The sequence below is a fragment of the Pseudarthrobacter sp. rb genome (genome assembly GCF_056389225.1).
In genome coordinates, this window is sequence record NZ_JBWJAR010000013.1 from 1 (window position 1) to 56,335 (window position 56,335).

General features: G+C 66.7%; 56 protein-coding genes (1 of these 56 cut by a window edge). 24 read left to right on the forward strand and 32 right to left on the reverse strand.

What is annotated here, in order from left to right; all coding sequences use genetic code 11:
• From ACWRN3_RS16135 to ACWRN3_RS16155, 5 genes are all read right to left on the reverse strand, one after another.
• A partial coding sequence (locus ACWRN3_RS16135; protein WP_476740339.1) for a hypothetical protein occupies positions 1–96 on the reverse strand: 96 nt, incomplete at its 3' end.
• Positions 97–148: 52 nt separating this feature from the next.
• Positions 149–988 (reverse strand): glycerophosphodiester phosphodiesterase family protein, encoded by an 840-nt coding sequence (locus ACWRN3_RS16140; protein WP_476741287.1) that lies wholly within the window; start codon positions 986–988, stop codon positions 149–151.
• A 39-nt stretch (positions 989–1,027) separates the two neighbouring features.
• A complete protein-coding gene (locus tag ACWRN3_RS16145) occupies positions 1,028–1,291 on the reverse strand; it encodes a hypothetical protein (RefSeq protein WP_159634626.1) in 264 nt (87 codons plus the stop codon).
• Between the two features lie 125 nt (positions 1,292–1,416).
• Positions 1,417–2,235, reverse strand: coding sequence for an HAD family hydrolase (locus ACWRN3_RS16150; protein WP_324643753.1), 819 nt, complete (start codon positions 2,233–2,235; stop codon positions 1,417–1,419).
• A gap of 104 nt (positions 2,236–2,339) precedes the next feature.
• Entirely contained in the window at positions 2,340–3,143 is an 804-nt protein-coding gene (locus ACWRN3_RS16155) for a hypothetical protein (protein ID WP_476741288.1), read from the reverse strand.
• Positions 3,144–3,283: 140 nt separating this feature from the next.
• On the opposite strand from ACWRN3_RS16155, the gene ACWRN3_RS16160 reads away from it, so the two are divergent.
• Together ACWRN3_RS16160 and ACWRN3_RS16165 are read left to right on the forward strand one after the other, a co-directional pair.
• Positions 3,284–3,715 (forward strand): LexA family protein, encoded by a 432-nt coding sequence (locus tag ACWRN3_RS16160; protein WP_255173984.1) that lies wholly within the window; start codon positions 3,284–3,286, stop codon positions 3,713–3,715.
• 23 nt (positions 3,716–3,738) lie between these two features.
• Positions 3,739–5,037 (forward strand): Y-family DNA polymerase, encoded by a 1,299-nt coding sequence (locus ACWRN3_RS16165; protein WP_255173983.1) that lies wholly within the window; start codon positions 3,739–3,741, stop codon positions 5,035–5,037.
• Positions 5,038–5,144: 107 nt separating this feature from the next.
• Here the strand turns inward: ACWRN3_RS16165 and ACWRN3_RS16170 are convergent, their stop codons facing one another.
• A complete protein-coding gene (locus ACWRN3_RS16170; protein WP_159634671.1) occupies positions 5,145–5,291 on the reverse strand; it encodes a lmo0937 family membrane protein in 147 nt (48 codons plus the stop codon).
• A gap of 299 nt (positions 5,292–5,590) precedes the next feature.
• On the opposite strand from ACWRN3_RS16170, the gene ACWRN3_RS16175 reads away from it, so the two are divergent.
• The 9 genes from ACWRN3_RS16175 to ACWRN3_RS16215 all read left to right on the forward strand — a co-directional run bounded on the left by ACWRN3_RS16175 (position 5,591) and on the right by ACWRN3_RS16215 (position 15,200).
• Positions 5,591–6,769 (forward strand): ABC transporter substrate-binding protein, encoded by a 1,179-nt coding sequence (locus tag ACWRN3_RS16175; protein ID WP_255173982.1) that lies wholly within the window; start codon positions 5,591–5,593, stop codon positions 6,767–6,769.
• A gap of 471 nt (positions 6,770–7,240) precedes the next feature.
• Positions 7,241–8,017: a matrixin family metalloprotease gene (locus tag ACWRN3_RS16180; RefSeq protein WP_476741289.1), complete on the forward strand. Its 777-nt coding sequence runs from the start codon at positions 7,241–7,243 to the stop codon at positions 8,015–8,017.
• A 133-nt stretch (positions 8,018–8,150) separates the two neighbouring features.
• Positions 8,151–9,170 carry a VOC family protein gene (locus tag ACWRN3_RS16185; RefSeq protein ID WP_255173980.1) on the forward strand — a complete coding sequence of 340 codons (1,020 nt, stop codon included), beginning with the start codon at positions 8,151–8,153 and terminating at the stop codon, positions 9,168–9,170.
• A gap of 6 nt (positions 9,171–9,176) precedes the next feature.
• The gene (locus tag ACWRN3_RS16190) at positions 9,177–10,139 is read left to right on the forward strand and encodes a fumarylacetoacetate hydrolase family protein (protein ID WP_476741290.1); all 963 of its coding nucleotides are present in this window, start codon (positions 9,177–9,179) and stop codon (positions 10,137–10,139) included.
• A complete protein-coding gene (locus tag ACWRN3_RS16195) occupies positions 10,136–11,167 on the forward strand; it encodes a cyclase family protein (RefSeq protein ID WP_255173979.1) in 1,032 nt (343 codons plus the stop codon). The genes ACWRN3_RS16190 and ACWRN3_RS16195 overlap by 4 nt, the downstream gene beginning before the upstream one ends.
• 51 nt (positions 11,168–11,218) lie before the next feature.
• The gene (locus tag ACWRN3_RS16200; protein WP_255173978.1) at positions 11,219–12,343 is read left to right on the forward strand and encodes an FAD-dependent monooxygenase; all 1,125 of its coding nucleotides are present in this window, start codon (positions 11,219–11,221) and stop codon (positions 12,341–12,343) included.
• Positions 12,340–13,413 carry an amidohydrolase family protein gene (locus ACWRN3_RS16205; RefSeq protein ID WP_255173977.1) on the forward strand — a complete coding sequence of 358 codons (1,074 nt, stop codon included), beginning with the start codon at positions 12,340–12,342 and terminating at the stop codon, positions 13,411–13,413. Before ACWRN3_RS16200 ends, ACWRN3_RS16205 begins: the two co-directional genes overlap by 4 nt.
• 11 nt (positions 13,414–13,424) lie before the next feature.
• Positions 13,425–14,423 (forward strand): fumarylacetoacetate hydrolase family protein, encoded by a 999-nt coding sequence (locus ACWRN3_RS16210; protein WP_324643744.1) that lies wholly within the window; start codon positions 13,425–13,427, stop codon positions 14,421–14,423.
• Positions 14,424–15,200, forward strand: coding sequence for an SDR family NAD(P)-dependent oxidoreductase (locus ACWRN3_RS16215; RefSeq protein WP_324643743.1), 777 nt, complete (start codon positions 14,424–14,426; stop codon positions 15,198–15,200).
• Between the two features lie 22 nt (positions 15,201–15,222).
• On the opposite strand, the gene ACWRN3_RS16220 is transcribed toward ACWRN3_RS16215, so the two are convergent.
• From ACWRN3_RS16220 to ACWRN3_RS16245, 6 genes are all read right to left on the reverse strand, one after another.
• Positions 15,223–16,005 carry an SDR family NAD(P)-dependent oxidoreductase gene (locus tag ACWRN3_RS16220; protein ID WP_476741291.1) on the reverse strand — a complete coding sequence of 261 codons (783 nt, stop codon included), beginning with the start codon at positions 16,003–16,005 and terminating at the stop codon, positions 15,223–15,225.
• Positions 16,006–16,079: 74 nt separating this feature from the next.
• Complete coding sequence (locus tag ACWRN3_RS16225) at positions 16,080–17,036, reverse strand: LysR family transcriptional regulator (protein WP_255173973.1); 957 nt, start codon at positions 17,034–17,036, stop codon at positions 16,080–16,082.
• A 74-nt stretch (positions 17,037–17,110) separates the two neighbouring features.
• Positions 17,111–18,676, reverse strand: a complete 1,566-nt coding sequence (locus tag ACWRN3_RS16230; protein WP_324643742.1) for a GMC oxidoreductase — start codon at positions 18,674–18,676, stop codon at positions 17,111–17,113.
• Positions 18,677–18,692: 16 nt separating this feature from the next.
• Complete coding sequence (locus tag ACWRN3_RS16235) at positions 18,693–20,189, reverse strand: MFS transporter (RefSeq protein WP_476741292.1); 1,497 nt, start codon at positions 20,187–20,189, stop codon at positions 18,693–18,695.
• Positions 20,190–20,337: 148 nt separating this feature from the next.
• On the reverse strand, positions 20,338–21,153 hold the full coding sequence (locus ACWRN3_RS16240) for a hypothetical protein (protein ID WP_476741293.1): 816 nt from the start codon (positions 21,151–21,153) through the stop codon (positions 20,338–20,340).
• The gene (locus ACWRN3_RS16245) at positions 21,150–22,190 is read right to left on the reverse strand and encodes a Gfo/Idh/MocA family protein (RefSeq protein ID WP_476741294.1); all 1,041 of its coding nucleotides are present in this window, start codon (positions 22,188–22,190) and stop codon (positions 21,150–21,152) included. The genes ACWRN3_RS16240 and ACWRN3_RS16245 overlap by 4 nt, the downstream gene beginning before the upstream one ends.
• A 104-nt stretch (positions 22,191–22,294) precedes the next feature.
• Here ACWRN3_RS16245 and ACWRN3_RS16250 point away from each other — a divergent pair, with 104 nt between their 5' ends.
• The gene (locus ACWRN3_RS16250) at positions 22,295–23,557 is read left to right on the forward strand and encodes an ROK family protein (protein WP_476741295.1); all 1,263 of its coding nucleotides are present in this window, start codon (positions 22,295–22,297) and stop codon (positions 23,555–23,557) included.
• Between the two features lie 31 nt (positions 23,558–23,588).
• On the opposite strand, the gene ACWRN3_RS16255 is transcribed toward ACWRN3_RS16250, so the two are convergent.
• Positions 23,589–24,005: a C-glycoside deglycosidase beta subunit domain-containing protein gene (locus ACWRN3_RS16255; RefSeq protein ID WP_476741296.1), complete on the reverse strand. Its 417-nt coding sequence runs from the start codon at positions 24,003–24,005 to the stop codon at positions 23,589–23,591.
• 53 nt (positions 24,006–24,058) lie between these two features.
• Here ACWRN3_RS16255 and ACWRN3_RS16260 point away from each other — a divergent pair, with 53 nt between their 5' ends.
• Positions 24,059–25,063: an apurinic/apyrimidinic endonuclease family protein gene (locus tag ACWRN3_RS16260; RefSeq protein ID WP_255173967.1), complete on the forward strand. Its 1,005-nt coding sequence runs from the start codon at positions 24,059–24,061 to the stop codon at positions 25,061–25,063.
• An 82-nt stretch (positions 25,064–25,145) separates the two neighbouring features.
• Here ACWRN3_RS16260 and ACWRN3_RS16265 read toward each other — a convergent pair whose 3' ends face one another.
• From ACWRN3_RS16265 to ACWRN3_RS16320, 12 genes are all read right to left on the reverse strand, one after another.
• Positions 25,146–26,150 carry a sugar phosphate isomerase/epimerase family protein gene (locus ACWRN3_RS16265; RefSeq protein ID WP_255173966.1) on the reverse strand — a complete coding sequence of 335 codons (1,005 nt, stop codon included), beginning with the start codon at positions 26,148–26,150 and terminating at the stop codon, positions 25,146–25,148.
• 12 nt (positions 26,151–26,162) lie between these two features.
• Positions 26,163–27,350 (reverse strand): Gfo/Idh/MocA family protein, encoded by a 1,188-nt coding sequence (locus tag ACWRN3_RS16270; RefSeq protein ID WP_324643735.1) that lies wholly within the window; start codon positions 27,348–27,350, stop codon positions 26,163–26,165.
• On the reverse strand, positions 27,347–27,745 hold the full coding sequence (locus tag ACWRN3_RS16275) for a C-glycoside deglycosidase beta subunit domain-containing protein (protein WP_255173964.1): 399 nt from the start codon (positions 27,743–27,745) through the stop codon (positions 27,347–27,349). The genes ACWRN3_RS16270 and ACWRN3_RS16275 overlap by 4 nt, the downstream gene beginning before the upstream one ends.
• Before the next feature lie 9 nt (positions 27,746–27,754).
• Positions 27,755–28,819 (reverse strand): sugar phosphate isomerase/epimerase family protein, encoded by a 1,065-nt coding sequence (locus ACWRN3_RS16280; RefSeq protein WP_255173963.1) that lies wholly within the window; start codon positions 28,817–28,819, stop codon positions 27,755–27,757.
• Between the two features lie 19 nt (positions 28,820–28,838).
• Positions 28,839–29,942: a sugar phosphate isomerase/epimerase family protein gene (locus ACWRN3_RS16285; protein WP_255173962.1), complete on the reverse strand. Its 1,104-nt coding sequence runs from the start codon at positions 29,940–29,942 to the stop codon at positions 28,839–28,841.
• Complete coding sequence (locus ACWRN3_RS16290; RefSeq protein WP_476741340.1) at positions 29,939–30,334, reverse strand: C-glycoside deglycosidase beta subunit domain-containing protein; 396 nt, start codon at positions 30,332–30,334, stop codon at positions 29,939–29,941. The genes ACWRN3_RS16285 and ACWRN3_RS16290 overlap by 4 nt, the downstream gene beginning before the upstream one ends.
• A gap of 61 nt (positions 30,335–30,395) precedes the next feature.
• Entirely contained in the window at positions 30,396–31,976 is a 1,581-nt protein-coding gene (locus tag ACWRN3_RS16295) for a GMC oxidoreductase (protein ID WP_255173961.1), read from the reverse strand.
• Positions 31,973–32,749: a TIM barrel protein gene (locus tag ACWRN3_RS16300; RefSeq protein WP_255173960.1), complete on the reverse strand. Its 777-nt coding sequence runs from the start codon at positions 32,747–32,749 to the stop codon at positions 31,973–31,975. The genes ACWRN3_RS16295 and ACWRN3_RS16300 overlap by 4 nt, the downstream gene beginning before the upstream one ends.
• A 67-nt stretch (positions 32,750–32,816) precedes the next feature.
• Positions 32,817–33,188 carry a nuclear transport factor 2 family protein gene (locus tag ACWRN3_RS16305; protein WP_324643734.1) on the reverse strand — a complete coding sequence of 124 codons (372 nt, stop codon included), beginning with the start codon at positions 33,186–33,188 and terminating at the stop codon, positions 32,817–32,819.
• A 6-nt stretch (positions 33,189–33,194) separates the two neighbouring features.
• Positions 33,195–34,031 carry a carbohydrate ABC transporter permease gene (locus ACWRN3_RS16310; protein ID WP_324643733.1) on the reverse strand — a complete coding sequence of 279 codons (837 nt, stop codon included), beginning with the start codon at positions 34,029–34,031 and terminating at the stop codon, positions 33,195–33,197.
• Positions 34,032–34,034: 3 nt separating this feature from the next.
• A complete protein-coding gene (locus tag ACWRN3_RS16315; protein WP_324643732.1) occupies positions 34,035–34,994 on the reverse strand; it encodes a carbohydrate ABC transporter permease in 960 nt (319 codons plus the stop codon).
• Between the two features lie 59 nt (positions 34,995–35,053).
• Complete coding sequence (locus ACWRN3_RS16320) at positions 35,054–36,337, reverse strand: ABC transporter substrate-binding protein (protein ID WP_324643731.1); 1,284 nt, start codon at positions 36,335–36,337, stop codon at positions 35,054–35,056.
• 236 nt (positions 36,338–36,573) lie between these two features.
• On the opposite strand from ACWRN3_RS16320, the gene ACWRN3_RS16325 reads away from it, so the two are divergent.
• Entirely contained in the window at positions 36,574–37,518 is a 945-nt protein-coding gene (locus tag ACWRN3_RS16325) for a LysR family transcriptional regulator (protein ID WP_255173955.1), read from the forward strand.
• Here ACWRN3_RS16325 and ACWRN3_RS16330 read toward each other — a convergent pair.
• On the reverse strand, positions 37,515–38,993 hold the full coding sequence (locus ACWRN3_RS16330) for a C-glycoside deglycosidase beta subunit domain-containing protein (RefSeq protein WP_476741297.1): 1,479 nt from the start codon (positions 38,991–38,993) through the stop codon (positions 37,515–37,517). The two genes, ACWRN3_RS16325 and ACWRN3_RS16330, sit on opposite strands and share 4 nt — an antisense overlap.
• A gap of 28 nt (positions 38,994–39,021) precedes the next feature.
• A complete protein-coding gene (locus tag ACWRN3_RS16335; RefSeq protein WP_255173953.1) occupies positions 39,022–40,314 on the reverse strand; it encodes a C-glycoside deglycosidase beta subunit domain-containing protein in 1,293 nt (430 codons plus the stop codon).
• 111 nt (positions 40,315–40,425) lie between these two features.
• Here ACWRN3_RS16335 and ACWRN3_RS16340 point away from each other — a divergent pair, with 111 nt between their 5' ends.
• Entirely contained in the window at positions 40,426–41,295 is an 870-nt protein-coding gene (locus tag ACWRN3_RS16340; RefSeq protein WP_324643729.1) for a ThuA domain-containing protein, read from the forward strand.
• Positions 41,296–41,333: 38 nt separating this feature from the next.
• Here the strand turns inward: ACWRN3_RS16340 and ACWRN3_RS16345 are convergent, their stop codons facing one another.
• On the reverse strand, positions 41,334–42,281 hold the full coding sequence (locus ACWRN3_RS16345) for a carbohydrate kinase family protein (RefSeq protein WP_476741298.1): 948 nt from the start codon (positions 42,279–42,281) through the stop codon (positions 41,334–41,336).
• Between the two features lie 36 nt (positions 42,282–42,317).
• A complete protein-coding gene (locus tag ACWRN3_RS16350; protein ID WP_476741299.1) occupies positions 42,318–43,112 on the reverse strand; it encodes an alpha/beta hydrolase in 795 nt (264 codons plus the stop codon).
• A gap of 174 nt (positions 43,113–43,286) precedes the next feature.
• Here ACWRN3_RS16350 and ACWRN3_RS16355 point away from each other — a divergent pair, with 174 nt between their 5' ends.
• The 4 genes from ACWRN3_RS16355 to ACWRN3_RS16370 all read left to right on the forward strand — a co-directional run bounded on the left by ACWRN3_RS16355 (position 43,287) and on the right by ACWRN3_RS16370 (position 46,268).
• Entirely contained in the window at positions 43,287–43,943 is a 657-nt protein-coding gene (locus ACWRN3_RS16355; protein ID WP_476741300.1) for a cyclodeaminase/cyclohydrolase family protein, read from the forward strand.
• 122 nt (positions 43,944–44,065) lie between these two features.
• On the forward strand, positions 44,066–45,040 hold the full coding sequence (locus tag ACWRN3_RS16360; protein ID WP_476741301.1) for a hypothetical protein: 975 nt from the start codon (positions 44,066–44,068) through the stop codon (positions 45,038–45,040).
• A gap of 84 nt (positions 45,041–45,124) precedes the next feature.
• Positions 45,125–45,484 carry a hypothetical protein gene (locus ACWRN3_RS16365; protein ID WP_476741302.1) on the forward strand — a complete coding sequence of 120 codons (360 nt, stop codon included), beginning with the start codon at positions 45,125–45,127 and terminating at the stop codon, positions 45,482–45,484.
• Between the two features lie 43 nt (positions 45,485–45,527).
• On the forward strand, positions 45,528–46,268 hold the full coding sequence (locus ACWRN3_RS16370; RefSeq protein WP_476741303.1) for an SDR family NAD(P)-dependent oxidoreductase: 741 nt from the start codon (positions 45,528–45,530) through the stop codon (positions 46,266–46,268).
• Between the two features lie 5 nt (positions 46,269–46,273).
• On the opposite strand, the gene ACWRN3_RS16375 is transcribed toward ACWRN3_RS16370, so the two are convergent.
• Positions 46,274–47,842: a glycoside hydrolase family 32 protein gene (locus ACWRN3_RS16375; RefSeq protein WP_476741341.1), complete on the reverse strand. Its 1,569-nt coding sequence runs from the start codon at positions 47,840–47,842 to the stop codon at positions 46,274–46,276.
• A 278-nt stretch (positions 47,843–48,120) separates the two neighbouring features.
• Here ACWRN3_RS16375 and ACWRN3_RS16380 point away from each other — a divergent pair, with 278 nt between their 5' ends.
• The 5 genes from ACWRN3_RS16380 to ACWRN3_RS16400 all read left to right on the forward strand — a co-directional run bounded on the left by ACWRN3_RS16380 (position 48,121) and on the right by ACWRN3_RS16400 (position 53,885).
• Positions 48,121–49,572: a family 43 glycosylhydrolase gene (locus tag ACWRN3_RS16380; RefSeq protein ID WP_476741304.1), complete on the forward strand. Its 1,452-nt coding sequence runs from the start codon at positions 48,121–48,123 to the stop codon at positions 49,570–49,572.
• Between the two features lie 64 nt (positions 49,573–49,636).
• Positions 49,637–50,971 (forward strand): ABC transporter substrate-binding protein, encoded by a 1,335-nt coding sequence (locus tag ACWRN3_RS16385; RefSeq protein ID WP_476741305.1) that lies wholly within the window; start codon positions 49,637–49,639, stop codon positions 50,969–50,971.
• 9 nt (positions 50,972–50,980) lie between these two features.
• A complete protein-coding gene (locus ACWRN3_RS16390; RefSeq protein WP_255173943.1) occupies positions 50,981–51,862 on the forward strand; it encodes a carbohydrate ABC transporter permease in 882 nt (293 codons plus the stop codon).
• A complete protein-coding gene (locus tag ACWRN3_RS16395; protein WP_255173942.1) occupies positions 51,859–52,764 on the forward strand; it encodes a carbohydrate ABC transporter permease in 906 nt (301 codons plus the stop codon). Before ACWRN3_RS16390 ends, ACWRN3_RS16395 begins: the two co-directional genes overlap by 4 nt.
• 38 nt (positions 52,765–52,802) lie before the next feature.
• Positions 52,803–53,885, forward strand: a complete 1,083-nt coding sequence (locus ACWRN3_RS16400; RefSeq protein WP_324643717.1) for a LacI family DNA-binding transcriptional regulator — start codon at positions 52,803–52,805, stop codon at positions 53,883–53,885.
• A gap of 136 nt (positions 53,886–54,021) precedes the next feature.
• Here the strand turns inward: ACWRN3_RS16400 and ACWRN3_RS16405 are convergent, their stop codons facing one another.
• On the reverse strand, positions 54,022–54,984 hold the full coding sequence (locus tag ACWRN3_RS16405) for a ribokinase (RefSeq protein WP_476741306.1): 963 nt from the start codon (positions 54,982–54,984) through the stop codon (positions 54,022–54,024).
• Positions 54,981–56,335 carry the 3' portion of a uridine transporter UriT gene (gene uriT, locus ACWRN3_RS16410; RefSeq protein WP_476741307.1) on the reverse strand. The gene runs 76 nt beyond the window's last position, so the window shows 1,355 of its 1,431 coding nt (coding positions 77–1,431); its start codon lies beyond the right edge, outside the window; its stop codon occupies positions 54,981–54,983. Before uriT ends, ACWRN3_RS16405 begins: the two co-directional genes overlap by 4 nt.

Here is a 56,335-nt window from a genome sequence, read left to right on the forward strand (position 1 = left end):
CGACCACTTCACCCGTCTGGACCCGATCAAAGCCAAAAACAACGCGATCAAAAAGCTCAACAACCTCGGCTTCAATGTCACCATCACCCCGGTCACCGCAGCCTGACGAACCCTACTTTCGTATTAGGCAGCCGGGAACAGACCGGGGCTAGCAGGCCGGGCCGGGCGTCCGGTTGGCTTGCCCGGGCCTCTCCGGCCACTGGCCGCGGACGCGCAGCACGTCGCGGAGCAGGTCCGCCCGGTCCGTGACGATGCCGTCCACCCCCAGCTGGAGGAGCCGGTGCATCTCGCCGGCATCGTTGATGGTCCACACATGTACCACCAGGTCCAGGTCATGTGCCCGCCGGATGAAGCCGGCGGTGACTACAGGCACCCGCCCATAGCGGACGGGCACTTGCAGCGCATGCACGTCCCGGAGCACCCGGCGCATGAGCCACCGGAACACCGGGCGTGGAAGCGCAGGCCCCAACAAGGTGAAGAGGGCGTTCGAAGCCACTCCGGCGGACGAAGCCACAGGCCGGCTGAGCAGTTTCAGCACCGCGCGCCGCCGGCGGTCCGAAAAGCTGGTCACCAGGACGCGGTGGTGCACCTGGTGCCGCTCGACCGCGGCAGCGGTGCTGCGGACCGAACCCCAGTCCTTTATGTCGAGATTCAGCCGCGCTTCGGGAAGCTGGGTGACCAGTTCGTCGAACGTGGGGATGGGCTCGCGGCCGTTGATCCGCGCCTTGGCCACGTCCGCGGCCGGAAGTTCCGCCACCCGGCCCCTGCCGTCGGTGACCCGGTCCAGCGTTTCGTCGTGGAAGAGCAGCAGCACGCCGTCCGCCGTGGTGTGCACATCCGTTTCGAGGTAGCGGAAGCCGAGGTCGACGCCGGCGCGGAACGCGGCCATGGAGTTTTCCAGGCCCTCAGCCGAGAATCCGCGGTGCGCCATGGCGATGGGAAGCTGCCGCCCGGCGTCGTCAGGGTGCTCAAAGAAAGGCAGGATCACACTGCGAGCCTACCGCCCCACCCGCGCCCGGAACCGCCGTCAGTCCAGGCAGGCGGTCTCTCCGCAGGGAAGGATGTCCACGCCGTCGCCGCAGTGCAGCAGGGTCCGCCCGCGGCCGGCGTCCAGGTGGACCCACACCGCGGTGTGGTCCGCCGTGACCGTGTCCACCACGCCGCCCGCCTCGAAACCGGGCGCGAACAGGACCCGGACCCGGTCACCCTGGCGCAGCTGCTTCCAGTGCGGAGCGGGCGTTGCTTTGCGCTGCGGCGCATCGGCCGCGTGCTGCCTGACGTTTCGTGCCATGGTTGCCCCCTTCGAGCCGGCGGGAGGGCGCCTGCCCTCCACGCTTCACGCTACGGAGGGAAGGTAAACGCCAGGTGAGCGCAAGCTGTGAAAATGGGGGTGCCGGGTCCGGGGTGGCCCGGGCGTCAGGAAAACTGGACGCCCAAGGCAGCGAGCCGGGCCTCCAAAACCTGGGCCACGCCGTCGTCGTCAAAATGCGGCGCTTGCTGCCCGGCCGCGCGGATGGCTTCCGGATGACCGCTGGCCATCGCGTACCCGTGACCGGCCCAGCGGAGCATCTCGATGTCGTTGGGCATGTCACCGAAGGCCACTACGTCTGCGGCGTCGATGCCCAGCGCGCCTGCGTATTCAGCAAGCGTGACGGCCTTGTTCACGCCGGGAAGCGACAGTTCCAGCATGGCAACGCCCGGAGAGGAGTGGGTGGTGGCGGCCAGGTGTTCGACGGCGGGCGCCACCTCGGCGAGGAAGTCGTCCGGGGTGCCGTCGCGGACAATGGCGAGGAACTTGACCACGGAGTCATCGTCCGTGAGTGTTTGCTTGAGCGGCGCCGGGGTGAATTCGGCGAGCAGTTCGCTGGACTCGTTTTCTATGAAGCCGGGTTCCAGGTGGAATCCGGTAAGCGTTTCCGCGGCGAACAGCGCAGCCGGGCGGAGAGTTTTGATGATGCGCCGGGCTTCCAGGACGGTCTCGATGGCCAGCGTGCGGGCGGAGACCAGGCGGTCCGCCTCGAGGTCCCAGACCACGGCACCATTGGAGCAGATCACGCGGCCGGTGTGGCCCAGCTGTTCCTCCAGCGGGTGCAGCCAGCGGGGCGGGCGGCCGGTCACAAACACCAGTTCGACGCCGGCATCCCGGCAGGCGTGGAAGGCACGGATGGTGCGGTCACTGATTTTTCCGTCGTGTCCGAGGATCGTTCCGTCAATATCGCTTGCTACCAACCGCATCCTGCAAGTCTACGTGGGCGGTTGGCTCCCGTGCGCCGATTCCACGGACAGGAGCCGTGCGTAAGCTCGGCGGCATCCCGTCCAGCTCCCTCGAGTTGGGCTATCTACGGTGCCGGGACGAGCCGGAAGGCATAGCGGCTCTTGACCCCGTTACTTGGGGCCATGGTGAAGTCTGCCCCCTTGGTCCGCAACTCCACCGGGGCCCTAAAGACGTCGCCGTTGCAAGGGACGCTCGCCGGAGCCAAAACTTCTGCCCCCGCCGGGCTGGACACTGAAAACTCAGCCTCAGGCGCTCCTTCACAGAGGAACCGCACTTCGTAGCTGCCCGGATCGGCCGATATTCCCTGGCCAATGGCGGAACTTGAGCCTGCGTATCCGCCCAACTCACCCGGCAGCCAGGGTTGCAGCTGTTGGGCTGCCCACTGCGACAAGTCCTCCAACTCCGAAGCGCGCGGATCAGTGTTCGGCTGGAGCAGCACACCGGCGGCGGCGGGCTTATCGACGGGCGCAACGGCGCTGACGGTGATCGGGCCGCCCGTGTGCCGGATGAACCGCTCCAGGACGGAGTCGCACGTGTAGGGAACTGTCAGCGGCGGTTTTTCGCCTTGAACAATGGACACCTTAACGCCATGAACGCCCGCACATGCGCCCTTGACCACGTAGTCACCGGGAGCGAGAACAATCGAAAGTTCCCCTGACGGTTCCTCGTCGGTCGGCAAGCCGGGTTCATCCGCAGACGCCTGGAGCAGGCGTGCCACCTGCCCGGCGTTTTCCTCGAAGGATGGCTTTTGCCCGCTGCCGGGCTGGGCATGGGATTTGGTTACGGTGTCCGCTGGACCGGCGTACTCACATCCGGCCAGCGGAACGGCCAGCACACCTGCAACGAACCAACATCTTGCTAAACGCATCCGCATCGCTTCCCCCAGAGCTCGCTTTGACCCGAGTCTAGTCCCCGGCCCTGCAACTTATCCGGCGTCAGAGAGTGCCCGTTGTCAGCCCTCGGGTCTACACTGAAACTATCGAACATATTTTCGAATAAAGGTGTGTTGTGGGCGTTATTGTCGGTCCCCGCGTGATAGACGCGGGCGCCTCGTTGTTCTCGGTGCTGATTTCGCCGGTGGCGGTGGCGGCGGGCTTTCCATCCCCGGCACAGGACTACTTCGACGGCCGGATCGACCTGAACGCGCACCTGATCAAGGACATCACCAGCACCTTCGTGGTCCGGGTGACGGGGGATTCCATGGAGGGTGCCGGCATCAGCGACGGGGACGAACTGATTGTCAACCGTGCCCTTGAGCCCAGGGACGGGTCCGTGGTGATCGCCGTCCTGGACGGCGAACTGACGGTCAAGCGCCTGCGCATCACCCGCACTGGCGTGGTGCTGCAGGCGGAGAACCGCAAATACCCGGACATCCACGTGCCGGCACTTTCCGAGCTGACCATCTGGGGCGTCGCTACCAGGTGCCTGCACCATGTCTGAGCTGCCCGTCCCTGGGGAACAGCATGGCTAAACCAGTCCACATGCGGCAGATGCCGCAGATCGCGCACGTGGACGTCAACTGCTTCTACGCCTCCGCCGAGCGCGCCTTCGACCCCTCCCTGGAAGGGCGCCCCCTGGTGGTGCTGTCCAACAATGACGGCTGCGCCGTGACCCGCTCCCCGGAGGCGAAGGCACTGGGCATCGCCACCGGCGAACCGTGGTTCAAACTCGCACCCCGGGCCAAGGAGTGGGGCCTGGTGGCAAAATCCAGCAACTATGAGCTGTACGGCGACATCAGTTCCCGCGTGATGGAACTGCTGGGCAGGTACTCCGCCTGGCTGGAGGTCTACAGCATCGACGAGGCCTTTCTGGGCGTCAAGGGCGCCCCGGATGAGCTGCTGGCCCTTGGCCGGAGGATGAAAGAGGCAGTCCGGCGGCATGTGGGGGTTCCCGTGTGCGTTGGCATCGCCCCCACCAAAACCCTGGCAAAACTCTGCAATAAATGGGCCAAGAACAATCCCGCCTTTGGCGGAGTCTGCCTGTGGGAGTCCGTTCCGGCTGACGTGCGGGAGGGTTTGATGGCCCGGCTGCCTGTCGATGAGATCTGGGGCATTGCCGGACGGCTGACAAAGCGGCTCAATGTGCTGGGAATCTTCACTGTCCAGGACCTTGTCAGGGCGGATCCGGTAATGATCAGGGATAAGTTCTCGGTGGTGCTGATGCGCACGGTCCTGGAACTGCGGGGCACCCCCTGCATTCCCATGGAAGAAGAGCGCATCGGCCGCGACCAGCTGATCTTTTCCCGCTCTTTCGCCACCCCTGTGACCACCGCCGCCGGACTTCGGGAGGTGCTCAGCATCTACGGGCAGCAGGCGAGCGCCAGGCTCTCAAATCACGGGCTGCAGGCAAAGGTCCTGACGGCGTTTGCTGCCACGTCCCCCTTCCGGGACCACGAACAGGCGTACCCATCGGTATGCGTCCCGCTGCCAATGCCTACGGCGGATCCGCTGCTGCTCACCAGGGCGGCGCACGCGCTGCTGCCCAGCATCCGGGACGGACTCAAATACGCCAAGGCGGGCCTGATGCTCACCGACCTGCGGCCCACGGGAAACCAGCCGCCCCTGGAGCCTTTCGAGAACCGGCATGAGGAACGCGGCATCGGGCCGCTGCTTGAGGATGTGAGCCGCCGCTTCGGGCGGGGCACCATCGGGCTGGGGCACGCGGGCATCAAGTCCGGGCTGGACTGGACCATGAAACGGGACATGCGCTCGCCCCGCTATACAACGCACTGGGACGAGCTTCCTTTGGTCAAGGCGGCGTGAGGGGTCTCGCCGCCCTGAGGGGTTCACGGCGGCGTGACGGTTCAAGGCGGCCTGGGCCGCCGGTTCCCGCCGCCGGACGCTGGGCCGGCGGCGGGGACGCGGGGTTGCTAGACGCGGGACCTGCCACGGACGAAGTGGAAGATCAGGACCACCACTGCGACAACCAACAGGATGTGGATCAGGCCGCCGCCAATGTTCGCGAGCAATCCGAGAAGCCAGAGAACGGCGATGATGATGGCAATCCAAAGCAACATGAGAGTCTCCTTGATTAGTTTTACAAAATCCCCATGCCGTGCACGTACCCACCAATGCAGCACGCGAATCACGGCCCGCACCTGCTGATGGGCATTCAAGGCCGCCGTTGCGTCCCGGGTGCGAACAGCCCCCTCCGCCGGACCTCCGAACAGAGTCCCCGCACGACGATTTTTGACGCCGCACTACGCCGCGTTGAGCGTTCGCGTCGCCGCGTGAACGCCCGCTACGGGATTGATTGTGGGGCCGCCGGGCGCTCCGTAATCTCGTCTCAGCATCCGCCCCAGCAAAGGATTTCCCCATGGCAAACCAGCAGGACAAGAGTCCGGAAGACCAGCACGGCTCCACCCGCATCGTCGCCGGGCAGCCAGCCAAGCCCACACGCCCGGTTGGCCTGAAGATCGGAATCGCCGCAGCCGTCCTGGCCCTCATCGGTGGGGGCGCCGCCGTCGCGTCCGCCGTGAACAGCGGGACACCGGCAGCCTCGCAGGAGGCTGCCCCGTCAGGCAACCCCGCGGCCGAACTGAAGCTCGGCTACTTTGGAAACGTCACGCATGCCCCGGCCCTCGTGGGCGTCAGCAAAGGCTTCATCCAGGACGAACTCGGCAGCACCAAGCTCAGCACCCAGGTGTTCAACGCCGGCCCCGCGGCAATCGAAGCCCTGAACGCAGGGGCCATCGACGCCACCTACATCGGGCCGAACCCGGCCATCAACTCCTTCGTGAAGAGCCAGGGCCAGTCAATCAACATCATCGCCGGCGCCGCAGCAGGCGGGGCGCAGCTGGTGGTCAAGCCGGAAATCACCTCCGCCGCCGACCTCAGGGGCAGGACGCTCGCCTCCCCGCAGCTGGGCGGCACCCAGGACGTGGCCTTGCGCGCCTGGCTCTCCGCCCACGGGTACAAGACCAGCGTGGACGGCAGTGGTGACGTGGCCATCAACCCCACGGAGAATGCCCAGACCCTCAAGCTGTTCCAGGACGGAAAGCTCGACGGCGCGTGGTTGCCTGAGCCGTGGGCGTCACGCCTGGTGCTGAATGCCGGCGCGAAGGTGCTGGTGGATGAAAAGGACCTTTGGGACGGTTCGCTGTCCGGCAAGCCGGGCGAGTTCCCCACCACCATCCTGATCGTGAACCAGAAGTTCGCGGCAGACCACCCGGACACCGTCAAGGCACTCCTGAAGGGCCACGCGAAGTCGGTCGAATGGCTAAACAGCGCTCCAGCCGGCGACAAGGCCACCGTCATCAATGCAGCCCTCAAGGAAGCAGCCGGCGCCGAACTGAAGGCGGATGTCATCGACCGCTCCCTGAAGAACATCGTCTTCACCGTCGACCCGCTGGCTGGAACCTACCAGAAGCTCCTCGCTGACGGCGTCACCGCGGGCACCACCAAGCAGGCCGACATCAACGGCATCTTCGACCTGCGCGCCCTCAACAGCGTCTCGAACGGAAAGACCTCCGCCGCAGGACTCGGCAAGGAGTAAAGCCTCATCGATTGCTCCGTAAATGCCCTTTTGACCTCTCATAACGGCATCTACGGAGCAATCGATGTGGCCGCCGGCCCTCTTCGGCCCCGGAGCGGCATGCATCCGGCGCGGCCGCCTTTCTTGCTTAAATCCTGCGCCTTTCCCGCGGCAAGGCCGGGCAGCACGCCCCTAGGCTGGGAGGGTTGACCGGCGGCGGGCGGCAGGAATCAGGGGGTGCCGGTGCACGGCTTCGGGAATGACGATAATTCTCATCGGGACATGCCTGGCGGGTTCGCCCCGCCAAACGTCCGGCGCTCCCCCAGTGGACGTATCCCGCAATGGGCCATCGATGAAGCGTACGGCAGGGCAGAGGCTCCTTCGCCCTGGCGCGGTGCTGAAGCCCCTCACCGGCGCCGGAAAAAGTTCCGGAGCAGGGCGGGAAGACAAGGGTCCCGGTCGAAGCGGACCACCCCGTCGCGGACAGTCCAGTTGCGGACCGTCCTTGGGATCGCCCTGGTGGTCTGCCTGTACTTCACGCCGACGCTCTTCGACCGTGTGGTTCTTCCCGCCGCAGCCCCCTACCTGCCCGGGGCGAAAATGCCGCCGCCCGGGTATGAGGCAGCCTCGGCACCCCTGGGCACACCACCCGCCAGCACGGGCTCCACCGCCTTTGTGCTGCAGGAGTCGCCGAAAGAGGGCCAGCGGCTGGTCGCGTACGATCCGTGCCGCCCGGTCCATTACGTTGTCCGGCCGGACAATGCGCTGCCGGGTGGCGATGTCCTGGTCCGGGAAGCAGTGGCAGCAGTCTCCCAGGCCTCCGGCCTGCAGTTTGTCTATGACGGACCCACCACGGAAGCGCCGTCGGATGACCGGTCTGCCTTCCAGCCGGACCGCTACGGAAAGCGGTGGGTACCGGTACTCATCGCCTGGTCAACGCCCGTGGAAACGCCGGGCCTTGCAGGGAATGTTGCCGGCCTTGGCGGGAGCGGTTATGTGGAGGCGGCCGGGCAGCCGCTGGTCCTCGAAGCCGGCCAGGTGCGCCTTGATGCCCCGGACCTTGCCGGCATCATCGCCGGCCGCCCGGACGGCGCGGCGGAGGTGCGCGCCATCATCATGCACGAACTCGGACACGTGCTGGGCCTGGACCACGTCAATGATCCGACGCAACTGATGTATGCGGAAAACATGGGCGTCAGGAACTTCGCTGCGGGTGACCTCGCCGGGCTGGCCATGCTGGGCAGCGGGCCCTGCGTCCCGCAACTCTAGGACCAGGCGGACATAAGCGCGGCGAATAGCTGATATCGAAAAGCTCGTCTTCCCCAAATATATGAAGTACTTCACAGTGGATACCAGGACCTGCACCGACCGACCCGCAGCCAGTAACCAGAAGGACTTCACCGTGGAAACTCCCCTCTCCCATCTTGCCCACCTCGAGATCACCAGCCCGGACGTCGAAGCCTCGGCCCGGTTCTACGAGGACAAGTTCGGCATGCGAATCATCGACCGCGCGGACGGCAACGTCTACCTCCGCTGCTGGGGCGACTACTACCGCTACAGCCTGGTCATCACCGAAGGCCCCGAAGCCTCCCTGGGCCGGATGGCGTGGCGCACCAACTCGCAGGAAGCTCTCGAAGCCGCGGCACAGCGCATCGAAGCGACCGGCGTGCAGGGCTCCTGGAGCGCCGGCGGCCACGGCTTTGGCAAGGCCTACGAGTTCATCGGCCCCTATGGCCACCACATGCGCCTCTTCTACGAGGTGGACAAGTTCGTGGCCGGGCCGGGCTTCGAGTCCACCTACCCGGACCGCCCGGAGCGCCGCAGCAGCCACGCCGCCGCACCCCGTTTCCTGGACCACGTCACTGTGGCCTGCTCCGACGTGCGCGGCTTCGCCAAGTGGTACAACGAGGCCCTCGGATTCCGCGTCATGGCCTTCGTGGACCTGGACGAAGCCCCCATCACGGTCTTCTCCGTCCTCACCACCAATGAAAAGTCCCACGACCTGGGCGTGGTGGCTGACACCTCCGGCCGCCCGGGCCGCGTCAACCACATCGCCTTCTGGGTGGACACCACCGAGGACCTGCTCCGCACCGCGGACGTCATGATGGAACACGGCACCCCGATGGAGTACGGCCCCTCCATCCACGGCGTGGGCGAGCAGAATTTCCTGTACTTCCGTGAGCCGTCAGGGCTGCGCGTCGAGCTGAACTCCGGCGGCTACCGCAACTATGTCCCGGACTGGGAGGCCAACACCTGGAAGCCGTCCGAAGGTTCGAACAACTTCTACAAGAACGGCGCCATGCCGCATTCCATGACCGAGTCCTTCCCGCCGGCCGAAGGCTTCACCGCCACCGAGGAAGGCGCCTCCCCCGAAATGAAGGAAGCCCTCCTGAACCCCTACGCCAAGCACGGCCGGGGCTAACGCGCCATGTCTGAAGCAACCTATTCGCTCATCCGGTTCCAGGAAGCCGGGGACAGCAAGGCCCGGGCAGGCCTGCTGGTCAATAACCGTGTCCTGCCGCTGGACGGGGAGATCAACTCCCTGATCGAGCATTGGGACGCCACCGAAAGCCAGCTGGACTCCCTGGCCGCCTCCGCGGGTGAGGACACCGGCCTGGCGCTGGCCGACGTCGAGGTCCTTGCCCCAGTGGAACCGGCCCAGATCCTGCAGACCGGCGCGAACTACCGCAAGCACGTCATCGACCTGGCCGTCGCGCACCGCGAACCTGGGGAGGACGCCGAGGAGGTGCGCGCCACGACGGCGGCCATGATGGATAGGCGCGCGGGCCAGGGCACGCCGTACTTCTTCATCGGACTTCCGACGGCGGTCGCGTCCGCTACCGATGACCTCACCCTCCCGTCCTACTCGAAGTCCCACGACTGGGAGCTGGAACTGGCGGCCGTGATCGGGAAGACGGCCTTCCGGGTCACCCCCGAAGAAGCGCTGGACCATGTCTTTGGCTACACCATGGTCAACGACATCACCACCCGCGAGTACGTCTTCCGCAAGGACATGCCGGCCATCGGCTCGGACTGGTACCGCGCCAAGAACGCTCCCGGGTTCCTGCCCACCGGCCCGCTGCTGGTGCCCGACAAGTTCTTCGGCGACCCCCAGGACGTCCAGGTGACGCTCAGGCTCAACGGGAAGGCCATGCAGGACGAATCCACGTCCGACATGATCTTCGGCGTGGCCAAGCTGGTCAGCGAAGCCTCCCAGATCATGCCGCTGCGCCCGGGGGACCTGGTCCTGACGGGCAGCCCGGCCGGCAACGGCCAGCACTGGGGCCGGCTCCTCCAGGACGGCGACGTCATGGAGGGCACCATCACCGGACTGGGCACCCAGCTCATCCACTGCAAAGACGAAACTCCCACCGAAAGCAGCAAGCCGTGACCACCCAGGACACAGCAACCGGCACCGGGGAATCAACCGATTCCCCGGTTGTCCGGCGTGAAGACCCGCTCGGCAGCATCCGCGCCATGGCAGTGGCCCACAACAACTGGGGCCGCTGGGGCCACGATGACGTCCTGGGCACCCTGAACTTCATCGACACCGGCAAGCGGATCGAAGCAGCGGCCCTGGTGAAGACCGGCGAGGCGTTCTCGCTGTCCCAGCCGTTCGACACCAACGGACCACAAAAAGGCTGGCGCCGCCGCACGAATCCCGTCCACACCATGACGGACACCGGAGTGGACGCCGAGCGCGGCAACCAGGGCTTCCCGCACGGCTTCGGCGGCGCGGACGACGTCATCGCCATGCCGCTGCAGTGCTCCACCCAGTGGGACGGCCTGGGCCACATCTTCGACCAGGGCAAGGCCTGGAACGGCCGCGCCGCGGGAGATGTGGTCACCTCGGAAGGCGACCTGGTGACCGGGATCGAGACTGCGGCAGCCAAGATCGCCACCCGGGGTGTGCTGCTCGACGTGGGCCGCGCGCTGGGTCCTGACCTGGGACGGGACGACGGCGAGCTGCCGGACGGTTTTGCTATCACCCCGGAACACCTCCAGCGGACCATCGGGCTCCAAGGCCCCAGTTCCGAAGTGCGCCGGGGCGACATCGTGGTGATCCGTACCGGGCAGTACTCCCGGGTACGCCGTGACGGCTGGGGCGACTACGCCGGCGGGTCCGCCCCCGGCCTGTCGTTCAGCACCGCGCCGTGGCTGCACAAGAGTGAGATCGCCGGAATCGCCACCGACACCTGGGGCTTCGAGGTCCGCCCAAATGAATTCGACGGCGCGTTCCAGCCGCTGCACCAGATCGCCATCCCCAACCTGGGCCTGTTCCTGGGCGAGATGTGGGACCCGGACGGGCTGGCGGAAGCGTGCGCGGCGGACGGCAGGTACGACTTCCTGCTCACCGCCGCGCCCCTGCCCATCACCGGGGCCGTCGGTTCGCCGGTCAACCCGATCGCACTCCGGTAACTTTTCCAAACAACCACCAGCAGTAACGCCGTCACACCAAAGGAGTCAGCGATGGCAGCAGTACAGAACGTCGGAATCGTCGGTGCGGGAGCCGCGGGGCTGGCAGCCGCCATCCTCCTGGCCGACGCCGGCATCCAGGTGGAAGTCCTGGAGAAGACGGACGCACCCCAGACCCTCGGCTCCGGGATCACCCTCCAGGGGAACGCCCTGCGGGTCCTCCGCCAACTCGGCGTCTGGGAGCAGGTCGAGGCGAAAGGCTACGGCTTCAGCACCCTGGGCCTGCGCGCCCCGGACCCGGCAGGCACCGTCATCGCGGTCCTTGAGGACATCCGCACCGGCGGCGACGACCTCCCGGCCACGATGGGCATGTACCGTCCGGACCTGACGGCCATCCTTCGGGAACGGGCTGAGCGGGCGGGCGCCCGGATCAGCTACGGGAAGACAGTCACGGGGATAGCGGACGACGGCGGGTCCGTCACCGTCAGCACCGCCGACGGCGGCACCGCGGCCTATGACCTCCTGGTTGGCGCCGACGGCCTGCACTCCGCGGTCCGCAAGGCCATCGGCATCGACGTCGAGCCCAAGTCCACCGGTATGGGCATCTGGCGTGCCTTTGTGCCGCGGCCGAAAGAGGTTGTCCGCACGGACCTGACCTACGGCGGCCCCTGCTTCATCGCCGGGTACTGCCCCACCGGCCCGGACACCATCTACGCCTACCTGGTGGAAAAGGCACAGGAACGCAAACACGGGGACGGCCCCCGCATCATGGCTGAACTCGCCGCAGCCTACGGCGGCCCCTGGAACGAAATCCGCGCGAACCTGGACCAGAGTGCCCGCATCAACTACACGTGGTTCACCACCCACCTCGTCGATGGTCCGTGGAACCGAGGCCGCACCGTCATCATTGGCGATGCCGCGCACAGCTGCCCGCCCACGGTGGCGCAGGGTGCGGCTATGGCGCTGGAGGACGCCGCCGTCCTGGCCGAACTGCTGATCAACGCCGACCACGTGACCGAAACCCTGTTCAAGGAGTTCACCGACCGCCGGCTGGAACGGGCCAAGGCAGTGGTCAACGCCTCCGTCCAGCTGGGCCAGTGGATGCTCGACGGCGTCCGTGACGCCGACGTGCCGGGCCTGATGCACGGCCTCTCCGTGATGCTGAAGGAGCCGGCATGAGCACCGGCTCCGGTGGGTCCCCCACGGTGGACGTCCACGCCCACATCCTGCTTCCGGCCCTCCAGCAACTGGTGGCAGAAGCCGACCCCGAGGGCTTCGGCGCGCAGCAGGCCCTGGAGGTGCGGCGCAACGGACCTGAGTCGATGGCGGCTTCGGGCAGGATGATCAAGGAACGCTGGCCGCAGCTGACGGACCTGGACCGCCGACTGGCCGATATGGACGCCCAGGGTGTGGACGTCCAGCTGGTCTCGCCGTCACCGTCGCACTTTTACTACTTCGCGGGGGAGGAACTGGCGCTGGAGCTGGCAAAGCAGGCCAACCAGGCAGTCCGTGACTTCGTGGACCGGGCCCCGGAGCGGCTCAACGGGCTGGGCCTGGTCCCGCTCCAGCACCCCGGCCTGATGGTCGAAGCCCTGGACCACGCCGTGCTGGAATGCGGCCTGCTGGGCGTCGAGATCGGCTCCTTCGCCGCCACCCCCGCGGACCCGGAGCGCAGCACGGTTGAGCTCTCGGACCCCCGGCTGGAGGCCTTCTGGTCACGGGCGGAGGAGCTGGGCGCGCTGGTGTTCCTGCACCCGTTCGGCTGCTCCCTCGATGAGCGGCTGGACCGGTTCTACCTGGCCAACACCGTCTCCCAGCCCGCCGAAAACGCCGTGGCCCTGTCCCACCTGGTCTTCAGCGGCGTCCTGGACCGCCACCCTGGCCTCAAGGTCCTGGCTGCGCACGGCGGCGGCTACCTTCCCACCACCCTGGGCCGGTCCGACCACGCCTGGCGCGTCCGGCCCGAGGCACATGGGTGCGCCGAGCCGCCGTCGTCCTACCTGAAGAGGCTCTACTTCGACTCGCTGGTGCACAGCGCGGCCGAGCTGCGGGCGCTTGTGGCCGCGGCCGGCCCCGAGCAGGTACTGCTCGGCTCGGACTACCCGTTCGACATGGGCTCGGACCAGCCCGTGGCGGAGGTCGTTGAGGCACAGCTCCCCGGGGACCACCGGGCCAGCGTGCTGGCCGGAAACGCCGCAACACTGGGCATAACGCCCGCTTCGGTCCGCACCGCCAGCCACCCAGCCTAAGGAACAGATTCATGGTCAAGATCGCCCGTTGGAACCACGACGGCGGGACGCAGTCCGGCTTTGTTGACGGCGGCACCTGCCACGCCCTCCCCCAGGGCCAGGACGTGCAGGCGCTGCTCGACGCCGGACTGGAAAGGGCGCTGGATATTGCCCGGCACACCATTGGATACGGTCCTGCCGTTCCTTTGGCGGACGTGCAGCTGATTGCCCCGCTGGCGCCTGCCACCATCCGCGACTTCGTGGCGTTTGAAGAGCACGTCGAGGGTGTGCGGAAGAGCATCGACGGCGTGGCCGGCGTGGCAGCGGAATGGTATGAGGCACCCACGTTCTACTTCACCAACCCGCACACGGTGACCGGGACCGGTGCGGTCATCGGAATTCCCGCCGGCTGCACGGACCTGGACTTCGAAACGGAAGTCGCCGCCGTCGTCGGCCATGTGCCGGGCAGTGACGGCAGCAACCTGTCCGCCGGGGAGGCCCACCGGCACATCTTCGGCTACACCATCCTCAACGACTGGTCCGCGAGGGACCTGCAGCGCCGGGAAATGAAGGTCAGCCTGGGCCCATGCAAGGGCAAGGATTTCGCCAACACCCTGGGGCCTTGGATTGTCACCGCCGATGAGTTCGAGGACCGGCACGATGCCGAGGGGTTCCTGCCCATCTCCATGTCCGTGCACGTCAATGGCGAACAGATTGGCCAGGACCTGCTCTCCAACATGGGATGGCCATTCGCCGAGCTCGTGGCCTACGCCTCCCAGGACTCCGTGGTGCGCCCTGGAGACGTGTTGGGCTCAGGCACCTGCGGGAGCGGCTGCCTGGCCGAACTGTGGGGGCGCAACGGCGCCCAGACCCCGCCGCCGCTGAAAACCGGAGATACCGTCCGGATGACCGTGGAGGGCATCGGCACCATCGAAAACACCGTCGGTGACCGGCGCGAGGCCTCGACCAGGGTTGCCTCCCGGACACGCCCGCGGAACCGGACGGTCCAGCCGGCTCCGTCCGCGATCTAAGTGGTTTCCCTTCAGCTCGACGGCCGCACCGTGGTGGTCACCGGCGCGGCCCAGGGGCAGGGCGCAGCAGAAGCACGCCTGTTGGCGGAGGCTGGAGCGCGGGTTATCGCCACGGACCTGGCGCCTGACACACCGGCCGGACTGGCTGTGGCTGCACCGTCTTCCCGAGGGGAGCTGCTCTACCGGCAGCTGGACGTCAGCGATGCTTCCGCGTGGGCCGGACTTGCCGAGTGGGTCAGGTCCCAGGGGTGGCAGGTGGACGGGCTGGTCAACAATGCCGGCATCACGCAGCGCAGCCGCCTGTTGGATGCCTCGGTTGCTGACCTGCAGAAGGTTTACGAGGTGAACGTGGCCGGCAGCATGCTGGGCATCCAGGCGTTGGCTCCCCTGATGGGCAGCGGGGCAGCGGTTGTTAACGTCGGTTCCGTGGCGGGTCTCACGGCGCATTACCCGGTGGCCTACACCGCCAGCAAATGGGCCCTCCGGGGGCTCTCGCAAGTGGCAGCCATGGAGCTGGGCCCCCGGGGCATCCGGGTGAACACCGTCCACCCGGGCTTCATCGAGACGCCCATGACGGCCGGCGCCAAGCCGGACTTCCGGCAGGCCAGCGTGGCCGAAACCCCGCTCGGCCGCACGGGATGCGTGGAGGAAGTGGCCGCCGTCGTGCTCTTCCTGCTCAGCCCGCTCTCCTCCTTTGTGACCGGCGCGGAGATCCCCGTGGACGGGGGCCAGTCAGCGCACGGCGGGGCCAAGTCCATCTCCGACGCGCTGCGCTGACTCCCCCTCCAGGCAGGGAAGGTCAGCCGGGCAGCACTGCCGACCACCCGCCGTCGACCATCAGGTTGGCCCCCGTGACGTAGGAGGCTTCATCGGAGGCCAGGAACAGCGCGCACCTGGCCACTTCCTCGGGTGCGCCGATCCGCCCCAGCGGGATGCTGCCGGCGATGGTCCGCCTGGGGTGGCCGGCAGCGAGGAGGTTGCCATCGGTGGCAGCGGTGCGGATCATTCCGGGGCTGACGGCGTTCACGCGCAGCCCGTGCCGCGCCCCTTCGGCAGCAAGCTGTTTGGTCATGGCCACCACTGCGCCCTTGGTGGCGGTGTGTGCCAGCCGGCCATTGGTCATGGACCCGGTGACGCCTGCGGTGGAGCCCACCAGGACGATGGCGCCGTTCCCCGCCTGGACCAGCTGCGGCCAGAAATACTTCACCGGCAGGAACACCACGTCCATTTCGTGCTCAACGTTCCACTTCCAGTCGGCATACGTGAGCTCCTCGACAGGGGCGAACCGGGTGACGGCGGCGTTGGCGTACAGGATGTGGACCTGGCCGTGCTGCGCGGCGACGCCTGAAGCCCATGCCGCCACCGCTGCCTCATCGGTCAGATCCACCCGTGCACTGCTCATCCGTCCCCCGGCCCCGGTGACCGTCCGGACCGTGGCCGCGGCGCCGTCGTCGTCCATGTCGCAGCCCACCACGTACGCTCCTGCCTCGGCGAAGGCCAGCGCGGCGGCCCTCCCCTGGCCGCTGGCCGTTCCGGTGATGACGGCGGTCTTGCCGGCCAGGCGCTGGGTGGAAACGGGCATGGGGGTTCCTTCCGGGAGGGTCTTTCCCTAAGACTTTTGCAGGGAAGGTCCGTGCCGGGAACGGCGTTCCGGGTCTAGGTGGTATCCGCCCCGCGGATAGTCAAGGGATGCGTGCTGGCCGGAAACAGCTCTTCCAGCCGGGAGCAGGACCGCTGAACCACCGAGCGCAGCCAGACGCTCGCGGGGTCCTCGGCCTGTGACGGGTGCCAGTACATGGCTTCCACCAGGGATGCCTCCGCGTCGTCGTCAAGCCGGAGGACGGCGATGTTGGCTCCCCGCTGGGCCCTGGCCGCCAGCATCCCGGGCACCAGGGCCACCAGGTCGGTCCCTTCCACCAGCAGCGGGAGGGACAGGAACCCTGCCACCACCGCGGCCACCCGGCGCTGGATGCCACGGGCCTCGAACAACCTGTCCGCCGGAGTGCTGATCCCCTCGCCAAAGTAGCCGACGGCGTGCGGCACCGTGGCGAGGTCGTCGAGAGTCAGTCTGGGCTGCTGCAGCAGCAGGTTGCCGGCGTCGACGACCGCCACGAAGCTGTCCCGGAACACCTGCTTGCTCAGGCCCTGCATCCGGTACCCGGTAGGTCCCACGAGCAGGTCGATCTTTGCATAGTCCGCCAGCTGGCCCTGGAAGCCTGTGGTGGGAACGAAATCGACGGACACACCCGGGGCCTCATCCTGAAGGATCCCGCGCAGCGGACCCACAATCAGCGCTGCTGCGTAGTCGGATGCCGCGATGACGAACTCACGCTCACTGGTGGCAGCGTCAAAGCCGGACCGGATCCGGGTGGCGCGCTGGATGTGCAGCATCGCCTCGTCCACCAGGGGCACCAGGGACTGCGCGAAGGGCGTGAGGTCGTAGGTGCGGCCGTTGCGGACCAGGAGCTCGTCGTCGAAGTGGCGCCTCAGCCTGGCCATCGCGGCACTAGTGGCAGGCTGGCTCAACTGCAGCCGCTCCGCGGCCCTGGTGATGTTCCGCAGCTCCAGCAGGACCTGCAGGTGGGGCAGCAGGTTCAGGTCCAGGTTCTTCATACCCACAGGTTATCCGTGCCCCGCCGGTGCGGCGGCGCCGGCTGGCACGCCGCCGCACGGTGGGCGCCGCTGGTTTACGAGAGCTCCTTGGCGATCTTCCGTGCCCCGCGGACGGCGATGGCCACGCTCATCAGGGTGGGGTTCATGGCGGTGGCCGTCGGGATGAGCGCGTTTCCGCCCACCACCAGGTTCTCGTAGCCCCACACCCGTGACCATGGATCAGCCACCGAGCTCCCGTCGTCGGCCTCCCCCATCCGCATGGTGCCCTGGTAATGCAGGCTGGAGCCGTTGGGCATGAGCCGGGGCTCCGCCACGAATACCCCCAGCGCCTTGCCGGCACGCCGGAGCCGCTCGGTGGCCTCCGCGATTTCCTTTTCCTCCCGCTCGGTGAGGGCGTACTCGATGGTCATGTTCGGGAAGCCGCGGTAGTCTTGTTCGTCCTCATCGAAGGTGACCGCGTCCTCGTAGCGGGGATGCTTGCGCATGCCGTAGCCCATGTTGACGTACCCCCACCGGTTGTCGGAGTAGGGCGTACCAGGCTCCATGGGGAAGGGTGTCGACTCGGAGTACATCACCTGGACGGAGAAGGGGTGCTCCGGCTCGGAGAACGGGATACGGTTCACGGCCGCCACCGGGTCCGCCGGGTTCTGGGCACGCCGGGCCAGTTCCGCGTCGAGGTCCTCCTCAGTGGCGAACTGCTTCATCTTGTCGGCGTCCAGGGCAACAGTGGAGATCACCACCGGGTGTTCAGTCAGGTAGTGGCCCAGCGCCTTGGGCCTGACGCCGGAGGCCCACAGGAGCTGCGGGGAGCGGAAGGCGTCCGCCGCCACCACCACCACGTCGGCGGGTACGAATGACTCATCGCCCGTGCGCAGGTCGTGGACGGTGACGCCGGTGACGCGGTGCCCGTCCAGTTCCACGCGGCGCACCAGGGTCAGGTCGCGGAGTTCGAACCGTTGGGAGAGCGGGCTGGTTTTATCCGCCAGGGGCCCGAGGACGACGTCGGCCCCTGCCCAGCGCACGGACCCGTCCGGCTGCGGGTCCCCGGCCACCGGGAGCGTGCCCACGCCGTAGCCTTCGGGCAGTTCCGCCCCGAACTCCCCGTCCAGCAGGCGGCGGATGGCTTCCCCGACCTTGGAATCCGCGAACGCGGCGCTGTGGACGTGCAGCAGCCCCTTGGCTTCCTCGATCAGGCTGTCCCACTCGTCATCCCCGATGAAGGCCACCTTTTCGCTGAAAGCGGGGGACGGCGTCGCGCAGGTCCAGTGGGCACCCTGGCCGCCCACGTTGGTGGCGGCAGCCGCGGCCGGGAAGGATGGTGCGTGGGCGGAGCCAACTCCGCCGAAGTCCAGTAGGTGAGTGCCTTGGCGTGCGGTGAACATGCCCTCGGTGACGGTTGCGGCGGGGATGCCGAGTGACTCCCGGTACGCGCCGGCCTGGGGGCCCTGGGACATCTCCCGGGCCCGCGCCTTTTCGGCCGGGTCCGGGATGTTCCGGACGCTCTCCCCGGGCACGGCGGTCAGCTGGGGTCCGGCTTCAAACATGATCACGCGAGCGTTCGGGGCCTGCTCCAGCAGCACACGGGCGTAGGTGGATCCGATGGGGCCGCTGCCGACAACGGCAATGGTGGGATTGGACATGATGTCTCCTTTGAGATCAGGCCGGAAGGGTTTCGGAAGGCGTGCGGGTTGCGGGGACAGGTTCGTCGGAGAGGCGCCCGTGCGGGAGCAGGACAGCCGCCACAATCCCCAGGGCGTAGGCGGCGGCCAGCGCGATGAAGATGGGGGTGAAGACGGTGCCGTAGATCTGCGCGACGCTGGCCTGGACTGCCGCGGACGCCCCGTGCACCTGGTGCGGCGTCAGCGTTGACGCGTCCAGCCCCGCCGGCAGGAGGGCGGCGACACCTGAGCCGACCACACCGCCGATGACCGCCGTCGCCACTGTCGATCCCACCTGCCGCACCAGGTTGATGGTGGCCGTGATGGTGCCGGTCTGGCTGGCCGGCGCGGCTCCTTGGACGACGGCGACGATCAGGCTCATGAACGCGCCAGTGCCCATGCCCACACCCGCCATCACCATCATGGGTGCCCAGAGCGGAAGGCCCGCGGGCAGCAGCGCCATGACCAGCAGGCCGGCCGCTCCCAGGATGGTGCCAACGATGGGAAAGATCCGGTACCGCCCGGTGCGGCTTGCCAGCCATCCGGTCAGCAGGTTGCTGGCAAGCATCCCGAAGACGGTGGCGATGGGGACCAGGCCGGACACCGTAGCGGTGGTCCGGTACGCCATTTGGAAGTACGTGGGCAGGTAGGCGGTGATGGAGAAGAGTCCGACGCCGATGATCGCCGAGAGCGCCGTGCCGGCGGCGATGGTGCGGTTGGCGAAGAAGTACAGCGGAATGATGGGCTCAGGAGCACGCCGTTCGATCAGGAAGAAAGCGATGAAACCGGCGACACTGACCGCCAGCGCGGTCAGGGCCGTCGCCCCGCCGCTCTGGTCAGCGGCCCAGGAGGCGGCCAGCACCAGGGCTACCAGTGCGGTGGTGAAGACGGCGGCGCCGGCGATGTCAAAGCTCCGGGGCGCCGGCCCTGGTTCCAGGCGGGGAACGGCAACCAGCGCGAAGGCAAAGGCGGCCGCGCCCACAGGGATGTTGATCCAAAAGACCCATTGCCAGCCCCAGTAATCAGTGATGGCACCGCCCAGGACGGGGCCAACCAGGATGGCGATAGGAAATGCTGCGCCGATGATGGCCATATGGCGGGGCCGTTCCCGCTGCGTGGTGACCCGCGCAATGATGGTCTGCGACATCAGCTGCAGGCCCGCTGAGCTCATGCCCTGCAGCACGCGGGCTGCAATCAGCCACGCGATGTCCGTGGCGAAACCGCAGGCAAGGGAAGCGGCAAGGAAGATCACCAGGGAGACCAGGAAGATCCGCCGGGCGCCGAGCACGTCGCCCAGCTTGCCGAGCACGGGGAGCAGGACGGTGCTGGCCAGGGTGTAGCCGACCACCACCCAGCTCATGAGCTGCAGCGCGCCCAGTTCGCCGGAAATGGTTGCCAGGGAAGTGGAAACCACGGTGTGGTCCAGCGCACCGAGGAAGGAAACGGTCAACAGCGAAGCGACCAGGAGACGGAGTTTTACGGGAGAGAGTGGCATAGTGGTCTGCCCGAACGATCGGGCCGTCGGCGCGACGTGGTGTGCCTCCGGCGCACCATCACGACGGAGAACGGGTCCGCGGGGAACCCCGGCGCCATTGATGAGCCTACCGCCACTTAAGTTGGAAAGCAACAAAAGATTGCTTGGTTTAGACACCTTGGTTCCGCGGCACCTGGAGGACTTCCCGGGCCAGCGCCTGGTCCGCCAGCAACTCCTCCAGATCCGCCGCAGGTTCCCCGGACCGCCAGGAATCAAGAGCGCGGCGCAGCGCAAGGCGGGCCGGGGACTCGTAGCGTTCAGCCGCCTTCAGGATCCCGTCCGCCGTGGAGGTTTCCACCCGGACTGACCCGGCAGGCTGGTCCACAACCACCTCCGTCCGCACGTCACCAAGGGCGAGCACCTGGAGGATGCCCCCGGGGCCACGTCCCCCGCCCAGGGCAGTTCCCGCAAGAGTTGCTGGAAGGCTTGCGCCCGCGGACTGCACGTCCATCAGTGCAATCAGGCCAAGCGAGGCGCCGCCGGCCGCCCGGAGCGCCAAAGGCCCCTCCCCGAGGGAGCGGACCCAACCGAAGCCATCGCTGACCACCGCTTCCAGTTCGGCCGCAGGCGCGGCGCATTCCACCGTGACGGCCCGGGCCTGGTGCCCACGCCTTGCCTGCACGGCGTCCGCGACGACGTCGGGGCGCAGGCGTGGACGGTCGACCACCACAGGGATGTCCCCGGGCCAGCATCCGGCGTCGGGATTTTCGCGTGGAAGCACCCTGGGATCGGCAATGAGTACCGCCGCCGCCCCCTGGTTCCGGGCGGCAAGCATGCCCTGCAACCAGTCGCCCGATCCAGGGACCACCACCACCGCGCCGTCAGGTTCCCCAGCGGGAATGAGAGCGGCCGAAAGCCCGGCAGCCGCACCCAGGTAGGACGGCAGGCGGGTGAAAACGCCGAGCCTGCGGCCGGTCGCCGTCATTGCCCTGCACCTTCCAGGATCCTGGCGGCAGCAGCGTTGGCGAGGTCCACGGCATAGTGCGAATCGGCCAGCACTTCGTCGTATTCCACGGGCACATCCCCCTCAAGGAGGGATGCCAGCAGGCGCCACTCCGCCACATACCCGTCCACGGGCTGGCGCCGATAAGAAGTCCACCGTCCGTCCACGCTGCGCACCCGGACAGCGGCGCTTCCGGCGCGCACGAAAGCCGGCGGAAAGTCCACCTCGATGCGGTCATGGGAGGTGGTGATGGCCATCCGCCAGAGGGCATCCGGCCCGTCCGGCAGCATGGTGAGTGCCAGCTGGACCAGCACGTCGCCGGCGCGGTATCCCACCAGGTATCCGATCGGCGGCACCAGCCGCGCGTAGACAACCTCGTCGATTCCGGGCGCAATGTCCCGCACCGCAGGCAGGTCATGGATGGCCAGGCCGGTCAGCAGTTGCCGCAGGACACCGGCCGAGACTGCGGGGTCCGGGACATCGGGAGCGTCGCGGCGGGCGGCCTGGAACGGACCACCCTCCGCCACGAGTTGGTGGTACCTGTCGTTGGGCGGAAGCGCCAACGTAACGGAAACTGCCTGCACCTTGCCTTCCAGTGCCACCAGCCGGTGCCTGGCACGCCCCCATGCGGCGTCGAAGAGGTGGTTCGTCCCCACCATCAGGATGGCACCGGCGGCCCGGCAGGCCTCGATCACCGCCTCGGCCTCCTGGCGGGTGGTAGCCAGCGGCTTCTCGCAAAAGATGGCGCGTTTTCCAGCGGCCACTGACGCCAGGATCTGACGGGAATGCTGGGCCGGCGGACTGCAGATGGCCACCACGTCCACGCGCTGGTCCTCGAGCAGGTCCTGCTCCCCTGTTGAGCAACGGGCACCGGTCCGTTCGGCCAGGGCCCGGGCGCGGCCGCTTCCGGAGTCGGCAATGTGCACCACCGTGAAGAGCTCCTGCAGCTGTCCCAGGACGGGCAGATGCAGCGCGGAAACGCCTGGGCCAGCCCCCAGGATCCCGATATTCCAGGGCATGGCAACCTCCTCTTTTGTTTTTATTATTCATAAGTATGGTCAATTTGCACCATTCTTATGGCAATGCGTACTTTAGTCGGCCTCCATGTGTGAGAATTGGTGCCATGACGACAGACTCCACCCTCCGCTTTGGGGCACAGACGGATGAAGTGACCAGCCTGCTGCGCATCGTCAACCTTGTGCGGACGGGGGAAGCCACCACCCGGCCGGAAATCGGCAAGGTCACCGGCCTGGGAAGAGGCGTCGTCAGCCAGCGCGTGGACCAGGCCATCTCGATCGGGTTCCTTGGGGATGGCGACTTCGGCGCCTCATCCGGGGGCCGCGCCCCGCGGACCCTGCGCTTCCGCTCCGAGCAGGGTCGCATCATCATCTGCGCCCTTGGAGCGGCACACATCAGGGTGGGCATCACCGCCCTCGACGGCGACGTGATAGACCATGCCCACCGCACGTGGGACATCGCCCAGGGGCCGGTAAAAACCATCAATGCCGTCATGTCCCTCGTTGACGACGTCCTCAGGAAACATCCGGAAGTACCTGTATGGGGAGTGGTGGTGGGCCTCCCGGGCCCCGTCGACTTCGCCACCGGGCAACCCGTAGCGCCGCCCATCATGCCCGGCTGGAACGGCTTCGATGTCCGCACGCCGTTCGAGGAGCGCTTCAACGCCCCCGTCTGGGTGGATAACGACTCCAACCTGCTGGCCCTCGGCGAGCGCGCCCGCCGACGCGACTCCCTGAAGGACCTCATCTACTGCAAGATCGGCTCTGGGGTGGGCGCGGGCCTCCTGTCGAAAGGCAGGATCCACCGTGGCGCCAACGGGGCAGCCGGGGATATCGGCCACGTCCGGGTATCCGACTCCGACGTGCCGTGCCGCTGCGGAAAAGTCGGCTGCCTGGAGGCGGTCGCCGGCGGCTGGGCGTTGGTGCGGGATGCCGAACAGGCCATCAAGGACGGCGTCGCCACATCCCTGGCAGGCCGGGCAAAGAAGGGTCCCCTCAACCTGGAGGACATTACCCTCGCGGCGCAGGCGGGCGACTCGCTGGCCATCGGGCTCATCCAGAAGTCAGCGCACGTTGCAGGCGAGACCATTTCCGCCCTGGTGAATATGTTCAATCCAGGCGTCATCGTCATCGGCGGCGCCATTGCCTCTGCGGGAGAGGTATTCCTTGCCGAGGTCCGCCAGCGCGTCTATGAACTGTCACTGCCCCTGGCCACACGGGACCTCACCATCACGCTGTCCGTGAACGATGAGCGGGAACCGCTGCGCGGCGGAGCGGAACTGGCCCGTGAGCAACTGTTCGACATCACCTTCCCCCGCTGGTTCGCCGACGGGCACCCCTCACCGGAACGTGAGGCAGTGCCGGCCTAGCCCCGCAAGGGCCGGCAGCAGGGGGCTCCGGTCAGGCCACGTCGCGCGAGGCACCAGGCAGCACCGCGTGGAGTGGGTCCAGCCGGGCTTCGACATGGAATGGCAGCACCAGCGGCCGGCCGGGAGCGGCCTGCAGGTAGGGCACCAAAAGCTGGAAATCAACGGCAATGAGATGGCTGCCGCCGGCGAGCCCGTGCCCGCAATGCACCACCAGCCGGTCCTGGACAAACCACCATCCGGCTTCCTCCTGCAGCGCAGCCGGCGGCACGCGCCGCGCCCCCAAAACCACCGCCAGCCCTCCTGGCGGAACAGTGCCGCCGTCGACCTCCACCGCCAGGCCAATAATGCTCGAAAGCGGCATGGAGCGGATCCAGGGCAGGCCGAGCCGCAACTCAAAGCCGCCCGCAACAGCAGCAAGGGCGTCAGGGCGAAATGCTGTTTCCATCATGGCTTCCATCCTTTATCCTGAATCTGACATAAGTTTGCCAGTAAGATACATAAATGGGAAGGCTCCTTATGGCTGCCAAGATACCCAGCAGTTGGACCCTCTGCGCCAGTTCGTTCAATTGGACCCCCGAAATCATCGCTGCCCGGCGCACTGCCGCCGACATTGTCACGGGGATCGCTGCCAGTACGGCTGGCACGGTGGAACTTGAGCCCGGCCTCGTGTGGCGCTCGTTCCCTGATCCCGAGCACGCCGAGGTGGACGCGCTGCGGGATGCCCTGGCTGGGGAGGGCGGGCGTATCAGCATCGTGGGTGCGAGCCTGGACGACTTCATGTCGCCCACCCGGCGCCGCACGCTGCAGGAGCGGCTGGACTTCCTGGTGCCGCAGCTGGTGGCGGCCCGCCGGGTGGGTGCCGGCGGGGTTCGGCTTCCCCTCGGGCAGGCCGGCCCGCAGCTCCTGGCACTGGTGCAGCCGCTTCTTCACGACCTGGATCTGGTGCTGTATGAGGAGGTCCAGGGCCAGCAGGCTCCGGACAGCCCAGCAGTTGCTCCGGCCCTGGAGGCGATCGCGGCGCTCGGAGATAGGCGCATCCGTGTCCTGGTGGACATCAGCATGCTGATGCCGGCACTTCCTGTCAGCTACCTCGAGGAACTGGGGAAGGGCGGCGTCGGTCCGGACCTTCTGAAGCGCCTGGCCGAAGAGTGGCGGGATCCGGCCACCGCCGGGGCAATACACGCACTGCTCCGGGCAGGCGGGGTACCGCCGCGAATCCACACCCTCTTTATGAACCTGCTCATCCGCTTTGGCCGGAGCGAAGCCGGCGATCTTCAGGGGATCCTGCCACTGGCGGGTGCCTTCCACCTGAAATTCTGGGACCTGGACGACGACGGCGGGCGGGTTTCGCAGCCGTTGCGGGATCTCGGGGGCCTCCTCAGCCGGAACGGGTTCACGGGCACACTGACCAGCGAGTGGGGTGGCCACGAATGGCTGGGTGATGACCCCACTGACATGACGCGGCGGCACTTGGCGCTGGCGGAGAATGCGTTGGCGGGCGGGTAGTCCGGCCAACCAGAGCTGCCGGACTGTTAACCAGAATTGCCGGCCTGGGATGTCCCGGGCCGGCAATTCCTGCGTGTTGCTGCTACTTGGTGCTGAAGGCGGCATCGAAGGCGGCCGCCGAGGGCTCGTATCCGGAGAGCCGGCGGACAAACTCCAGCGCTTCGGGAGCGCCGTCAAGGCGGTCCATGCCGGCGTCCTCCCACTCCACGGACAGGGGTCCGCGGTAGCCGATGGAGTTGAGCATCCGGAAGGCGTCCTCCCAGGGCACGTCACCGTGGCCGGTGGAGATGAAGTCCCAGCCCCGGCGCGGATCCGCCCACGGCAGGTGGGACGAGAGGCGCCCGTTGCGGCCGTTGGTGAGGCGCTTCTTCGTGTCCTTGCAGTGCACGTGGTAGATGCGGTCCTTGAAGTCCCACAGGAAGCCGACGGGGTCGATGTCCTGCCACACCATGTGGCTGGGGTCCCAGTTCAGCCCGAAGGCTTCCCGGTGCCCGATGGCTTCAAGCGTGCGCTGGGTTGTCCAGTAGTCGTAGGCGATCTCAGAGGGGTGGACTTCATGGGCGAACCGGACACCCACCTCGTCGAAGACGTCAAGGATCGGGTTCCAGCGGTCCGCGAAGTCCTGGTAGCCGGCGTCGACCATCTTTTCCGTTGCAGGCGGGAACATCGCGACGTACTTCCAGATGGACGAGCCCGTGAAGCCCGTCACCGTCTTCACCCCAAGCCTGGCCGCAAGCCGGGCGGTGTTCTTCAGTTCCTCGGCCGCACGGCGGCGGACGCCCTCAGGGTCGCCGTCACCCCACACCGCATCCGGAAGGATGCCGCGGTGCCGTTCGTCGATCGGATCGTCGCAGACTGCCTGGCCCTTGAGGTGGTTGGAGATGGTCCAGGCTTTGAGTCCGTTGCGCTCCAGGATGTCCAGCCTGCCCTGCACATAGGCGTCGTCATCCCAGCGCCACGGGTCAAGGTGGTCGCCCCAGCAGGCGATCTCGAGTCCGTCGTAGCCCCATTCTCCGGCCAGCCGGGCCACCTCCTCGAACGGCAGGTCGGCCCACTGGCCGGTGAACAGGGTGATTGGTCGTGCCACGTACATCTCCTCCTATAGCGCCGCGGCGGTGACGCCGGCGGCGACCCGCGTCCAGGCGGAATCATTGTGGGAACTGCGCTCCACGGCCTCGAGCACCCGCTGGATCTGAAGCCCGTCGGCGAACGTCGGATGCGGGTCGATGCCGTCCGCAATGCCCTCCACGAGGTCCTTCACCTGGTGGGAGAACCCGTGCTCATACCCGAGCATGTGGCCGGCGGGCCACCAGCCCGAAAGATACGGGTGCCCGGCCTCGGTGACCAGGACCTTCCGGAAACCCTGCCGGTCAGCGGGTGCGGTGCGGTCGTAGAAGTCGAGGCTGTTGAGGTCTTCAAGGTCGAAGGCGAGCGCGCCCTTGTCCCCGGAGACCTCGATCTGCAGTGCGTTCTTCCGCCCGGTGGCGAACCGGGACGCTTCGAAGGACGCGAGCGCCCCGGTCTCGAACCGGCCGGTGAAGATGGCGATGTCGTCAACGGTCACTGTGCCGTACCCGGCGCCGGCCGCGCCGGAAAGGCCGGAGCCGGAATCCAGCAGCGGGCGCTCCTTGACGATGGTGCCGACGGTGCCGGAGACCTTTTCCAGTGCCAGCCCGGTGACGAACTGGGCCAGGTCGATCGCATGCGCACCGATGTCGCCCAGGGCCCCTGACCCGGCATGTTCCTTCTGCAGCCGCCAGGCCAGTGGCATCTTCGGGTCGACCAGCCAGTCCTGGCGGTAGGAGGCACGCACCTGGTTGACCGCGCCCACGGCCCCTTCGGCGATGAGGTTCCGGAGGAGGGTCACGGCCGGAACGCGGCGGTAGGTGAAGCCCACCATCGCGCGGATACCGCGGACCGCGGCACGCTCCGCAGCCTCTGCCATCGCTTCGGCCTCGGCCACCGTATTTGCCAGCGGCTTCTCGCACAGGACGTGCTTGCCGGCCTCCAGCGCGGCGATCGCTATTTCGGCGTGCGAGTCGCCGGGGGTGACAATGTCGACGACGTCGATGTCTTCCCGTGCGATCACGTCCCGCCAGTCGGTGGCGGACTCCGCCCACCCCCACTTCCTGGCGGCGGCAGCGACGGCGTCGGCGTTCCTGCCCACCACCACGGCCATCTCCGGCTCCACCGGCAGGTCGAAGACGCGGGGCGCGGTACGCCAGCCCTGGGAATGCGCCGCGCCCATGAAGCCGTAGCCGATCATGGCCACGCGCAGGCGTTTCATGCCAGCACTACCTTCCGGTCCACGGCCACCCGGTTCCCCACGTAATGCATGGGGGCGATCTGCATGTAGAGCAGGCGGAGCGTCAGGATAACCTCGACGTCGATCTCCTCGCCGGCCCCGGGGACGCGGTCCAGCGGAATGATGATCTCCGGCTTGTCCGCGACGAACCACAGCGTCTCCCATTGCTCCGGAAGCTCCGCGATGGAGTAGGAGGTCCCCTGCAGCTCGAACCGGAGGGATTCCTTGGGAATGGCTGTCCCGTTGACGGTCGCCGCGACGTCATCAACAGCGGACAGCCAGAGGCTGCGGTACCAGGGCAGCTGCACCGACACGGCGATGCCATCGGGGTGCCTGCGGACGTCGGTGTCCTGGAACAGGGAATTGTGTGTTGCCATGGGCTTTCCTTACTTGGAGGTCTGGACCAGGGTCGGGTGGGAGTCAATTTCGTCAGCGCCGGCGGAATCTTCGATGGCCTGGCGCATCAGGGCGTGCTGCTTCTTGACCAGGTCGATCGGATCGGATTCGCCGAGGTCGGCGAAAGCGTGTCCCTCCCATTCGCTGGACAGGAAGCCCTGGTAGCCGCCCTTGACGAACTGGCGCACAATCCGCGGGATGTCCATGGCGGGTTCATTGCCCTCGGCGTCGATGTCGTAGAACTTGGCGTGCACGTGGAACATCTGCGGCATGATGTCCAGCCATTCCTCCGGCGGAACCAGTCCGTGCATGTTGAACGCCAACCTGGTGAACGGGCCCAGCCGGGCGGGGTCAAAGTTGTTCTCCCGCAGGTAGTCCTCGAACTCCTGGTTGCGTTCCTGCATGGGCAGGGGCTTCCGCCAGATGTCCTGCATGACGGCGAAGTGTTCCTCCGGCAGGCCCATCTGTGTCAGCGTGCGGAACAGGGTGGGCGAGAGGCTGTGCATGGTGGAGCTGAAGTCCGCCGTGAAGCCCAGGCGGTCGCTGCCCAGTTCCTCGTACATCTCGCGGATCTGCAGGATCTTCGGATCGTTGGGGCCCTGTGGCGCATGGATCTCGTATCCGAGCTTCTGGTCGTACTGCTCGGCCAGCGGAAGGAGCCGGCGGAGGAGTTCCTTGCCGGCGGAACGGATGACGATTTTGTGGAAGCCCAACGTGTTCGCAGTCTTGAGCTGGCGCGCAAAGAAGTCGTATTCCTCGTCCGGGGTCATGTCCCGGTCCTTGCGGCGGCCCATATCCAGGTTGGTGCCCACGGCGCTGGGGGTGAGGCCGTAGCGGTCCATGCTGTCGCGCCACAGTTTCACGAAGTCGTTGTCCACGTCCGGGTAGGTGCGCAGCATCTGGGCGATGTTGAACTCCACGCCGGGGCCGAGGCCTTCGTCGGCCACAGCCTTGATCAAGGTCTCGGGCGTGTAGAGCCCGGCTGCGAATTCAGAGGTGAGTGAGTAGAGGGTGATGCCCAGCTCGATGCCCGAGCCGGCGATTCCTTCTGGCATGTCTTCTGTTCCTTTCCTGTCAGCCGCGGACGGGCTGGGCGAGGTGGCTGTTGAGGATGCGGCGGGCTTCGGCGGCGTCCGTAATCATGGCGGAGCCGGCGTCTTCGGCGGCGGACCGCTGGACGGCCTGCTCGCCGCGGATGATGTCGAACGGGTCCTCCCAGTTGTTCCAGTGCCAACCTTCGTATTCGCTGGAGATCGCACCGGAGTACCCGTTTTCCACCAGTTGGCGGACAAGGCCACGGACCGGTACCGAGGGCTCTTCGCCGTTCTCGTCAATCCCGAAGAACTTGCCGTGGACGTGGCGGACCCACGGCATGATTTCCAGCCAGGTGTCCAGTGGCGCCGGACCGAAGAGCCCGGTGCCGTTGATGCCGAAATCGATGCCGAGGTCCGGGCGGCCGTTCCGCGCTGCGAGGCCGATGAAAGCACCGAACCGTTCGCCGTGTACCTTTTGGGTGTTCGGCGGCCCTTCCGCGTAGAAGCCGTTCCACATCTCCACGACCTGCTGCAGCAGTTCCTCGGAGGCACCGCGGCGCCGGTAGGCCTCCAGGAGCGATGGGGCGAACCCGGTGACGGTGGCACCCCAGTCGGCGGTGAACCCGAGCAGCGGCGAGTTCAGCTTCTCGTACCGGTCCCGCAGGGCCAGGATGCGTTCGTGGGCGCCGTGCTGGTCCGCGTGGACCTCAAGGGCGAGGGTGACGCCGTACTGCTCCGCGACCGGGAGCAGGCTTTCCATGGCATCCGGCGTCAGGGAAATCTGGACCCGGGCGATCGGGAAGCCCAGGCGGGCGGCCACCTCGATCTGCGTGCGCATGTATTCGACCAGTTCGTCATGGTTCATGAGACGGTCGCGGCGCAGGCCGGTGTCAACGTTGACGGCGAGCGAGGTGGGCACCAGGTCCACCTCGGCCACGAGGTCCCGGAAGTGGCCCACGAAAGTGTCGTCGATGTGGTCCGGAAAGCCGCGGAGGCTCGAGAAGCCGATAACTTCCAGCCCCGGGCCGAAGCCCTCCGCAGCCACCTTGCGGATCAGGCCGTCGAGGTCGTACTGCCGGCCATGGAAGGCCCGGGTGAAGCTGTAGAGGGTGACGCCCTGGATGGGCGTGCCAAGGTTGGTCATCGCTGTGCCACCTTCATGGTCTTGGTGTCGTGCTCTTCGATATGCAGCACGCCGTGGTCGGTGATGATGTACGGGATGTAGAGCTTCAGGTCTACCCGCACTTCATGCTCGGCCTGGGGGTCATCGACGGGAAGCTCACCGGAAAGGACAGCCGAGTCCAGCGGGAACCACCACTCGCCGGTCTCGTCCACCAGCTCATCGAAGCTGAAGGTGCGGTTGTTCATGGTCCACCTCAATGAATCGGCGGGTGCAGCAACCCCGTCCACCGAGAGCGCGGCACCGGCGATGCACGAGCCGGGCAACGCGCGGTACCAGGGGATGCGGACCTCGACGGCGGTGCGGCCATCGGTGCTGGTGAGTGTTCCTTGCTCGATCATGCGGTCGGCGATCATCGAGACCTCCTTGTCTGCGGCATGCCTTGCCTGCTTACCGAAAGCGGCGTGAACCACTTTTTCATTGTTTAGTCATTCTATTGTCAGAATCTGACAGAAGTAAAGCGCTGGCCATTTCCGATGTCCCGTCCAGTTCCACAGCGATTCGCCGGGCCCCCCGTACAGCGAGCGCCACGGCCGTAAGGGTGGGGTTGCATGCTGTGGCGGTGGGAATGACGCCATTGCCGGCCACAAAAAGGCCGGGGACATCCCAGACCTCGCTGTCCGGGGAACACACGCTCGTGCCGTCGTTATACTCCCCCATGCGGGTCGTGCCCTGGTAGTGCAGCGAGGCGCCCGGCGGGAGGACGAAGGGCCGATCGTCAAGCGGCTCCCCCACTGCCTTTCCCAGCCGGAGGATCTCCCGCTTGGCCCGCTCCAGCACGTCCCGGTCCTTGTCCGTAAGGCGGTAGTGGATGCGCAGGGCGGGCATGCCGTAGCTGTCCAGGGTGCCGTCGTCGAACGCCACCCTGTCCTCCCGCTGGAGGTCCTTGGCGCAGAACAGGCCCAGTCCCACGATCGAGCCGGGAACCACGGGGTCGTCGTCAGCCAACGGGATGGGCGAGGCGTCCAGCTGCATGATCTGTCCGTGGAAGGGCATGTCGTCCGTGTAGGGCACCCAGGTGACGCCGCTCTGCTCACTGAGGGCGCCGGCCGCGCGGTGCTGCGCCTCGCCCGGGGCGACGTTGCGGAGCCTGCTGGCAAAGACCACCTGCGGCTGGTCGTTGAGGTACCGGCCCAGGGCATCGGGACGGATCCCGGAGGCCCACAGGAGCTGCGGGGTGCGGAGGGCATCGCCGCCGACCACCACGTACCGCGCGGCGATGCGGTGTGTTTCGCCGGTGCGGCGGTCCTCCACCTCGATGCCTGCGGCCCGGCCGCCGTCCACCAGCACGCGCCGGACCAGGGACTCGTCAAACAGGTCGAACCGCGGGTTCTCCCGTGTGGCATCCCCCATGACGACGTCGGATCCCGACCATACGAGCCGACCGTCGTCCCGCCGGTGCACGGCGAGCGGCATGGGCTGGACGCGGAATTCCGGCCTGCGTCCGTCATCAATGGCTGCGGAAAGGCGGTCATGGACCAGGCCGGAGAACGGCGCGCCCTCGAAGGCGGTGGTGGTGACACCCAGGAGGCGGTCGGCCTCCTGGAGCAGCTGTTCCAGGTCCTGAAGGAAACCGATGCGCTCCTTGCCTCCGGGCCGGGGGCACGCGGCCGTCCAGTGGGCGGCCATTCCGCCCACGTTGCTGGACATGGCAGCAACAGGCATACCGTCCTCGCCAGGGAAGGCGTAGCCGTCCTGCAGCAGATAGGTGCCCGGGCGGGCACGGCGTTCGCCGCTCTTGACGGCTCCCGGGGAACTCACGGTCTCGGCTCCAGCGCCAGGACCTTCCGATGCCCGCTGGGCGAGCGTGCGTCGCTCCTGGTCCTCAATGTTCTTGACGTGGGAGCCGGGCGGGCTGCTCACAGTGGGGCCCACCTCGAACATGGCAAGGGTGGCCTCCGGTGCCCGTTCGCTGAGGATGCGGGCATACGCGGATGCGGTGGGACCGCTGCCGACGATTGCCACATCAACGGCGGCGGGGTAGCGGCTGCCGCTCACCGCCCTGCCACCAATTCCTGGATCCGCCGGACGGACTTTGCGGACTCGATGGTGGGGTAGTACTCGAGCCCAACGGGACCGGCATAGCCGCTGGCCTGCAGATCGGCGAGCCGCGCGGCCCAGTCGATGGACCCGGAGCCCGGTTCCCCGCGGCCCGGCGCATCGGCAATCTGGACGTACTTGATCACGCCGCCGGCATTCGCGAGCTCGGCGGCGACGTCCTCGCCTTCCACCGTGGAGTGGTAGAGGTCGTACAGGACACCGAAGCTGGGCGAGTTGACGCCCTTGGCGATGTAGACAGCCTCCGATGTCCGGTCGAGCAGGGCTCCGGGGTGGTCTACCCGCACGTTGACCGGCTCCAGGACCAAGGTGATGCCGGAGCCTTCGATGTGGGCCACGCCCTTGGCAAAGATTTCAATCAGTTCGTCCAGCTGGTCCTGCCGTTTCCGGCCACCGAACCCGGTGCCGCTGCCCACGACGATCCGCGGGCAGCCCAGTTCCTGTGCCACTTTGACGCCGGCGTCGAGGCCCTCGTAGAAGGGTTCATGGTTCTTCGGCGGGATCATGAACTGCATACGGGGCTCGGCCAGCTGGGCGGTGAGCTGGACACCGGTTTCCTCAAGTGCCTCCTTGAGGGCCGGGATGTCCTTGCCGGTGGGGCCCCACATCTCGACGGCGTCGAAGCCGGCAGCGGCTGCAGCCCGGACGCGGTCGGCCGCGCTGTCGCCGGCTTCCGAGAACAAGAGGTCGATGTTGGGTGCGAGCTGGTACATGGGTGTCTCCTGAAGAAGTGGATTCTGCTGAAATTTGGGCCATGCATGGCGGGGCTATGGGAGGGCGCTAAAACATGGGATGGTCATGGACGGCACGGTCCGGGACGGGCTGAAGCACGTCCCAGTGCTCCGCGATCCGGCCGTCCTCGAAGCGGTAGAGATCCACCACTGCAGCATCGGGCCGGCCCGGCCCCGATGCACGGACATGGACCATGGCGAGGTCGCCGTCCACCAGGATCCGCTGGACGTCGAAACGGTTCTCCGGTGCGTCGTCGAACTTTGGCGTGAGGGCCGCGATGGCCGGCTCCGGCCCGTCCTCGATGGTGGGGTTGTGCTGGATGTATTGCTCGGCGACGTGGTAGTTGAACGCTTCGCGGACCCGTTTTTGGGTGTAGAAGAGTTCCACGAAGCGTTCGAACGCTGCGCGGTTGGCTGTCATGGGTGATCAGCCCTTCAGGCCGCCGGAGAAGCCCTGGATGAAGCGTTTCTGGGCGAAGAGGAACAGGACCAGGATGGGGATCATGGACACGATCACGATGGCGAAGATCGAGTTCCACTGGGACACCAGGGAACCGATGTAGTAGTACATCGCCACCGGCAGGGTCTGGTTGGCGGAGCCGCCCAGGAAGATCAGGGACGTGAAGAAGTCGTTCCACACAATCAGCCCGGCGAAAATGGTGACCGTACCCGTGGCCGGGGCCATCATGGGGAACACCACCTTGGAGAAGACCTGGGACCTGCTGGCGCCGTCGATTGTTGCTGCCTCCTCATAGTCCGTGCCCAGGCCGCGGAAGAAATTGGAGTAGAGGAAGATCGAGAGCGGCAGGAGCATGCCCGTGTACAGCACGATCAGGCCCCAGGCCGAGCCGGTAAGGCCCAGCGCGCGGGCGCCCATGTACAGCGGCACCGCCCCGAGCTGGCCCGGAAGGATGATGGCCACCAGGAACAGGTAGTAGGCGGCTTTGCTCCACCGCCTGGTGCTGCGGGAGATCACATAGCCGGTGACGGACCCGAGGGCCACCAGCCCCAGGATGCTGCCGGCGGTGATGATGGCACTGTTGGCCAGGCCCATCACCACGTTGGAGTTCCCCTTGGCGGACAGGACGGCAACGAAGTTGCTGAAATCCGGATGGACTGGCGGGGCCAGGGCTGACGTGGTGAACAGTTCGTTGGCGGGCTTCAGGGCCGTAGTGACCAGGAAGTAGAACGGTGCGAGGAACAGCAGGGCGAGGGCCCAGAGGCCGATCTCGCGGAGCAGGGTGAGCTTGGTGTAGCGGAACATGGCCTAGTCCTCGGGGTTCGAACGCGTCAGCCGCTGCTGGATTACGGCGAAGAACAAGATAATGGCGGCCAGCACCAGGGCAAGGGCAGCGCCGCCGCCGAAGTTACCCAGCGCGAAGGCCTGCTTGTAGACCTGGGTGGCCAACGTTTCCGTGGCCCCTGCGGGTCCCCCGCCGGTGAGCGCCATGATGGGGTCGAAGACGCGCAGTCCCTGGACGATGCCAAGCGTGGTGGCAATGGCGACGGCGGGGCGGATCGCGGGAAGGGTGACGTTGCGGAAACGCTGCCACAGGTTGGCGCCGTCTATGGCTGCCGCTTCTTCCACTTCCACTGCAACGCCCGCCAGGCCGGCCATGAAGATGACCATGGCAAAGCCGGTGGATGACCAGACCAGGACCACCAGGACGGTCCAGATGGCCCATTGCGGATCCGCGAGCCAGGGCTTGGCCTGGTCCCCGGCGCCGATCGCCGTGAGGAATGCATTGAGCGGGCCGTCGAAGTCGAAGATGTACTTCCAGATGTAGGCCGTGGCCAGCGGGCTGAGCACTACCGGCATGAAGAACAGGGTGCGGAGGATGTAGCGCGTCTTGATCACCCGGTTCAGCCCCAGGGCAATGATCAGTCCGGCGATATTGCCCAGGAAGACCGAGCCGAATGCCAGGAAAAGCGTGTTTGAGAGAGCCCCGACTTTGGTGGGGTCCTTGAAGATCGCTTCAAAGTTGGCCCAGCCCGTGATCTTGAACGCGCCGATGCCCGTCCAGTTGGTGAAGGCAAAAAATCCGCCGATGCCGGTTGCCACATAGTGGATGGCAAACACCAGGGCTGTCCCGGGCAGCGCCCACCACCAGTGTCCGAACTCCAGGCCGTGGCCCCGGGAGCGGGTGCTTTGGCCCGCCCCCGGGGTACGCCTGCCTCTCCGGGGTGCTTCAGCTGCTTCGCTTTTCGGTTGCATCGTCGCAGTCATGGTATTTCCTTGCTTGTCCCTTTGAGTTGTTGGACCGTCGGTGGTGAAGAACGCTGCGCCTAGCCCCAGGCTGCGTCCATGGCCTGCAGCACCTGGTCAGGGCTCTTCTGGCCCGTGATGATTCCCTGGACACCGGTGGCCAGCGCGTCGTACACGGCGGAGTTGGGCCACTGGATGTTGGGCAGGGGGCTGTAGTTTCCGTTCTTGATCAGCTCACCCACGTTCTTGTAGGCGCCGCCTTCGAAGTCGTACTTGTCCAGTCCGCTGACGGGGAGGGCGCCGTCGATCTCGGCAAATGCCTTGGTCTGCTCCGGCTCCGCGGCCCAGTCGAGGAAGGCCTTGGCAGCGTCCTTGTTCTTTGAGGCCGCGTTGACGGAGAAGGCGTAGTTGGCGCTGGCGTAGACATAATCCTTGCCGCCCTTGTCGGCGGGAAGCGCGCGGACGGCGAAATCGGTACCGGACGCGGCCGACGCCAGCTGCTTCCAGCTGGGAGCCGGGATGAAGCCGGCCACGGCGGTGCCGCCTGCGAGGCCCTTGGTGATGGCGTCAAAGCCGGCACCGGCAGCGCCCTTTTGGAAGCAGCCGGCGTCCTTGAGGGTGTTGACCGCTTCCAGCGCCGACTTCCACCCGTCCGAACCCGCGAACGTCACTTCCTTGGCGGCGCGTTTGTCATTCCACTTGGGGTCTTCGGCGTACACCCGGGTGGCTGCCAGGGACATGGCCATCAGGCCCGTGTTGGGAGGGGCCGAGCCGGCGATGGCAAAGAGCGATTTGCCGGACGATTCAAGGGTCTTGCACTGGTCTTCCAGGGCTGCGAAGTCCGCGGGGAACTGTCCCGCGGCCTTGACCGCTGCCTCGTTGGAGACAAGGGCAGCAACGGTGATTTCCGTTGCCTGGCCGTAGACCTTGCCGTCCTTGCCGAAGGTGCTGTCGCTTCCAGCCGGCAGGAGTTTCCTGGCCGCGTCATCCAGCGGCTCAAGGAAGCCGGCCTCGGCCAGCGGCAGGATGCTGCGGCCCTGGCCTGAACCCGGGGTCGTGACCACTACGTCGGAGGCGTTGCCGGCCTGCAGCTGCGTCCGGAGGGTCTGGTCGTAGGAGTCGTTGGGCTGCGGGTTGAACGTGATCTTCACGTCCGGGTGCGCCTTCATGTAGTCCTCGCCCAGCTTCTGGAACGGGCTTTCGATGGTGTTGGAGGTGGCGAAGGAGAGCGAGAATTCCTTGCTGCCGGAGGAGCTGGCGCTTTCAGCGGAGGATGAGCAGCCGGTGAGGGCCAGGGCAGCCAGGGTGGGGACGGCAAGGGCGCCGGCAACTTTGAGTGCCAGGGAGCGTCGGTGCTGTGTCATGTTCAGCCTTTCAGACTTCGTTGTCGAAGAACATCCGGGAGCGGTGATCCCGGTCACTCACCAGTATGGGTGAGATGTGTAGGAAAAGCACATAAGTCTTTGCTATGGCAGACATAAGTCTGGCCGGGGTCATGCAAAAGGTCCATGGTCCATTGGAGCTATTGATGGAACCTGCCGGTGATATCGAGGGCGCTGATAAACTTCCGTGACGTGCTTCACGATCGAAAGACTGCTCCGTGACCAACTACGCTTCGCTCGCGCGGCTTGACCTGAACCTGCTGATCTCATTGGACGCGCTCATCACCGAACGGAGCGTTACCAGGGCGGCGGAGCGCCTCCATTTGAGCCAGCCGGCACTGAGCGCTTCCCTTGCACGGCTGCGGTCCCATTTTGGCGATCCCATCCTGGCCCGCCGCGGCAACGCCTATGAGCTGACACCTTTCGCGCTGCGCCTGGCCGAACACACCACAGCCGCCCTTGAGGCTGCCCGCCGCGTCTTTGAAAGCCAGGCATCATGGGAACCGGCAGACTCCGAACGCGAGTTTTCCATCTATGGTTCCGATTACGGCTTCAGTACCATCGGCCGCGTTGTTTCCGAACTCGCGGCCCAGCGCGCCCCGGGAGTCCGGTTCCGGTTCATGCTGCACAATCCGCTGGTGGTGGAGGATGCCGCCAACCGTCTTCGTTCGGTGGACGGCATGGTCATCCCGCACGGCTTCCTTAACGGGTTGCCGTACCAGGACCTGTGGCGCGACGACTGGGTGGCCATCGTTTCCTCCTCCAACGGCGCTGTCGGCGAAAAGATCACCATGGAGAACATCGCAGAGCTGCCGTGGGTGATGACATACCAGTCCCGGTCAGCATTTACGTCCGCCCAGCGCCAGATCCAGCAGCTGGGGATTGAACCGCGGGTGGAGGTCACGGTTGAGAGTTTCCTCGCCCTCCCCCATTTCGTGCTGGGCACGCACCGGATCGGCCTGATCCAGGCAGCGCTGGCACCGGTTGCCCTGCAGCTGGACGGCGTGCGTGTCCTGCCGCTGCCCTTCGATGCCACTCCGCTGGTCAATGCCCTGTGGTGGCATCCCGCGCATGACCGGGACTCCGAACATGAGTGGATGCGCGCCCTCTTCAAGGAGGCGGCGGACATTGTCGCCGCCTCCGCTCCAGGGGAACCCCGCTAGGCAGTGGCCGGCACGGACCGTATGCTCTTGCGGATGAGGTCATGCTGCTTGCGGACCAGCACCAGCGGGTCCACTTCGCCCAGTTCAGCGAACGCGTGGCCTTCCCACTCGCTGGACCAGTAGCCGCGGTAGCCGCCCTCCACGAAGACGCGCACCAGCTCCGGGTAGTCGATGGCGGGCTCGTCGCCATGCTCGTCGATGTCATAGAACTTTGCGTGGACGTGCAGGATCTGGGGCATAATGTCCGCCCACTCCGCGGGGCTGACGTGGCCGTGCATATTGAAGGCCAGGTGCGCAAAGGAACCCAGCCGGGCAGGGTCAAAGTCCCGGCCCTTGAGGTAGCCGATGAATTCCTCCTGCCGGGCCCGCATAGGCGCATCGGTGGCCCAGATTGCCTGGAGGGTGTCGACGGAGTCGTCGTCCAGGCCCGCCCGGCGCACGGCACGGAGGAGCGTGGGCGACATGCTGTGCATGGTGGACGAAAAGTCAGCCACGAACCCCAGCAACGGCGAATCGAGTTCTGCGTAGACGTCCCGGACCTTCATGATTTCCGGCGAGTTGGGTCCCATCGGCGCGTGGATTTCGTAGGCCATCTTGAGTTCCAGCTTCTCGGCCAGCGGCAGGAGGCGGCGGAGAAGGCCCGGCTTGGCGCTCTGGATGCGGACCAGGGGGAACCCCAGCTTCTTCGCACCATGGAACAGGGTCTCCGTGAACTCATACTCCTCGTCCGGCGTCATGTCCCGGTCACGGCGCCTGCCCATGTCCAGGTTTGCGCCGAACGAACTGGCGGTGAAGCCGTGCTTGTCGAACGCAGTCTGCCAGGCCCGGGCGAAGTCATCCGTTACGCGGGGGTAGGTGGGCAGCACTTGGGAGGCCACAATCTCGATGCCCGGGCCGATGCCAAGATCGGCAACCCGGTTCAGCAGCCCGTCGAAGTCGTACCAGCCGGCGCGGAACTCGGCGCTTGCCGAATACAGCGTGAGCCCAAGGGCGAAGGGGTCTTCCCCGGTTGCCGGCGGAGGGGGTGCCGCCGCCGTCGTGAGTAGGGGTGCGGGCGCAGGTCCATCGGTGACGGCCAGTTCAAGTGCCTGGTTCACGAAGTTGGGGACATACATGCCCGGGGCCCCGTCCTGCCCCGGGGCAATCTGCATGTACGGCAGGCGGAGCTCGCCGATGAGCTGGACGGTGTGGTGGTCCCCGGGAGCAGCGGGCCGGTCACGGCGGACAATGAGCAGCGGGTGTTCCTGCAGGTACCAGAGGGTTTCACTCTGCGCCGGAAGGTCGGGCAGCGCGTAACGGGTGCCGCCGACCTCCAGGGACAGATCCCCTTGGGGGACGTCCTGGCCGTCGATGGTGAGCCGGAGGCTGGTGACCGAGGAGAGCCAGAGGCTCCGGTACCACGGCAGGGTGAGGGAAAGGGCAAGTCCGTCCGGGTGGGCGCGGAGGCTGGATTCGTCAAGAAGTCCGTTGGGCATGATGTTCTCTTTACTGGGATGGTGATGGTCAGTCGAGTTCGGAGGTGATGCGGCGGATCAGGGCATGCTGGCGGCGCACCTGCTCGATTGCCCGCCAAGGAGTGCGTTCGCCTTCGTATTCGCTGGAGAGGTAGCCGGTATAGCCGGAGTCCTTCAGTGCCTGGAGCACGCGACGCCAGGGAATCTGCTGGTCTTCCAGCCGGTCGTTAATGTCGTGGAATTTCGCCTGGATGAACACCACATATTGGGCAATGTCCTTGAAGTCCGCGGGGTTTACGCCGATGCCGTCAAGGAACGCCGGACGGCTTTCCCGGGTCTCACCTTCACGCAGCGGTATGGGCCGGTCCTGGAAAATTCCGGTGTCGATGAGCAGGCCGAAGTTCTTGGTTCCCGTCCGCTCAATGAGCCCAATGTAGTCATCCACCACCGGGTGCTTGATGGGCGTGGGAGAGTGAATCTCGGGGCAGATGACCACTCCCAGCTCGTGGGCCAGGTCAAGGGAGCGTTCCACCGATTCAGTCCAGATGGGGTCCGGCACGAGGTCGCTGGAGACCACGCCGATTTTTGGCCGGACAAAGCTGAAGCCCAGCCGGTGGGCGAGTTTCAGGTCCCTCTGCAGGGCCTGCGCGCCTTCGGCGGCCGTCATCGATCGGCCCGGGTGGAGCCTGGTATCAATCCAGGAACCGTAGTTGGTGGGCTCCAGGGAGTACTTTTCCAGCAGGTTGAACCATGTGTCGATCCAGGCCGGCGAGGGCTCAGGATAGCCGGGAACGTGCCCCTCGCCGAGGATCTCTACCCCCGTTGCGCCCACATCAGCCACGTGGGCCAAGGCACTTTCCAGGTCCAGGACTGTGCCGTAATCGCCCATGTAGCTATAGAGGGAAACTCCATAGCGGAACGTCCCGTCGCCGCCTTCGGGCGCCAGCGTGACCTTGCGGCTGACCCGGTGGATGGTGGGCTGGTGCTCCACAGGTATGTAGGACATCCGTAACCGCAGCTCGATGCTCAGTTCATGGACACCTTGCGGAAGGCCGCCGTCGAACGGAACCGTTATCACCGCCGCTTCCTCAAGCGGCCAGCGGACCCCTTCGCTGCCCCACAGCTCCGGCAGGGAAAAGGTCCGTCCGCCAAAGGTCCACAACGGAATGTCCGGACCCACGTCCACCAGGTTGCCGACGCGCACAGCGACGCCATCGACCAGGGAAGCCGCCATGCCCCGGTAGGAGGGCATCCGGACGCGGAACTGGAAGCCGGTTACCCGCCCTCCTTCCGTGACGTTGCGGAAGCCTGCGGACTGGATGAGGTCTCTTTCGAGAAGCATCGTTGCTCACTCTCTGTAGGGGCATGCCGATCGTAGCAACCATTATGTCTTTTTCAAACTAAAGTATGTAGGCTTTCGCCAAAACTCTCGAGGAGCAGGGAGCGGGCAGCAGTGGCCGAAAAGTTGAAGGCACTTATCCTGTCGGGGCACATGACCCGGGAGCATGACAACGAATTCCGCAGCTTCCGGGCGCACAACCAATGGCTTACCGCTGTCCTGGAGGACACGGGCAGGTTCCACGTGCGCGTCGTGGAGGATCCGCGCGGACTGGGAGCCGGCGTCATCGATAAGTACGACGTGGTCCTGGTGGTGTTCGAGGGGCGGGACGGGTACCACGAAAAGGCGGTGGGCTTCGGTGCCGAAACCGATGCCGCGCTGCTGAAGTTTGTCCATGAGGACGGGAAGGGCATCGTATGGTTTCACGGCTCGGCCGTCCAGGAGGACGACTGGGGCTACCCCGAGGAGTACAACGTCATGCGGGGCGCGAAACTCAGTGTGCCCACCGGGCTGCGGCCGCGGCCCTGGGGTGAGGCCCGGCTGCAAACCGCCGGGCCCCGCCATCCCATCACCGAGGGCGTCAGCGGGACATGGACCGTCACCGGTGACGACATCCTGACCGGCGTGCAGCTGTACGACGGCGCGGAAATGCTGCTGTCAGTATTCGATGACCTGGAGTCCTACGAGAATGCGCCCATGTGGCCCATGCCGCATTACCCGGTGGATATCCCCGAGGGAGGCCTCGCCAACCTTCCCGGGATCAATACGCAGCAGCCACTCGCCTGGATCAACGACTATGGCAGCGGCCGCAGCTTCACGATTACCATCGGCCACGACATCGACACGTTCCGGCGCATCGAGTTCATCCGGATGTTCCCGCGCGGTGTGGAGTGGGCCGCCACCGGAAAAGTCACCCTCGACGGGCCGGACCGCCGCGGTGAGCGCCGCTTCCTGCCCTGGCCCTACTACAACCACGAGGGGTAGGGACCGGCCCCATCGCCCCGCCGGCTCGGGGTGCTCCCTCAGGCTTCCGTTTCAGCCCCGTGGAGTTCCTCCCGGGTCGGCGGGTTGGCACCCGGGCGGGACACGGTGACAGCAGCGGCGCGGGCGGCATGTTCCAGGAGTTCGGAGAGTCCTTCGACGGGAAGGTCGCGCAGGTCCTGCCGGTTCTGGGCGCCGTCCAGCTCCCGGTCCACCAGGCCGGACAGCAGCGCCGCCATGAAGGAATCCCCCGCCCCCACGGTGTCCGCCACCTCCACCCTGGGCGCAGGAATGGCGGCTTCGCCGGCACGGCACACGCCCCATGGCCCGTCCGCGCCGCGGGTGACCACCACCATCGCCGGACCTTCTTCCCCGCCGAGCGCCAGCCACTTGCGGGCCGAATCCAGCACATCCTGTTCCGGATAAAGCCAGGCAAGGTCCTCATCCGAAGCCTTGACCACGTCGGACAACGTCACGAACTTTTCCGCCTGCCGCCGCGCAAAGTCCACGTCCGTGATGATGCTGGGCCGGCAGTTGGGATCGAAGCTGATGGTGGCGGACGGATGGGCGTATTCGACGGCGGCCAGCACTTCGGTTGCACCGGGCACCAGCATGGTGGCAATGGAACCGGTGTGCAGCAGGGTGGTTCCCTGCAGCATGAAGCCAAGCCGGTCTGCCAGGTGCGGCAGCTCCCAGGCGAGGTCGAAGGTGTAGGTGGCGGCGCCGTCGTCGTCAATCAGTGCGGTGGCCACGCTGGTGGGCAGCTCGTCCGGGGGCATCGGCAGCATGACGGAGCTGGCGCGCAGGTGCGCAGCCACGGAGTCCCCATACGCGTCGCGGCCGTAACGGCCGATGAACTGCACCGGGTGGTCCAGCCGGGCCAGGCCCACGGCGACATTCAGGGGACTGCCACCCACGTGGGCCTCGATCCCGGAAGCGCGCTGGACAACGTCAACAAGGCCTTCGCCGATCACTGTGAGCATGGTCATACTCTGCCAGAAAGAGGCCGGCGTCAGCAGTTCGTGTCAGCCGAGCAGCTTTTCAACCAGTTCCCGGCACGTCACATAGGCCTCCGCGGCGGGATCGATGAGCGCGAAGTGGTCCCCCGGCACCGTAATCAGCCGCGCAGGAACGGGTCCGGAACGGCTGGCTTCCACATACGTCGTGGACATGCCCAGGGGAACATCCTCATCTTCCGTCGTGTGGAGGGCGTAGACCGGAACGTCCAGCGGCAGTGCGGCCATCGGGTCGGCCACGCGGTGGCGCCCGGGGAAGTCCGACGACGGTCCGCCCAGCAAATTGCCCACGGCGCCGTTGCTGAGGCCCAGCCTTTCGGCTTCGGCCAAATTGAGCACGCCGGACTGGCTGACCACCCCGGTGAGGCGGACGGCGTCGTTCGTGTTCTCCATCTGGCGGGCCTCCGCCGCCCCAAGCCCGACCAGTCGGTCCCTGCCCGCAGCCCACACCGCCAAGTGGCCGCCGGCAGAATGTCCCAGCGCCACCACTTTGCCCAAGTCCAGCGAGTGCGGCCCTGCGAGCGCGGCAAGCTTGTCGATGCCCGCAAGGATGTCCTGGAAGGTGCCCGGCCAGCCCCCGCCGTTGCCCGCCCGGCGGTACTCCAGGTTCCAGGCGGCCATCCCGTGCTCCGCCAGGTCCTTCGCCAGCGGCTCCCCCAGTTCGGCGCCGTAGGTGGAGCGCCAGTAGCCGCCGTGGATCACCACCACCACACCCCGATGCTTGCTGCCCACAGGGAGATCCGGGAGGAAAAGCTCACCCCACTGGCTGGGGTCCTGACCGTACTGGTAACTATGCCGCTGCACCTTGCCGACACTACAGGCGCCCGTCGCGGGACGGCGTCAGACTGGCCCACTTTTGCCCCTGGCATGGGCTGCGGGACCTTGGACTTCCCAGGGTCCCGCAGCCATAACTGGGCCAGCGCGGGCATTGCGGCTGTTTCCGTTTAGCCGGTGGCCCTTGTGGGCACGGTTACCGGCATGGAAGAGGCTGAAATAACCACCCAGGATTCGACTGTTGAGGAGTGGACACGCGCGCTGGCGGAGTCCACGGGTTCGCCGGGCGGGGGCGCGGGGACCGGTCTGATGCTGGCGGTGGCGGCGTCGCTGACGTCCATGGTCGCCGGCTACAGCGGCAACGGGGAGGACGACGGCGGGGAGCCGGCCGGGATACGGACACGCGCCCGGGCGCTGCGCCGGGAAGCCCTGCAGCTGGCAGATGCCGACGCGTCCGCTTCCAAAGCCTTCGGTGCGGCCTTCCGGCGCGAGCCGGGCCCGGAACGGGACGAAGCCATCCGCCGGGCATCCGTGGAGGCTGCGGCCGCATCCGCTGTCCTGGGCGAACGGGCCATCGAAGCCATTGACGACCTCGCCTGGCTGGCCACCAACGGCAACCGCTCACTGGTCGCGGACGTCGTGGTCGCGTTCGGCGCCCTCCGCGCGGCCGTGGCCGGCGCCCGCACCAATGTCAGTTTCGACCTCGGATCCCTCCGCTCCACCGGGGCCACCTTGGAGCAGGTCCGTCAGCAGCAGCCGGACCTGTGGGCCGCCGTCCAGAAACTCAGCGAAGCCATGGACCGCATCGACACCCTGACCGCAGACATTGACCACCGTGCCGCCCCGACCGACGCCGCCTGAGCAGGGCAGACATGTGACCGCCTGGTATTGATTGCCTTCCCCAGGTGGTTGGACTCTGCTGCACGGCTGTGCTTATGGTGGGCAGCATTGTTTGCAGGTAACTCTGGGGGGAGGCGTACTAGGTGAAGTCAAGACTGGCTGCCTGGGCGTTCCTGCGCCCCCTCTTGCTCGCGGTGGCGGCAGCCGCATCGTGGATCGCTTTGTCCGCCGCGGGCGCATCCGCTGATACCTCCGCTCCCGGCGACCCGCTTCCGGGTGCCGGCCCGTCCACGCTGGCATCGGCCGCCGCCACCCTCACTCACCAGGCCTCGGACGTCCTGGAACCAGTCGAATCCGGACCGGCAAGCGCCCCAGACGCCCCGTCACCTGTAGCGTTGCCTCCCCTCCGCCCGCCCGTGGAGGACGTCACCGCCGTGGCCGACGACGTTGTGCAGGCTGTTCCGGTGTTCAGCACCGTGGTACCGGCAGGAGCCGTGTCCGCAGTGGTTGATCCCGCCATTGGCACTGTGGACGGCGTTGCCGGCGAAACGGTGGGAGCCGTTGTTCCCGTGGCAGGCGCGGTCCTGGAGCCGCTTGCTCCGGTCCTCGAACCGGTCATCAGCGCCGTTCCTTTGCCGGCACCCATTGCACCCCCGCCCCCGACCACGGCACCCCTCCCCGCGGGTGTCGACAATCCGCAGGCCGGTGCCGCGCCTGCCGGGCTGGCCGGACTGGAAGTTGGGGCAGCCGGGTTGGAAGTTGGGATCCCCGGCACAGCGCCGGCCTCCGCCCCGACCCTCCACGAGATCCCGCTGTCCCATGGGAAGTTTCACAGCAATAGCCTGCCGTGCGGCCCGGGGATGAAGCCGTCCGCCGGGAGGCCCCTCCTGAGGGGTACGGATCCGCACAACCCGCCGTCCCGCGGGCCGGCTGATCTGCTGCCCGGCGTGCCAGGTGCCACCGGCGGAAGCAATTTGTCCCGCAATGGCAGCGCCATGCCCGCTTGGCTGGACGGCCAAAACCTGCACATGCCGGCGGCCGGCTCAACCGCGGTCCAGGGCAGCCTGCCCACTGCGCCGGCCCCCGTGTCCTTCTACCCCGGATCCTTTCCTGACTGATTGAGGCCCCTCTGCGCCCCAACGCGGAATGAGCCAGTCCCGGGCTAAGCAGTAGGCCCGATCCAACTTTCAGGAGAACCCCAAATGATGCACCGCACTATCCGTGGATGCCTGCTCAGCGCCGTGATCACAGGCGGCCTTCTGGCCTCCAACGGCGCAGCCGCCCATGCCGCCGGCACCACGCCGGCAACGTCGGCCACGATTTCCGCCACCCACGCCCCCACCCCCTTCCTGGGCGGCACGGTTTCTTCCGTGGTCCAGCCCTCCGGCCGCACCACTCACATCGCGGCAGCCGCCGGGGACGCCGTACCGGCAGTGGCCAGCGATTCCGAGTCCAAGCCTCCGGCCGACACCGGCGTCAACACGGGCCTGCTGGTGGTGGGCCTGCTGTTTCTGGTCTTCGGAGGACTGCTGGCACTGATCCTGGGCCGGAAGCGCGGCTGATCCGGGTAGCGTAAGGAAAACCCAGGCAGAGGAAGGGCCCAGCATGGCACGCGTCTTCATCACCGGATCCACCGACGGACTTGGCCACGCGGCCGCGGACACGCTGTTGCGGGACGGCCACGAGGTCATCGTGCACGCACGGTCCCCGGAACGGATCCCCGCAGTCCAGCACCTGCTGGACCGCGGGGCGCAGAGCGTTGTCGGGGACCTGGCCATGCTGGCGGACGTCCGGAAGATCGCGGAGAACGTCAACGGAATCGGCGGCATCGACGCCGTCATCCACAATGCCGGCGTCCTCAGCGGCGCGGCGCTGCTGCCGGTGAACGTGGTGGCCCCGTACCTCCTGACAGCACTCATTCCCGGCCCCCGCCGGCTCATCTACTTGAGCAGCGGCATGCACCGGGGCGGCGACACCGGCCTGGACGGCCTGGACTGGGCAGGACGCACGACGACGGCTTCCTACTCCACCACCAAGCTGCACGTCACTGCGCTGTCGGCAGCAGTGGCCCGGCTGGTGCCGAGCGTCGCCAGCAACGCGGTGGATCCCGGCTGGGTGCCCACCCGGATGGGCGGGCGGTCGGCCCCGGACAGCCTGGAACTGGGCCACCGCACCCAGGAATGGCTGGCCACCAGTAATGACCCGGCCGCCCTGGCCAGCGGGGGCTACTGGTACCACCAGCACCTCCAGGCCCCGCACCCGGCCGCCAATGATCCGCGGTTCCAGGACGCCCTGCTGTCCCGGCTCGCGGAGCACACCGGCGTCACGCTGGAGGGCCTGGGCTGAGGTAATCAGGCGACCGTGGCCGCGAATTCGCGGATGGTGATCCCGGAAAAGGTTGCCGGACCGCCGTCGGTGTACAACGATATGCCGGTGTCGCCGTCGGCAAAATACACCTGCTGGGAGAGCACCGTGTGGCCGGCGTTCACGAATACTTCCACGCTTTGGGTGTCCACGAAGACGCGAAGGTGGACCGACCGCGCAGCGGCATCTATGGGTGCCGCTGCGCGCGTGTAGGGCACCAGCGGGCACTCTGCCCGGTCCGACGGTGCACGATCGACATACACCTCGGCCCCGTACTTGCCAATGTTCGTATGGCGGCTGCCGTCCGCAGAGCGGCCAACCGATACCCCCACGTTTGCCGCCGTGTCCCAGGAGATGTCCAGCTCCAACTCGTAGGCGCTGCCATGCCACGGCAGGACGGTGCTGCCATCCACTGTCCGGTCAGGAAGCACTGTGGCGGAGGTGGCGTAGCCGGTGAGCGCGGCAACCGGGCTGCTCAGCAGGGTGTACCAGCTTCCGCCCTGGCGCTCCAGCCGCAGCTCCCGGACGATGGAGTTCTGCCCGTTGTAGCCATCTGTCGCATCCGTGGGGACATCCCGGCCCGCGTACTTCCAGTCGTTCATCCACGCCACGGCATACCGCCGTGCGTCCGGTGCTTCCACGGCCGGCCACGTCACCGCCGCGTACCAGTCCCAGCCCCAGTCCAGCCACTGCGGGTTGGCCACGTCATCGGCAAGGAACTGCTGCCCGTCCCACGTTCCCGTCCAGTAGGCGTACGTCATGGGCAGTCCGATGTTGTAGGCATCCATGCTGGCGCCAAGCACCCAGTGCCGGGTGCCGTCGCCGGCGGTCATCTCGAAAAGGTCCGGGCATTCGATGCCGCCCAGCACGTGGTTGGGGTAGTCGAAGTTCCGTTTCAACTGCCAGTCGCGGAGATTCGGCGAGGTGTAAAAGGCCGCGTACCTGGCCCTGCCGATGACGCATACCCACTCCCCGCGGGCTTTGTCCCAATGGATCTTCGGGTCACGGAACCATTCCGCATTATCGATCTCCGCCTGCGTGGTGGCGGTCCGACCGTCGGCATTGGGGATCACGGGAGCAGGCAGGGCAGTGAAGGTGTAGCCGCCGTCGGTTGACCAATACAAATACTGCTCCTGGTACTTGCGGATTCCATCGGTGGGCTGTGTCGCCAGGACAACCAGGGCGCCCGCCCCGAAGCCGGCCGTATTGTCGCTGTCCACGACGGCCGAGCCGGACCAGACGGGAAAGTCCGGCTGCAGCGGCAATGCTGCGCCATGGTGTGCGTAGGCGACGCCGTCCGCGGTGGTGGCGTGGTCCCAGCCGCCGGGACCATTGTTCTGCGCGGAATGCAGGTAGTAGAGGTGGTAGGTGCCGTCGAGGAAAACGGGCCTTTGCGGATCGCACAGCCAGCCCGACGGCGGGGTCATGTGGAAATGCGCACGCAGGGACCGCTGCGCCTTGGCAGGGGTCCCGCGCCGGGTACTGTTACCGAGCAGGGCGAGGGCCCCGGCTCCGGTCCCCTGCAGGACATGGCGGCGGGAGATGGCGTAGGTCATCATTGACTTCCTCTCGTGGGGCGGCGGCTTTGCCGGAGAGCGCTCAAGGGGGACCGAACCGTAGTGAGCCCATGGATCCACGTTGATTAAGCGCTTAAGCAAGAGAGGCTAGCGACAGGGAACCCAAGCGGTCAAGGGTCTGGGCCGAAGGAGCGCCCGTCACATTTCCCGCCTGAGCCACCGTGGAGAGTATTTTTGCTAAAACGCTTGATCAGCCACCAAATAGACGCTACCTTCAGGGTGATCAAACGCTTTAGCAGAAATGGACATCACCGCCGATGAGCTATCCAGTCTTCTTCCAGCCCGCCGATGCCTGGGTTGGGGACCTGATCCCCTTCCAGAAGGACGGCGAGTTCCAGCTCTTCTACCTTCACGAGGTCCGCAGCGAGCCCAAGCCGGGAACCGCCTGGAACCTGGTGACCACCAAGGACCTCATCCAGTTCCAGGACCACGGCGTGGCGCTTCCCCACGGGTCTGCGGAGGACCCGGACTTCAACTGCTACACCGGCAGCATCGTGGCCGATGAGTCCGGCGTGCACCACCTGTTCTACACAGGGCAGAACCCCGACAACCTGGGACCGGACGGCCTGCCGCTGCAGCTGGTCATGCACGCAACCAGCACCGACGGGACGGGCACGTGGTCGAAACACCCCGAGCTCGCCTTCGGCGCACCGGACGGCTACGGGTCAGCCGACTGGCGCGATCCCTTCGTCTTCCGTGACGAGGACGCGGGGCTGTGGCGGATGCTCCTGGCCGCCAGGCATGCCGACGGCCCAGAGCGCCGGCGCGGCGTCATCGCACAACGCGTGTCCACCGACCTGATGACCTGGACCCACACCGACCCGTTCTGGGATCCCCGCCGCTACGTCACCCACGAATGCCCGGACGTGTTCGAGTGGGGCGGCTGGTGGTACATGGTCTACTCCGAGTTTTCCGAAACGTTCACAACCCGCTACCGCATGGCCAAAAGCCCCACCGGCCCCTGGACGGTCCCGGCCCGCGACAGCATCGACGGGCGCGCCTTTTACGCCTCCAAAACCGCGGAGCGGGACGGCCGCCGGTTCTTCTTCGGCTGGATCGCCAGCAAGGAAGGAAATTCCGACGACGGCGCCTGGCAGTGGGCGGGCACCATGGCGGTCCTGGAGGCACGGCAGAACGCCGACGGGACCTTGGCCTTCGGGTTCGCCGACGAGCTGGTGGACAGCTTCCGGGACGAGGTGCCCCTGGAACTGGAGGGCCAGCCGGTTGACCGCAGGCTGCCCCTCCGGCTCGATGTCCCGGACGGCTACAGCGCCGCCGTTGCCACCACTGAACTTCCCAGCCAGTTCTACGCCAGGGCGGTACTGGACATCGGCCCCGGCACCACTGAATGCGGACTACTGCTGCGCTCCACCCCGGACGGCGACCACTCCTACATCCTCCGCCTCGAGCCCAAACGCGGACGCATGGTCTTCGACCGCTGGCCCCGGGCCGCCCACGGGGACGCCCAGTGGCATGTCTCCGGGGACGTCCCGTTCGCCATCGAACTGGAACGCCCGTGCCACCTCCCGCCAGGCCGGCACACGCTGGAAGTAGTGGTGGACCAAGACCTGTGTGTCGCCGTCGTGGACCGCCAGGTGGCCCTCAGCACCCGCATTTACGACCTCCCCGGCGGTGCCATTGGTGTGTTCGCCGGCGAAGGCTCGGCCACCGTCACCCAGTTTGAAGTACGCAAGCGCACCAACAACTGAATACCCCTCCGTTCCACCCGACCCGTTTTAGGAAGATCCACTCCAATCAAAGGAGATTGCCGCAATGAAGACCCTGTTCCGCGCTGCCGCCGTGGCAGCAGTTACCGCCCTTGCCCTGACAGGCTGCGGAGGCGGAGGCGCCACCAACACCGCCAACGTCGCCCCCACGGGAGAGATCAAGCCCCGCGAAATATCGTGGTTGCTGTCCCGCCCGGCCGATGGCGCAGTCATCAACATCATGAAGAAACTGGCCGACGATTACGGCAAGGACCACCCGGGCTTCAAGCTGAACCTCATCACCACCCCGGACCGGCCGTCCTACATCCAGAAGCTCGAAACCCTGGCGGCGGCGAACAAGCTGCCCGAACTGTTCGACACCGACGCCACGCCCTTCGCCCAGCAGCTGGCGAAGCAGGGCAAGATGCTGGATGCCGGAAAGCTCCTGAAGACCCTGGGGGTCTACGACAACTACCGCCCCGGAGCCCTGGACTACCAGCGGTTCGACGACGGGTCGCTGTACATGATCCCGTTCCAGTTCGAACTGGAGTTCATGTGGTACAACAAGGCGCTGCTGGCGAAGGCCGGGGTAGCGGTGCCCACGTCCCTGGACGACATCCCCGCAATGTGCACGGCGCTGCGCAGCAAGGGCATCACGCCCATCGCCATCGACGGGCAGGACCAGTGGCCGCTGGAGCGGTATGTCGCCTACCAGCCCTTCCGGGCAGCCGGGCCTGACCTCGTCCAGAAACTGAAGAAGGGCGACGCCAGGTTCACCGACGCCGCAGGGCAGAAGACGGTCAACTGGATGGCGGAACTGGGCAAGGCCAAGTGCTTCCAGGACGGCTTCTCCGCCCAGGGCTACTCCGACGCGCAGAACCAGTTCACATCCGGGCAGGCTGCCATGTATAACATCGGCACCTGGGAGCTGCCCAGCCTGGCCACGGACAAGCTGGACCCCGCCGTGCGCAACGACATCGACTTCTTCACCCTGCCCACCACCGCCGGGTCGGTGACAGCCGCGAACGAGTTCGTGTCGCCGTCGGGCATCGGCATGGCCGTCAACGCCAAGACCTACGATCCGCTGGTGAGCGACTTCCTGAAGTTCGCCCTGCAGAAGTACCCCGCCGAATATGCGGCCACCGGCGCGCTCTCCCCCACCACCGACGTCGAAACCACCATCCCGGCCAACGCCACCCCGTTGTACCGGAAGGCCCTTGACCAGGCCAAGGCCCTCGGCGACAAGCAGGCCATGCCATGGGACACCCAGCTGGACCCCACCACCAACGGCCGGCTGCAGCAGGAGCTTGTCCTCCTGGTACAGGGCGAAATCACGCCGCAACAGTTCACGGACACCCTGGACAGCACCATCGCCCAGAACGCCCCCAAGTTCTTCAAGTAAAGGTCCGCCATGCTGCCCAACAGGTCACGGACTTCGGTCCTGGTCTTCCTGCTCCCCCCGCTCCTGCTTTACGGCGCAGCGGTCCTCTTCCCCATCCTCCAGTCGCTGGTCCTGAGCTTCTTCTCCTGGAACGGCATCAGCGACATGGAATTCGTCGGCCTGGACAACTACCTCAGGATGTTCACCGGTGATGACATCTTCTGGCGTGCCTTTGGGAACGCTTTGGTCTACCTGGCCATCTGCCTGGTCCTGCAACTCGGTGGCGCCCTGCTGGTGGCCAGCCTGCTCACCTCCCTCCGCCGCGGACGGGAGCTGATCAAGACCCTGTACCTGCTCCCGGCCGTGATCTCCACCGTGGCCATCGCCTTCCTGTTCGTCCGGATCTACTCCCTGGAACCGGTGGGCCTGCTCAACCAGCTGTTCGCCTGGGTTGGCCTGGGCAGCCTGGAACGGCCCTGGCTCTCTGACGTGGGCACGGTCCTGGCCGCCGTCTCCGCTCCGGAAGGCTGGCGCTTCACGGGGCTTTACATGCTGATCATCTACGCGGCGCTGCTCGCGGTCCCCAAGGAGCTCGAAGAGGCCGCGGTCCTGGACGGGGCCTCCCGGTGGACCCTGTTCACCAGGATCCGGTTCCCGTACATCCGGCCGGTGTGGATCACCACCACCATCATGGCCACCACCTACGGCCTGCGCGGCTTCGACATCCCCTACCTGATGACCAACGGGGGCCCGGGCCAGTCCTCTGAACTGCTCACCACCTACATGTACAAGACGGCCTTCACCAGCACGGACTTCGGCTATGCCAGCACCATCTCGGTGTTCATTGTGGTCGAGTGCCTCGTCGCCGTCGGCCTCATCCTGTTCCTGCTCAAGCGGAAGGCAGACGCATGATCACCCAGGCAGCCCCGCCAACCCGGCCAACCGCCGTCGAACCTCCAAGGCGGCCACTGCAGCGCCGCAAGCGCCGGCCGGACTTGTTCCGCACCTTGTCCCGCGTACTGATCATGCTGATCGTGATCGTGCAGGTGTACCCGCTGGCCTGGCTGTTCCTCACCAGCCTGCGCACCGAACAGGACTTCGCCACCGGGGACCCGTTCGCGCTGCCCGGCTCGTTGACCTGGGAGAACTACGCAAGGGCCTTCGAAACGGGGGACCTGGGCCGGAACATCCTGAACAGCTTCGTGGTGACCATGGGCGCCAACGTCCTGATCGTCCTGCTGGGGATGATGGCCGCCTACGCCATCCAGGTGCTGGGGTTCCGGCTCAGCAAACTGGTCCGCGGGCTGTTCCTGATCGGGATCATCGTCCCTGTCCAGATCGCGCTGGTCCCGCTGTTCATCGACTATTCGCAGGTGAACCTATTGGACACCTACCAGTCGATGATCATCCCGCTGGCTGGTTTTTCGCTGCCGATGTCCGTGTACCTGTTCTCCTCGTTTTACGAGTACATCCCGAAGGAGACGTACGAGGCGGCGTCCCTGGACGGCGCGGGGCCCTACCGGATCTTCGGGCTGATCACCCTTCCACTGTCCGTAAACACCGTGGTCACCGTGGTGCTGGTCAACAGCATCTTCATCTGGAACGACTTCATCTTCGCCAACACGTTCGTCCTGTCGGAGGATTTGAAGACCATTCCGCTGGGGCTGCAGAATTACATCGGGGCCATGGGCAAGGTGGACTGGACGGCCACGTTCGCCGCCGTCTGCGTCACCATCACCCCGCTGCTGCTGGTGTTCCTGGTGCTCAACAAGGCCATGATCCAGGGACTCGAAAGCGGGGCGACCAAGGGATGACCGCCACTGCCGATGGTTATACTCCTGAAGGAGGGCAGATGAGTTCAATGGAGAATGGCGCGGAGGCATCCGCACGCGGACCACAGCGCCCCTCGCCGAAAGCGCCGGAACGGCCGCATCCCGTTACCCTCCGGGACGTGGCCGAAGCAGCCGGTGTTTCCACCGCCACGGTCTCGCTGGTGGTCAACAAGAAAAAGGATGCCCGGATCGCGGAGGAAACCCGCCAACGGGTCAAGGACGCCATCCGCGCGCTGGGCTACCGGCCCAACGCGATGGCAAAGACACTGGTCAGCGGGACGTCCAAGTTCATCGGGTTGGTGGCCGACGGCGTGGCCACCACGCCCTTTGCCGGCCAGATCATCCACGGGGCGCAGGATGAGGCGTGGAAGCACGGGTACGCGCTGCTCATCGCCAACACCGAGGGCAACAGTGAACTGGAGCAGGACGCCATCGCCATGATGCTGGAGTACAAGGTGCGCGGCATCCTCTATTCCACCTGGTTCCACCGCCAGACGGACATTCCGGCCCCGCTGCGGGAAGCGGACTTCGTCCTGGTGAACTGCTTCTCCAACGAACAGGGCGCCCGGGCCGTGGTTCCGGACGAGGTCCAGGGCGGCCGCTCAGCGACAGAACTCCTGTTGGCGCACGGCCACCGGCGGATCGCGTTCATTAACGCCACCATCCCGGCACCGGCCAAGGACGGGCGGCTGGCCGGTTACCGGCAGGCATTGGAGAATGCCGGCATTCCGTTCGACCCGGACCTGGTGATGGAGGCCTATCCGGACCAGGAGGGCGGCTACCTGGCCACGGCCGGGCTGCTCGAGCGCGGGGCACCGGCCGTGTTCTGCTACAACGACCGGATGGCCATGGGCCTCTACGACGGCCTGCGCGAACACGGGCTGTCCATCCCCGGCGACATCGCCGTGGTGGGCTTCGACAACCAGGAAGTCATTGCCGCACACCTCCGGCCACCGCTGTCCACCGTGGCCCTCCCGCACTACGAACTCGGTGCCGCCGGCGTGCGGGTGTTGCTGGGAATCGATCCCGCCCCCGGCGGCCCGGCAAAGATCCACTGCCCCGCCGTGGAACGCGCGTCCGCCCAGGCCCAGGCCCACGCGTAGCCCATCGGTTGCTCCGCAAACGCCGTTTTGACGCACGAAAAGGGCGTTGGGCCCACGCCGGCAGGGTTCCCTGGCCGAGCTTGCGAGGCTAGGGTGCCGGTGGGGAGCAATGAATGGGTTTTAGAAGGTGCGTGGGCTAGGACGTGCGGAGGCGGCGTTCGACGTCGGCCGCTTCCGGGTACGCCGCCTGCGTCCCTTTGCGGGTGGTGGCCAGCGCCGCGGCAACGGAGGCGAATGCTGCGGCATCCGCGAGTGCATCGCCCGCCGCCAGCCGGACCGCAACGGCACCCGTGAAGGCATCCCCGGCCCCAGTGGTGTCCACGGCACCAACCGTCGTGGGCTGCACACGGGTCACCCGGGCGCCGGGCACGGCCAGCGAGTCCAGCACCACGGACCCCTGCGAGCCCAGCGTCACCAGGACCTGCCGGATTCCGTGGCCGGCGAACCGCTCCCGCACCGCGTCCCACTCCTCAGCAGGAGCGTCCGCCCCCGGGATTTCAGAAGCCAGGAACAGCGCGGCCTCATGCGCGTTGACCAGCAGAACATCCGCCAACCCGGCCAGGGCTGACGGGATCTCTGCATACGGCGAGAGATTCAGCAAAACTGTTGCGCCGGCGTCGTGCCCTGCCTGTGCGGCGGCCAGCACGGTGTCCGTGCTGACCTCCAGGCACAGGCTCACCACGGCAGCCCCCTCCAGCACGTCCGCGGCGCCAAACACGTCCGCCGGGGACAACGTGCCGTTGGCACCGGCCGAGATGATGATGTTGTTCTCGCCGCGGGCGTCCACGGCGATCACGGCGACACCTGTGGGCTCGCTGGACGTGCGGACATGGCTGACGTCCACGCCTGCGCCGGCCACCGAGGCCTCGAGCATGTTGCCGTTGGCGTCCTCCCCCACGGCACCGACCAGGCTGACGTGGCCGCCCAGCCGGGCCGCGGCCACGGCCTGGTTGGCGCTCTTGCCACCGGGGTTCACGGCGAAGCCGTTGCCCTGCACGGTTTCGCCGGGCTGCGGGAGCCGCTCACAGTAGATGGTGAGGTCGGCGTTCAGGGAGCCGACGACGACGATCCGGCCTGAAGCGGCAGCGGCAGCACTCATGGGGCTACCTCGGCCTCAACCGGCTTGGGGATCAGCAGCGACGCTGCGAACGCTGCCACGGTCAGCGCCAGGCCGACCACCACGACGGTCAGGTACGACGCCGTCGCATCGCCGAGTGCGGAGGTCGCCACCAGGACGGCGGGCAGGATGAGGAAGCTCAGGCCCGCGCCGAGGTTGAAGGCGCCGGCGTTCATGCCGGGAAGGAAGCCGGGGTTGCCGGCGGGTGAAAGGACAACGCCGAGTCCGTTGAGCATGATGTTGACCGTACCGGCGTACATGATGCCCAGCAAGACCGTTCCGGCAATCATCATCGGCAGGCTGTGCAGGCCCAGGAAGGCGATGACGGCGAGCGCGGCGATGCTGCCCAGGAGTCCGATCCGCAGCACCTTGGTGTAGCCGAGGACCGGAGCCAGCTTGCCGCTGAGCGGGCCCACCAGCCAGCCGAGCAGGGCGTACGGGGTGAGGATGATCAGGGACATCTCGGTGGGGCCCACGCCGAACCCGGGGTTTGCGGCCTGGACGTAGGCGGGGACGATCCCGTTGATCACGGCGAAGATGCCGGTCATGGTCAGCGTGGTGGTCAGCAGCGGAGCCCAGGTGGAGCGCTGGCGCAGGTGCACGGTTTCCACCATGGGCTGCGCGGCCCGCTGTTCGGTCCGCCAGAAGGCAAAGAACGCGACGGCGGAAACCAGGACCAGCGCCAGGCTCAGCATCAGCGTTGCGGCGGAGAAGCCGGCCACCAGCTTGGCGGCTTCGTTGAGCGCGGTCAGCAGGGCGCCGACGGCCACCACGATGAAGAACACGCCCAGCCAGTCCATCCGGGTGCCGGCGGCAGGCCTGCTCTCGGAGGCGAGGATCATGATGAGGGCCGTGGCGGCGACGGCCAGCACAACCATGAGCCAGAAGATGCTGCGGAAGCCGAAGTGCTCCGCAAAGTAGCCGCCCACGAAGGAGTCGACCCCGGCCACGCCGCCGTTGACCGCGGTGATCAGGCCCATCAGCGTTCCGTACTTGCGGGGGTTGCTCACGGCCGAGCGCAGCATGATCAGGCAAAGCGGCACGGTGGGTCCGCTGACGCCCTGAATGATGCGGCCCACGAACAGCCAGGTGACGTCCGGGGCGAGGGCTGCGATCACGGAGCCCACGGCCATGAGCAGCATCATGCCCACCAGGACCTTCTTGCGGCCGACGATGTCGCTGAGGCGCGGCAGGAACAGGGAGAACAGCGCAGCGGCGGTGAAGAACCAGGTCTGGGAGAGGCCGATGACGGCCTGGTCAGTCTTCAGTTCCTCGCCCATGGTCACCAGGGCGGGGCTGAGCATCGAGGCGTTGAGCTGGAACGCCACGCAGG

Coding starts and splice junctions, on each gene's coding strand:
- ACWRN3_RS16145 (WP_159634626.1), bottom strand. CDS start 1,291: ATGGCACGAAACGTCAGGCAGCACGCGGCCGATGCGCCGCAGCGCAAA.
- ACWRN3_RS16150 (WP_324643753.1), bottom strand. CDS start 2,235: ATGCGGTTGGTAGCAAGCGATATTGACGGAACGATCCTCGGACACGAC.
- ACWRN3_RS16155 (WP_476741288.1), bottom strand. CDS start 3,143: ATGCGTTTAGCAAGATGTTGGTTCGTTGCAGGTGTGCTGGCCGTTCCG.
- ACWRN3_RS16165 (WP_255173983.1), top strand. CDS start 3,739: ATGGCTAAACCAGTCCACATGCGGCAGATGCCGCAGATCGCGCACGTG.
- ACWRN3_RS16170 (WP_159634671.1), bottom strand. CDS start 5,291: ATGTTGCTTTGGATTGCCATCATCATCGCCGTTCTCTGGCTTCTCGGA.
- ACWRN3_RS16175 (WP_255173982.1), top strand. CDS start 5,591: ATGGCAAACCAGCAGGACAAGAGTCCGGAAGACCAGCACGGCTCCACC.
- ACWRN3_RS16190 (WP_476741290.1), top strand. CDS start 9,177: ATGTCTGAAGCAACCTATTCGCTCATCCGGTTCCAGGAAGCCGGGGAC.
- ACWRN3_RS16200 (WP_255173978.1), top strand. CDS start 11,219: ATGGCAGCAGTACAGAACGTCGGAATCGTCGGTGCGGGAGCCGCGGGG.
- ACWRN3_RS16205 (WP_255173977.1), top strand. CDS start 12,340: ATGAGCACCGGCTCCGGTGGGTCCCCCACGGTGGACGTCCACGCCCAC.
- ACWRN3_RS16210 (WP_324643744.1), top strand. CDS start 13,425: ATGGTCAAGATCGCCCGTTGGAACCACGACGGCGGGACGCAGTCCGGC.
- ACWRN3_RS16220 (WP_476741291.1), bottom strand. CDS start 16,005: ATGCCCGTTTCCACCCAGCGCCTGGCCGGCAAGACCGCCGTCATCACC.
- ACWRN3_RS16225 (WP_255173973.1), bottom strand. CDS start 17,036: ATGAAGAACCTGGACCTGAACCTGCTGCCCCACCTGCAGGTCCTGCTG.
- ACWRN3_RS16230 (WP_324643742.1), bottom strand. CDS start 18,676: ATGTCCAATCCCACCATTGCCGTTGTCGGCAGCGGCCCCATCGGATCC.
- ACWRN3_RS16235 (WP_476741292.1), bottom strand. CDS start 20,189: ATGCCACTCTCTCCCGTAAAACTCCGTCTCCTGGTCGCTTCGCTGTTG.
- ACWRN3_RS16240 (WP_476741293.1), bottom strand. CDS start 21,153: ATGACGGCGACCGGCCGCAGGCTCGGCGTTTTCACCCGCCTGCCGTCC.
- ACWRN3_RS16245 (WP_476741294.1), bottom strand. CDS start 22,190: ATGCCCTGGAATATCGGGATCCTGGGGGCTGGCCCAGGCGTTTCCGCG.
- ACWRN3_RS16250 (WP_476741295.1), top strand. CDS start 22,295: ATGACGACAGACTCCACCCTCCGCTTTGGGGCACAGACGGATGAAGTG.
- ACWRN3_RS16255 (WP_476741296.1), bottom strand. CDS start 24,005: ATGATGGAAACAGCATTTCGCCCTGACGCCCTTGCTGCTGTTGCGGGC.
- ACWRN3_RS16260 (WP_255173967.1), top strand. CDS start 24,059: ATGGGAAGGCTCCTTATGGCTGCCAAGATACCCAGCAGTTGGACCCTC.
- ACWRN3_RS16270 (WP_324643735.1), bottom strand. CDS start 27,350: ATGAAACGCCTGCGCGTGGCCATGATCGGCTACGGCTTCATGGGCGCG.
- ACWRN3_RS16275 (WP_255173964.1), bottom strand. CDS start 27,745: ATGGCAACACACAATTCCCTGTTCCAGGACACCGACGTCCGCAGGCAC.
- ACWRN3_RS16280 (WP_255173963.1), bottom strand. CDS start 28,819: ATGCCAGAAGGAATCGCCGGCTCGGGCATCGAGCTGGGCATCACCCTC.
- ACWRN3_RS16285 (WP_255173962.1), bottom strand. CDS start 29,942: ATGACCAACCTTGGCACGCCCATCCAGGGCGTCACCCTCTACAGCTTC.
- ACWRN3_RS16290 (WP_476741340.1), bottom strand. CDS start 30,334: ATGATCGCCGACCGCATGATCGAGCAAGGAACACTCACCAGCACCGAT.
- ACWRN3_RS16300 (WP_255173960.1), bottom strand. CDS start 32,749: ATGTACCAGCTCGCACCCAACATCGACCTCTTGTTCTCGGAAGCCGGC.
- ACWRN3_RS16305 (WP_324643734.1), bottom strand. CDS start 33,188: ATGACAGCCAACCGCGCAGCGTTCGAACGCTTCGTGGAACTCTTCTAC.
- ACWRN3_RS16310 (WP_324643733.1), bottom strand. CDS start 34,031: ATGTTCCGCTACACCAAGCTCACCCTGCTCCGCGAGATCGGCCTCTGG.
- ACWRN3_RS16315 (WP_324643732.1), bottom strand. CDS start 34,994: ATGACTGCGACGATGCAACCGAAAAGCGAAGCAGCTGAAGCACCCCGG.
- ACWRN3_RS16320 (WP_324643731.1), bottom strand. CDS start 36,337: ATGACACAGCACCGACGCTCCCTGGCACTCAAAGTTGCCGGCGCCCTT.
- ACWRN3_RS16330 (WP_476741297.1), bottom strand. CDS start 38,993: ATGCCCAACGGACTTCTTGACGAATCCAGCCTCCGCGCCCACCCGGAC.
- ACWRN3_RS16335 (WP_255173953.1), bottom strand. CDS start 40,314: ATGCTTCTCGAAAGAGACCTCATCCAGTCCGCAGGCTTCCGCAACGTC.
- ACWRN3_RS16345 (WP_476741298.1), bottom strand. CDS start 42,281: ATGACCATGCTCACAGTGATCGGCGAAGGCCTTGTTGACGTTGTCCAG.
- ACWRN3_RS16355 (WP_476741300.1), top strand. CDS start 43,287: ATGGAAGAGGCTGAAATAACCACCCAGGATTCGACTGTTGAGGAGTGG.
- ACWRN3_RS16365 (WP_476741302.1), top strand. CDS start 45,125: ATGATGCACCGCACTATCCGTGGATGCCTGCTCAGCGCCGTGATCACA.
- ACWRN3_RS16370 (WP_476741303.1), top strand. CDS start 45,528: ATGGCACGCGTCTTCATCACCGGATCCACCGACGGACTTGGCCACGCG.
- ACWRN3_RS16375 (WP_476741341.1), bottom strand. CDS start 47,842: ATGACCTACGCCATCTCCCGCCGCCATGTCCTGCAGGGGACCGGAGCC.
- ACWRN3_RS16380 (WP_476741304.1), top strand. CDS start 48,121: ATGAGCTATCCAGTCTTCTTCCAGCCCGCCGATGCCTGGGTTGGGGAC.
- ACWRN3_RS16385 (WP_476741305.1), top strand. CDS start 49,637: ATGAAGACCCTGTTCCGCGCTGCCGCCGTGGCAGCAGTTACCGCCCTT.
- ACWRN3_RS16390 (WP_255173943.1), top strand. CDS start 50,981: ATGCTGCCCAACAGGTCACGGACTTCGGTCCTGGTCTTCCTGCTCCCC.
- ACWRN3_RS16395 (WP_255173942.1), top strand. CDS start 51,859: ATGATCACCCAGGCAGCCCCGCCAACCCGGCCAACCGCCGTCGAACCT.
- ACWRN3_RS16400 (WP_324643717.1), top strand. CDS start 52,803: ATGAGTTCAATGGAGAATGGCGCGGAGGCATCCGCACGCGGACCACAG.
- ACWRN3_RS16405 (WP_476741306.1), bottom strand. CDS start 54,984: ATGAGTGCTGCCGCTGCCGCTTCAGGCCGGATCGTCGTCGTCGGCTCC.